At 74.4% G+C, this 56,114-nt stretch carries 56 protein-coding genes and 3 pseudogenes (2 of these 59 running past the window's edge); 48 read left to right on the top strand and 11 right to left on the bottom strand.

The annotated features are described in order from the left end of the window. Together ACQ452_RS19995 and ACQ452_RS19990 are read left to right on the top strand one after the other, a co-directional pair. On the top strand, positions 1–117 hold the 3' end of the coding sequence (locus ACQ452_RS19995; protein ID WP_433386644.1) for a sensor histidine kinase. The gene continues 1,134 nt to the left of window position 1, outside the view; the window shows 117 of its 1,251 coding nt (coding positions 1,135–1,251); the start codon falls outside the window, past its left edge; the stop codon is at positions 115–117. After that, positions 114–770, top strand: a complete 657-nt coding sequence (locus tag ACQ452_RS19990; RefSeq protein ID WP_433386643.1) for a response regulator — start codon at positions 114–116, stop codon at positions 768–770. Before ACQ452_RS19995 ends, ACQ452_RS19990 begins: the two co-directional genes overlap by 4 nt. An 18-nt stretch (positions 771–788) precedes the next feature. Here the strand turns inward: ACQ452_RS19990 and ACQ452_RS19985 are convergent, their stop codons facing one another. Genes ACQ452_RS19985 through ACQ452_RS19975 form a run of 3 tightly spaced genes read right to left on the bottom strand, consistent with a single transcriptional unit; the run spans position 789 to position 3,428 of the window. Continuing rightward, on the bottom strand, positions 789–1,529 hold the full coding sequence (locus tag ACQ452_RS19985; protein ID WP_433394269.1) for a TVP38/TMEM64 family protein: 741 nt from the start codon (positions 1,527–1,529) through the stop codon (positions 789–791). Next, positions 1,469–2,191 carry a type 1 glutamine amidotransferase gene (locus ACQ452_RS19980; RefSeq protein ID WP_433386642.1) on the bottom strand — a complete coding sequence of 241 codons (723 nt, stop codon included), beginning with the start codon at positions 2,189–2,191 and terminating at the stop codon, positions 1,469–1,471. The genes ACQ452_RS19985 and ACQ452_RS19980 overlap by 61 nt, the downstream gene beginning before the upstream one ends. Beyond that, entirely contained in the window at positions 2,181–3,428 is a 1,248-nt protein-coding gene (locus ACQ452_RS19975; RefSeq protein ID WP_433394267.1) for a MurT ligase domain-containing protein, read from the bottom strand. Before ACQ452_RS19975 ends, ACQ452_RS19980 begins: the two co-directional genes overlap by 11 nt. Before the next feature lie 353 nt (positions 3,429–3,781). On the opposite strand from ACQ452_RS19975, the gene mraZ reads away from it, so the two are divergent. The 23 genes and pseudogenes from mraZ to ACQ452_RS19860 all read left to right on the top strand — a co-directional run bounded on the left by mraZ (position 3,782) and on the right by ACQ452_RS19860 (position 28,298). Continuing rightward, positions 3,782–4,213 carry a division/cell wall cluster transcriptional repressor MraZ gene (gene mraZ, locus ACQ452_RS19970; RefSeq protein ID WP_433386641.1) on the top strand — a complete coding sequence of 144 codons (432 nt, stop codon included), beginning with the start codon at positions 3,782–3,784 and terminating at the stop codon, positions 4,211–4,213. 207 nt (positions 4,214–4,420) lie between these two features. After that, a pseudogene (rsmH, locus tag ACQ452_RS19965) lies at positions 4,421–5,534 on the top strand (16S rRNA (cytosine(1402)-N(4))-methyltransferase RsmH). Then, complete coding sequence (locus ACQ452_RS19960) at positions 5,524–6,129, top strand: hypothetical protein (protein ID WP_433386640.1); 606 nt, start codon at positions 5,524–5,526, stop codon at positions 6,127–6,129. Before rsmH ends, ACQ452_RS19960 begins: the two are co-directional and overlap by 11 nt. 5 nt (positions 6,130–6,134) lie before the next feature. Further along, complete coding sequence (locus ACQ452_RS19955) at positions 6,135–8,345, top strand: peptidoglycan D,D-transpeptidase FtsI family protein (protein ID WP_433386639.1); 2,211 nt, start codon at positions 6,135–6,137, stop codon at positions 8,343–8,345. Positions 8,346–8,397: 52 nt separating this feature from the next. Further along, positions 8,398–9,960, top strand: a complete 1,563-nt coding sequence (locus ACQ452_RS19950) for a UDP-N-acetylmuramoyl-L-alanyl-D-glutamate--2,6-diaminopimelate ligase (RefSeq protein ID WP_433386638.1) — start codon at positions 8,398–8,400, stop codon at positions 9,958–9,960. Then, a complete protein-coding gene (locus tag ACQ452_RS19945; RefSeq protein ID WP_433386637.1) occupies positions 9,957–11,375 on the top strand; it encodes a UDP-N-acetylmuramoyl-tripeptide--D-alanyl-D-alanine ligase in 1,419 nt (472 codons plus the stop codon). The genes ACQ452_RS19950 and ACQ452_RS19945 overlap by 4 nt, the downstream gene beginning before the upstream one ends. Then, positions 11,372–12,499 (top strand): phospho-N-acetylmuramoyl-pentapeptide-transferase, encoded by a 1,128-nt coding sequence (gene mraY / locus ACQ452_RS19940; protein WP_433386636.1) that lies wholly within the window; start codon positions 11,372–11,374, stop codon positions 12,497–12,499. The genes ACQ452_RS19945 and mraY overlap by 4 nt, the downstream gene beginning before the upstream one ends. 294 nt (positions 12,500–12,793) lie before the next feature. Then, positions 12,794–14,206, top strand: coding sequence for an FtsW/RodA/SpoVE family cell cycle protein (locus tag ACQ452_RS19935; RefSeq protein WP_433394265.1), 1,413 nt, complete (start codon positions 12,794–12,796; stop codon positions 14,204–14,206). Beyond that, positions 14,206–15,312 (top strand): undecaprenyldiphospho-muramoylpentapeptide beta-N-acetylglucosaminyltransferase, encoded by a 1,107-nt coding sequence (gene murG / locus ACQ452_RS19930; protein ID WP_433386635.1) that lies wholly within the window; start codon positions 14,206–14,208, stop codon positions 15,310–15,312. Before ACQ452_RS19935 ends, murG begins: the two co-directional genes overlap by 1 nt. A gap of 31 nt (positions 15,313–15,343) precedes the next feature. Continuing rightward, complete coding sequence (gene murC, locus ACQ452_RS19925; RefSeq protein WP_433386634.1) at positions 15,344–16,888, top strand: UDP-N-acetylmuramate--L-alanine ligase; 1,545 nt, start codon at positions 15,344–15,346, stop codon at positions 16,886–16,888. Then, a complete protein-coding gene (locus ACQ452_RS19920) occupies positions 16,885–17,700 on the top strand; it encodes a cell division protein FtsQ/DivIB (RefSeq protein WP_433386633.1) in 816 nt (271 codons plus the stop codon). The genes murC and ACQ452_RS19920 overlap by 4 nt, the downstream gene beginning before the upstream one ends. Before the next feature lie 234 nt (positions 17,701–17,934). After that, positions 17,935–19,050 (top strand): cell division protein FtsZ, encoded by a 1,116-nt coding sequence (gene ftsZ, locus ACQ452_RS19915; RefSeq protein WP_433386632.1) that lies wholly within the window; start codon positions 17,935–17,937, stop codon positions 19,048–19,050. A gap of 9 nt (positions 19,051–19,059) precedes the next feature. Next, positions 19,060–19,803, top strand: coding sequence for a YggS family pyridoxal phosphate-dependent enzyme (locus ACQ452_RS19910; RefSeq protein WP_433386631.1), 744 nt, complete (start codon positions 19,060–19,062; stop codon positions 19,801–19,803). A 191-nt stretch (positions 19,804–19,994) separates the two neighbouring features. Further along, positions 19,995–20,687: a cell division protein SepF gene (locus ACQ452_RS19905; protein ID WP_433386630.1), complete on the top strand. Its 693-nt coding sequence runs from the start codon at positions 19,995–19,997 to the stop codon at positions 20,685–20,687. A gap of 30 nt (positions 20,688–20,717) precedes the next feature. Then, positions 20,718–21,023: a YggT family protein gene (locus ACQ452_RS19900; protein WP_433386629.1), complete on the top strand. Its 306-nt coding sequence runs from the start codon at positions 20,718–20,720 to the stop codon at positions 21,021–21,023. A gap of 44 nt (positions 21,024–21,067) precedes the next feature. After that, positions 21,068–21,874 carry a DivIVA domain-containing protein gene (locus ACQ452_RS19895; protein WP_433386628.1) on the top strand — a complete coding sequence of 269 codons (807 nt, stop codon included), beginning with the start codon at positions 21,068–21,070 and terminating at the stop codon, positions 21,872–21,874. Between the two features lie 80 nt (positions 21,875–21,954). Continuing rightward, positions 21,955–22,604 (top strand): annotated as a pseudogene (locus ACQ452_RS19890) (hypothetical protein). After that, positions 22,589–22,888 (top strand): DUF167 domain-containing protein, encoded by a 300-nt coding sequence (locus tag ACQ452_RS19885; RefSeq protein ID WP_433386627.1) that lies wholly within the window; start codon positions 22,589–22,591, stop codon positions 22,886–22,888. The pseudogene ACQ452_RS19890 and the gene ACQ452_RS19885 overlap by 16 nt, the downstream one beginning before the upstream one ends. A gap of 301 nt (positions 22,889–23,189) precedes the next feature. Further along, positions 23,190–23,609 carry a TraR/DksA family transcriptional regulator gene (locus tag ACQ452_RS19880; protein WP_433386626.1) on the top strand — a complete coding sequence of 140 codons (420 nt, stop codon included), beginning with the start codon at positions 23,190–23,192 and terminating at the stop codon, positions 23,607–23,609. A gap of 66 nt (positions 23,610–23,675) precedes the next feature. After that, complete coding sequence (gene lspA, locus ACQ452_RS19875) at positions 23,676–24,326, top strand: signal peptidase II (RefSeq protein WP_433386625.1); 651 nt, start codon at positions 23,676–23,678, stop codon at positions 24,324–24,326. Next, a complete protein-coding gene (locus ACQ452_RS19870; protein WP_433386624.1) occupies positions 24,323–25,267 on the top strand; it encodes an RluA family pseudouridine synthase in 945 nt (314 codons plus the stop codon). Before lspA ends, ACQ452_RS19870 begins: the two co-directional genes overlap by 4 nt. Positions 25,268–25,596: 329 nt before the next feature. Then, complete coding sequence (locus tag ACQ452_RS19865; RefSeq protein WP_433386623.1) at positions 25,597–27,321, top strand: MinD/ParA family ATP-binding protein; 1,725 nt, start codon at positions 25,597–25,599, stop codon at positions 27,319–27,321. Between the two features lie 56 nt (positions 27,322–27,377). Beyond that, positions 27,378–28,298 (top strand): DUF2567 domain-containing protein, encoded by a 921-nt coding sequence (locus tag ACQ452_RS19860; RefSeq protein ID WP_433386622.1) that lies wholly within the window; start codon positions 27,378–27,380, stop codon positions 28,296–28,298. Here ACQ452_RS19860 and ACQ452_RS19855 read toward each other — a convergent pair. Continuing rightward, positions 28,213–28,914, bottom strand: a complete 702-nt coding sequence (locus ACQ452_RS19855) for an LON peptidase substrate-binding domain-containing protein (RefSeq protein WP_433386621.1) — start codon at positions 28,912–28,914, stop codon at positions 28,213–28,215. The two genes, ACQ452_RS19860 and ACQ452_RS19855, sit on opposite strands and share 86 nt — an antisense overlap. Before the next feature lie 106 nt (positions 28,915–29,020). On the opposite strand from ACQ452_RS19855, the gene hisD reads away from it, so the two are divergent. From hisD to hisF, 12 genes are all read left to right on the top strand, one after another. Then, complete coding sequence (hisD, locus tag ACQ452_RS19850; protein ID WP_433386620.1) at positions 29,021–30,343, top strand: histidinol dehydrogenase; 1,323 nt, start codon at positions 29,021–29,023, stop codon at positions 30,341–30,343. After that, entirely contained in the window at positions 30,340–31,425 is a 1,086-nt protein-coding gene (locus ACQ452_RS19845; protein ID WP_433386619.1) for a histidinol-phosphate transaminase, read from the top strand. The genes hisD and ACQ452_RS19845 overlap by 4 nt, the downstream gene beginning before the upstream one ends. A gap of 37 nt (positions 31,426–31,462) precedes the next feature. Continuing rightward, positions 31,463–32,074, top strand: a complete 612-nt coding sequence (gene hisB, locus ACQ452_RS19840) for an imidazoleglycerol-phosphate dehydratase HisB (RefSeq protein WP_433386618.1) — start codon at positions 31,463–31,465, stop codon at positions 32,072–32,074. A 114-nt stretch (positions 32,075–32,188) separates the two neighbouring features. Beyond that, entirely contained in the window at positions 32,189–32,362 is a 174-nt protein-coding gene (locus ACQ452_RS19835) for a hypothetical protein (protein ID WP_433386617.1), read from the top strand. A 49-nt stretch (positions 32,363–32,411) separates the two neighbouring features. Continuing rightward, a complete protein-coding gene (hisH, locus tag ACQ452_RS19830) occupies positions 32,412–33,044 on the top strand; it encodes an imidazole glycerol phosphate synthase subunit HisH (RefSeq protein WP_433386616.1) in 633 nt (210 codons plus the stop codon). Positions 33,045–33,080: 36 nt separating this feature from the next. Then, positions 33,081–33,404: a hypothetical protein gene (locus tag ACQ452_RS19825; RefSeq protein ID WP_433386615.1), complete on the top strand. Its 324-nt coding sequence runs from the start codon at positions 33,081–33,083 to the stop codon at positions 33,402–33,404. 17 nt (positions 33,405–33,421) lie between these two features. Continuing rightward, positions 33,422–34,147 (top strand): bifunctional 1-(5-phosphoribosyl)-5-((5-phosphoribosylamino)methylideneamino)imidazole-4-carboxamide isomerase/phosphoribosylanthranilate isomerase PriA, encoded by a 726-nt coding sequence (priA, locus tag ACQ452_RS19820; protein WP_433386614.1) that lies wholly within the window; start codon positions 33,422–33,424, stop codon positions 34,145–34,147. Beyond that, on the top strand, positions 34,144–34,533 hold the full coding sequence (locus tag ACQ452_RS19815) for a RidA family protein (protein WP_433386613.1): 390 nt from the start codon (positions 34,144–34,146) through the stop codon (positions 34,531–34,533). Before priA ends, ACQ452_RS19815 begins: the two co-directional genes overlap by 4 nt. 79 nt (positions 34,534–34,612) lie before the next feature. After that, complete coding sequence (locus ACQ452_RS19810) at positions 34,613–35,056, top strand: MarR family winged helix-turn-helix transcriptional regulator (RefSeq protein WP_433386612.1); 444 nt, start codon at positions 34,613–34,615, stop codon at positions 35,054–35,056. Between the two features lie 5 nt (positions 35,057–35,061). After that, the gene (locus ACQ452_RS19805; protein ID WP_433394263.1) at positions 35,062–35,487 is read left to right on the top strand and encodes an organic hydroperoxide resistance protein; all 426 of its coding nucleotides are present in this window, start codon (positions 35,062–35,064) and stop codon (positions 35,485–35,487) included. After that, positions 35,484–36,485 carry an NADP-dependent oxidoreductase gene (locus ACQ452_RS19800; protein ID WP_433386611.1) on the top strand — a complete coding sequence of 334 codons (1,002 nt, stop codon included), beginning with the start codon at positions 35,484–35,486 and terminating at the stop codon, positions 36,483–36,485. Before ACQ452_RS19805 ends, ACQ452_RS19800 begins: the two co-directional genes overlap by 4 nt. 104 nt (positions 36,486–36,589) lie before the next feature. Continuing rightward, on the top strand, positions 36,590–37,357 hold the full coding sequence (gene hisF, locus ACQ452_RS19795; protein ID WP_433386610.1) for an imidazole glycerol phosphate synthase subunit HisF: 768 nt from the start codon (positions 36,590–36,592) through the stop codon (positions 37,355–37,357). A 49-nt stretch (positions 37,358–37,406) separates the two neighbouring features. Here the strand turns inward: hisF and ACQ452_RS19790 are convergent, their stop codons facing one another. Together ACQ452_RS19790 and ACQ452_RS19785 are read right to left on the bottom strand one after the other, a co-directional pair. Next, positions 37,407–37,868, bottom strand: coding sequence for a hypothetical protein (locus ACQ452_RS19790; protein ID WP_433386609.1), 462 nt, complete (start codon positions 37,866–37,868; stop codon positions 37,407–37,409). A 161-nt stretch (positions 37,869–38,029) separates the two neighbouring features. Next, positions 38,030–38,683, bottom strand: a complete 654-nt coding sequence (locus ACQ452_RS19785) for a YczE/YyaS/YitT family protein (RefSeq protein ID WP_433386608.1) — start codon at positions 38,681–38,683, stop codon at positions 38,030–38,032. 58 nt (positions 38,684–38,741) lie between these two features. On the opposite strand from ACQ452_RS19785, the gene ACQ452_RS19780 reads away from it, so the two are divergent. Both ACQ452_RS19780 and ACQ452_RS19775 read left to right on the top strand, forming a co-directional pair. Continuing rightward, complete coding sequence (locus tag ACQ452_RS19780) at positions 38,742–40,199, top strand: PLP-dependent aminotransferase family protein (RefSeq protein WP_433386607.1); 1,458 nt, start codon at positions 38,742–38,744, stop codon at positions 40,197–40,199. Between the two features lie 73 nt (positions 40,200–40,272). Then, positions 40,273–41,583 carry a low temperature requirement protein A gene (locus tag ACQ452_RS19775; protein WP_433386606.1) on the top strand — a complete coding sequence of 437 codons (1,311 nt, stop codon included), beginning with the start codon at positions 40,273–40,275 and terminating at the stop codon, positions 41,581–41,583. 130 nt (positions 41,584–41,713) lie between these two features. Here ACQ452_RS19775 and ACQ452_RS19770 read toward each other — a convergent pair whose 3' ends face one another. The 3 genes from ACQ452_RS19770 to ACQ452_RS19760 all read right to left on the bottom strand — a co-directional run bounded on the left by ACQ452_RS19770 (position 41,714) and on the right by ACQ452_RS19760 (position 44,882). After that, complete coding sequence (locus ACQ452_RS19770; RefSeq protein WP_433386605.1) at positions 41,714–43,540, bottom strand: AMP-dependent synthetase/ligase; 1,827 nt, start codon at positions 43,538–43,540, stop codon at positions 41,714–41,716. Between the two features lie 138 nt (positions 43,541–43,678). Further along, on the bottom strand, positions 43,679–43,963 hold the full coding sequence (locus tag ACQ452_RS19765) for a terpene synthase family protein (protein WP_433386604.1): 285 nt from the start codon (positions 43,961–43,963) through the stop codon (positions 43,679–43,681). Positions 43,964–44,252: 289 nt separating this feature from the next. Next, the gene (locus ACQ452_RS19760; protein ID WP_433386603.1) at positions 44,253–44,882 is read right to left on the bottom strand and encodes a TIGR03085 family metal-binding protein; all 630 of its coding nucleotides are present in this window, start codon (positions 44,880–44,882) and stop codon (positions 44,253–44,255) included. A gap of 137 nt (positions 44,883–45,019) precedes the next feature. On the opposite strand from ACQ452_RS19760, the gene ACQ452_RS19755 reads away from it, so the two are divergent. Further along, a complete protein-coding gene (locus ACQ452_RS19755) occupies positions 45,020–46,900 on the top strand; it encodes an ABC transporter ATP-binding protein (protein WP_433386602.1) in 1,881 nt (626 codons plus the stop codon). 204 nt (positions 46,901–47,104) lie between these two features. Next, entirely contained in the window at positions 47,105–48,853 is a 1,749-nt protein-coding gene (locus tag ACQ452_RS19750; protein ID WP_433394261.1) for an ABC transporter ATP-binding protein, read from the top strand. Positions 48,854–48,954: 101 nt separating this feature from the next. Here ACQ452_RS19750 and rpsD read toward each other — a convergent pair whose 3' ends face one another. Beyond that, positions 48,955–49,566 carry a 30S ribosomal protein S4 gene (gene rpsD / locus ACQ452_RS19745; protein ID WP_433386601.1) on the bottom strand — a complete coding sequence of 204 codons (612 nt, stop codon included), beginning with the start codon at positions 49,564–49,566 and terminating at the stop codon, positions 48,955–48,957. A 74-nt stretch (positions 49,567–49,640) separates the two neighbouring features. Here rpsD and ACQ452_RS19740 point away from each other — a divergent pair, with 74 nt between their 5' ends. The 5 genes and pseudogenes from ACQ452_RS19740 to ACQ452_RS19720 all read left to right on the top strand — a co-directional run bounded on the left by ACQ452_RS19740 (position 49,641) and on the right by ACQ452_RS19720 (position 54,049). After that, positions 49,641–50,399 carry a DUF2470 domain-containing protein gene (locus ACQ452_RS19740; protein WP_433386600.1) on the top strand — a complete coding sequence of 253 codons (759 nt, stop codon included), beginning with the start codon at positions 49,641–49,643 and terminating at the stop codon, positions 50,397–50,399. Between the two features lie 238 nt (positions 50,400–50,637). Then, positions 50,638–51,186, top strand: a pseudogene (locus tag ACQ452_RS19735) (phosphoribosyl-AMP cyclohydrolase); the annotation flags it as partial. A 219-nt stretch (positions 51,187–51,405) separates the two neighbouring features. After that, positions 51,406–51,849, top strand: coding sequence for a phosphoribosyl-AMP cyclohydrolase (gene hisI / locus ACQ452_RS19730; protein ID WP_433394259.1), 444 nt, complete (start codon positions 51,406–51,408; stop codon positions 51,847–51,849). After that, the gene (locus ACQ452_RS19725) at positions 51,846–53,435 is read left to right on the top strand and encodes an anthranilate synthase component I (protein WP_433386599.1); all 1,590 of its coding nucleotides are present in this window, start codon (positions 51,846–51,848) and stop codon (positions 53,433–53,435) included. Before hisI ends, ACQ452_RS19725 begins: the two co-directional genes overlap by 4 nt. Beyond that, positions 53,432–54,049, top strand: a complete 618-nt coding sequence (locus ACQ452_RS19720; protein ID WP_433386598.1) for a Trp biosynthesis-associated membrane protein — start codon at positions 53,432–53,434, stop codon at positions 54,047–54,049. Before ACQ452_RS19725 ends, ACQ452_RS19720 begins: the two co-directional genes overlap by 4 nt. Here the strand turns inward: ACQ452_RS19720 and ACQ452_RS19715 are convergent. Then, complete coding sequence (locus tag ACQ452_RS19715; RefSeq protein WP_433386597.1) at positions 54,042–54,299, bottom strand: hypothetical protein; 258 nt, start codon at positions 54,297–54,299, stop codon at positions 54,042–54,044. The two genes, ACQ452_RS19720 and ACQ452_RS19715, sit on opposite strands and share 8 nt — an antisense overlap. A gap of 489 nt (positions 54,300–54,788) precedes the next feature. Between ACQ452_RS19715 and trpC the strand changes: the two genes are divergently transcribed. Both trpC and trpB read left to right on the top strand, forming a co-directional pair. Continuing rightward, positions 54,789–55,592 carry an indole-3-glycerol phosphate synthase TrpC gene (gene trpC, locus ACQ452_RS19710; protein WP_433394258.1) on the top strand — a complete coding sequence of 268 codons (804 nt, stop codon included), beginning with the start codon at positions 54,789–54,791 and terminating at the stop codon, positions 55,590–55,592. A 63-nt stretch (positions 55,593–55,655) separates the two neighbouring features. Further along, positions 55,656–56,114, top strand: partial view of a tryptophan synthase subunit beta gene (trpB, locus tag ACQ452_RS19705; RefSeq protein WP_433386596.1) — the 5' portion only. It continues 771 nt past the right edge of the window; the window shows 459 of its 1,230 coding nt (coding positions 1–459); its start codon is at positions 55,656–55,658; its stop codon lies off the right edge, out of view.

Raw genomic sequence — 56,114 nt, 5'->3', positions numbered from 1 at the left:
GGCTTCCGGGTGGCGGCGTGGCTACCGGCACCAGCGGCGACAGCGACGCCGACCACCGCGACAGCGATGATGGTGACGGAACCGGTCGGATCACGGGCCGGAACGGGGGAGCGGTGAACGTCCGGGTGCTGCTCGTCGACGACCAGCCGCTGGTCCGCGCCGGCCTGCGGGTGCTCATCGCCGATGCCCCCGACATCGACGTGGTCGGCGAGGCGGGCACGGGCAGCGAGGCGGTGCGGCTGGCCCGCGAGGTCGTGCCGGACGTGGTGCTGATGGACCTGCGGATGCCCGGCATGGACGGCATCCAGGCAACCCGCGCGATCACCGCGCACGGCGGGTCCACCCGCGTCCTCGTGCTGACCACCTTCGACGACGACGAGCACGTGCACGCCGCGTTGCGCGCCGGCGCGAGCGGGTTCCTGGTCAAGGACATGGCGCTGGACGACATCCTGGCCGCGATCCGGGTGGTCGCCGCCGGGGACGCGCTGATCGCCCCCGGGGTCACCCGCCGGCTCATCGCCGAGTTCGCCCGCCGGCCCGGCCCCGCCGCCCCGGCCCGATCCCTCGACGGCGTCACCGAGCGGGAACGCCAGGTGCTCATCCTCGTCGGCCGGGGCCTGTCCAACGGCGAGATCGCCGCCGAACTGGTGATCAGCGCGGCCACCGCCAAGGCGCACGTGGCCCGGTTGTTCAGCAAGCTGGGTGCGCGCGACCGGGTCCACCTCGTCATCGCCGCCTACGAGGCGGGGCTGGTTGCCCCGGCGGCCTGAGGCGGGGCTCCGCCGCTCTCAGCTCGGGCCGAGGCGGCGTTGCCGTTCGGCCCGCCACCAGCGGCGGATCAGCACGACGCTGGCGACCAGGCCGAGCGCGGCCGGGGCCGCCCCGAACCAGTTGACGTCGCCGGGGGTGGTGACCGCCGCGCCCACCGCCGCGTAGCCGAACGCGGTGGGTGCGGAGGCGAGCACGCTGCCGGCGAGGAACGGCAGCACCCGGGCGGCGGTGGTGCCGTAGCCGTAGCTGACCAGCCCGAACCCGGCGATCGGCAGCAGCCGTACGGTGATCACGCCCAGGACGCTCTGCCGGGCGAACCAGCCGTCGAGGCGGGCCAGCCGGCCGCGTACCCGGCCGGCGACGAAGTCCCGCCCGAGCAGGCGGCCGAGCGTGAAACCCAGCGCAGCCGCGAGCAGGGCGGCACCCAGCGCGTACGCGGCGCCCTCCAGCGCGCCGAAGACCGCGCCGGAGGCGAGCGTGATGAAGGTCCGGGGCACCAACGCGACCAGCAGCAGCGCGCCGCCGAGAACCGCCACCACGGGGGCGGCGCCGCCCAGCCGCTCGGCCAGCCGGGGCAGTTCCTCCGGCGCGGGCATGGGCACGACGAGCAGCGCCGCCCCGAAGGTGACGAGGAGGAGCAGCAGCAGCGCGAACCGCACGGCCGACGGCTGCCGAAGCAACCGCCGGACGGCCGGGATCATGCCCGGGCGGCGGCCGCCACCGCGGCGCGGCGTTCGGCGCGGAGCCGGTCCGGCCAGGTGTCGTCCAGCGGCGGAAGCTGGTGTGCGCCGGTGGCCCAGCGCAGCAGCAGGTCCGCCAGGGCGGGATTGCGGGCCAGCGCGGGGCCGTGCGAGTACGTGCCGAGCAGCTTGCCCCGCCACGCCCCCTCGGTGGCGCCGTCGTTGCCGACTCCGGCGGTGACCCGGGCCAGCGGGGAGACCCCGGGGCCGAGGTGGGTGCGCCCGCCGTGGTTCTCGAACCCGGTCAGCGCCGGCACGCCCAGGCGCGGGTCGATGTCGCCGGCCAGCTCGCCGACGGCGCGCGTCGGCCCCCGGTCGGAGGAGAAGTCCAGCAGCTCCAGCCCGGGGCAGAGGGCGCCCTTGGCGAAGAAGGAGGTGCCGAGGAGTTGGTAGCCGGCGCAGACACCGAACACGACCGACCCCTGGGCGGCCGCCCGGTGCAGGCCACCGTCGGCGAGCAGCCGCTGCGCGCCGAGCGCCTGCGGGCCGTCCTCGCCGCCCCCGATGAGGTAGATGTCGGCGGTGGAGGGCAGGCGCTGGTCGGAGCGGACCTCCATCACCTCGACCGGGAAGCCGCGCTGACGCGCCCGGCGGGCGAGGATCAGCGCGTTGCCGCGGTCGCCGTAGGTGGAGAGCAGGTCGGGGTAGATCCAGACGATGCGCAGGCTCTCAGTTGACACGGTCCAACTCCGCTCGGATGTCCTGGAACGCGGTGTAGTTCGCGATGACCTCCAGGCGCCCCGGGGGCACCGACCGGACGGCGTCGGCGAACGTCCGCACATGCTGGAAGGGCACGTCATTGACCTCCAGCCGGACCGCGAGGTCGTACGCGCGGTCGCCGGTGATCAGCACCTGCCGGCCCCGCAGCGGGGCGAAGTCGACGTCGAAGAGCCAGGAGGTGTCCATCCCGTCGGGATCCCGGGCGTTGATGGAGAGCAGCGTCGGCGCCAGGTCGGCCATGTCGAACGCCTCCAGCCAACTGGCCGGGTTCTTCGCCAGCAGCAGCCGGATGTTGCGGCCGTCCCGGTCGACCTGGGCGTAGCGGCCGGCCACGGAGGAGACGGTGCCGAGCTGGAGCACCGCGTCCACGGGCCGGACGCCGAACTCGGCGGCGACGGCCAGGGCGGTCGCGGCGTTGCCGACGTTCACCTTGCCGGGCAGTTGGAGCTGCACCTTGTGCCAGGCGCCGGTCGGGTCGACCACGCCGTCGTCCTCCACCGTCCACTGCGGCTGGGGCCGGCGCAGTGGGCAGCCGCTGCACCACCACTGGTCGCCCGAGCGTTGGATGGTGGAGCCGCACTCGGGGCAGACCCAGGAGTCGTCGTGCCAGCGTTGCCCGGCGCTGAACCAGGTGACGTGGGGCGGGGCGATGCGGTGGTCGTGGTTGGGCGGCGGGGTGGCGGCCCACACGACCATCGGGTCGTCGGCGTTGGCGATGATGCGTACGTCGGTGTGCCGGACCAGCGCGGCGCGCCAGAGCTGCGCCATCATGGCGACCTCCTTGGCCCGGTCGAGCTGGTCGCGGGAGAGGTTGAGCAGCGCGACCACGTGCGGCTCGGTGGCGTCCAGCACCTGGGCGAGGTAGTGCTCGTCCACCTCCAGCACCGCGTAGGGGGTGCTGCCGGCCTTGGCGAGCGCCGAGGTGTGGCCCGTGGGCATGTTGGCGCCGAACGAGTTGGTGGCGACGCGCCCGAGCACCCCGACCGCCGCGGCGGTGAGCCGGGTGGTGGTGGTCTTGCCGTTGGTGCCGGAGACCAGGGCGATGGCGCGCCCGCTCGACAGGTGGGCGAGCAGGTCGGGGTCGATCTTCAGGCCGATCCAGCCGCCGATCACCGAACCGTCGCCGCGGCCCGCGGCCCGCGACAGCGCCGCGGCGGTACGCGACACCGAGCTTGCCACCTTTGCCCGCAGGGGCATCTTCGCGTCCGTCACCCGAGCGAGGTTACCGGACCGGCGCGGGCGGTAGATCGGCGCGACGGCGAACCGTTCGGTCGGGGTGGCCCGGCGGGGTGGCCGGATCGCGCCCGGCCGGATGGAGTCGATCTATGTCGGAAAGCGGACGGCCGGCGGGGCCCGCGCCGCCCTCCACTCCGCTCCACCCACGTTGACGTGCTGTTTTGCGCGCCGAAAGGCCGCGCCGCGCGGGCGATTCTGGTTGCGGGTGGAGGGAAGTGGAGTAGAGTGGGGCGCGATGGTGAGGCCGGGAGGCCCACCGGCCCGGGGGGTCAGCGGCGCCGCGAACGCCGCTCGAGGGCGAGGGGGTTGGGCCGATGTTTCTCGGCACCCATACCCCACGCCTGGACGACAAGGGCCGGTTGATCCTCCCGGCGCGGTTCCGGGACGAGTTGGCGGGGGGTGTCGTGATAACCAAAGGACAGGATCGCTGCCTCTACGCCTTCCCGATGCCCGAGTTCCAGCGGATCGCGGAGCAGTTGCGCGCGCAACCCATGACGAACAAGGCGGCCCGGGCCTACAGCCGGGTCTTCTTCGCCAGCGCGCACGACGAGGTCCCCGACAAGCAGGGCCGGGTGACGATCCCGGCCCACCTGCGGGCCTACGCCGCTCTCGACCGGGATCTGGTCGTGATCGGCGCGAGCACCCGGGTGGAGATCTGGGACAGGGTCGCCTGGGAGACCTACCTCGCGGAGAGCGAAGACGACTTCGCCGACATCGAGGAGGGGGTGCTGCCCAGCGGTCTGTAGGGCGGGACGACGCCCGACGTACGGCGAGATCTCCACCCGCTTTCGAGTTCCTGGCATCCCTTCCCCGGTGCCAGGCGCACGATCCGGTCGGAGGGCCCCGGCCCCCGGCGGACGAGAGCGGATGGGGATCTGGCGGTACGACGGCACGGCGTCGCTCCGGCGACGGACGCATGACGGACAGAGGGGTCACAACCAGTGGGGGTCGACATGGGGGAGCTACGCGGCACGCATGTGCCGGTGCTGCTCGAGCGGTGTCTCGAGTTGCTGGCCCCCGCGCTGGGCCGGGGCGGGCGGACGGTCCACGTCGACGCGACGCTGGGCCTGGCCGGGCACGCCGAGGCGGTGCTCGAGGCGCATCCGGAGACGGTGCTGGTCGGGCTGGACCGGGACACCGAGGCGCTCGCCCACGCGCGCGTCCGGCTGGCCCGCTTCGCCGACCGCGTCCACCTGGAGCACGCCGTCTACGACGAGTTGCCGGAGGTGCTCGACCGGCTGGGCTACCCGGCGATCGACGGGATCCTGTTCGACCTGGGTGTCTCGTCCCTGCAACTCGACGCGCCCGACCGGGGGTTCGCCTACGCGCAGGACGCCCCGCTGGACATGCGGATGGACCAGACGCGGGGGGTGACCGCCGAGGAGGTGGTCAACAGCTACGCCCATCCGGACCTGGCCCGGGTGCTGCGGGTCTACGGCGAGGAGAAGTTCGCCGGCCGGATCGCCTCGGCGATCATCCGGGAGCGCGAGCGGGCGCCGATCACCTCGTCGGCGCGACTGGCCGAACTGGTCAGGCAGTCCATTCCGGCACCGGCGCGACGAACCGGGGGACACCCGGCCAAGAGAACGTTTCAGGCTTTACGGATCGAGGTAAACAAGGAGCTGGCGGCGCTGGAGACGGCGCTGCCAGCCGCGCTCGACAAGCTCACCGTGGGCGGCCGCATGGTGGTCCTGTCCTACCACTCGCTGGAGGACCGGCTCACCAAGGCGGCGCTCAGCGACCGGGTCCGCAGCAAGGGCCCGGTCGACCTCCCGGTCGAACTGCCCGGGTCAGGTCCGACGTTCCGGCTGCTCAGCCGGGGCGCCGAACTGCCCGGGGAGGCGGAGGTCGACGCGAACCCGCGCGCCGCCTCGGTGCGGCTGCGGGCCGCGGAGCGACTCGACCCGGACGCGGTGGAGCAGGGGCGTACCGACCGCGAACGGTACCGCCGGCGGGTGAAGGCGATGCACCAACCAGGGGTGGGATCCGGTGGATCCGAGACGGATCCGACGGACCCCGGGGGACGGGACAGGGACGGACGCAGAGGGGGAGGGACATGACGATTGACAAGCGCGACCGCCGGGACGTGACCGGCGGCCGGCAGCGCACACCGCGGTCGGGGGGCCGGACCGCGGCGGAGCGCGCCACGCGCATCGAGACCGGTACGCCGCGCGCGGACCGGGTGAACCGGCAGGGCGACACTCGCGCCCGGGGGGCGCGCGAGTTCCCGACCCAGGGCAGCGCCGCGCTGCGGCCGGTGGAGCGGGCCAACGCCGTCGAGGCGCCCGCGCCCCGACTGCGGGTGGCGCCGCCACCGCCGGTGCGGGTGCCGCGCGCGCCCTTCGCCGCGCTGGTGCTGGTGCTGGTGGTCGGCGGGGTGCTCGGCATCCTGCTGGTCAACACGAAGATCAATGAGAACGCCATCCGGATGGAGAAGCTCCAGGAGCAGCAGGCCAAGCTCGACGTGGAGCAGCAGCAGCTCAACAAGCAGATCGTCGACGCGGAGGCCCCGGGCAACCTGGAGGCCCGGGCCCGCCGGCTGGGTCTGGTGGAGGCCGGTGAGCCGGCGTACATCCGGCTGCCCGACGGCAAGGTGATCGGCGTGCCGCAGCCGGCCGAGGGCCAGCCCTCGATCACCAGCCAGCAGGGCGCGGGAGGCTGACGACAGTGCCGCCGAGATCGGAGGAACCGCGCCGGGACGCCACAGGCTCCCGGCGTGGTTCGTCCCGTGACACCGGCCGTCGGGGCGCCCAGCCGCGGGCCGGTGAGCCGGGCGTCGGCGGCATCTCGGATGCCCGGGCGTACACGCCGCGCGGGCGCACGGTGCGTGAGCAGCGCGCCGGCGGCCGGGCCGCGCCCGACGCCGACGCCGGCCCCGCCGAGCAGCGCCGTACCCCGCGCAGCACCCGATCCGGCGACCCGTTCCGCCCCGCCCTGCAGGTGCTCGACGGCGGGCGCGCGGGCGCCGGTCGGGCCGGCCGGCGGGAGGCGGCCGGGCGCCCCGGCGTCGTGCGTACCGTCACGCCGCGCGCCCCCGGTCACGACGACCCGCCGCCGCGCCGGCGCGCCGCCGCGCCGCGCCCGGCGCGCCGCCCGGACCGCCCGGCCGCCCGGCGCCCGTCACGCAAGCGACCCAAGCCGCCCCGGCTCGCCGATCCCCGGCTGAGGCTGCGGCTGGGCACCGTGCTCACCCTCGTGCTGTTCGCCGTCATCGGCATCCGGCTGGTCGTCCTGCAGGCCGTGGAGACCCCGGCGTACGCGGGCGGCGGCCTCGTCGACCGGCTGCGCACCGTCACGCTGCCGGCGGCGCGTGGCGGCATCTACGACCGCTCCGGCGCCCCCCTGGCACACAGTGTCGAGGCCCGCTACGTCTACGCCGACCCCACCCAGATCGAGGACCTGCCGGCGACCGCCCGGGCGCTCTCACCCCTGCTCGGCATCCCCGCGTCCGAGCTGGCCGAGAAGATGAAGCCGCGCAAGCGGGACAGCGGCGAGGACTCGCGGTTCGAATACCTCGCCCGTGGGGTGGACATCGGCCAGGCCCGGCGGATCACCGGGCTGGAACTGGCCGGCATCTACACCCAACGCGACGAGCGGCGCGAGGTGCCCGGCGGCGACCTCGCGGCCAACCTGCTCGGTTTCACCAGTCAGGACATGGTCGGGCTGGAAGGGCTGGAGGCCCGCTACGACGACCTGCTGCGCGGCAAGGACGGCAAGCGGGTCTACGAGGTCGGCCTCGGTGACCTCGCCGCCCCGATCCCCGGCGGCTACAGCGAGACGACCGAGGCCAAGCCGGGCAGCTCCCTGCAGCTCACCATCGAACGCGACCTGCAGTTCATGACGCAGCGGATGCTCAGCCGGCACATGACGCGCAGCAAGGGCAGCACCGGCGCGGCGGTGGTGATCGAGATTCCCTCCGGCGAGGTGCTGGCCCAGGCCAGCCACCCCACCTACAACGCGGCGAAACCCGTGCCGAGCGACCCGACCGACCGGGAGGACGCGGCCACCAGTTTCGTCGTGGACCCCGGCTCGGTGCACAAGGCGATCACCTTCGGCGCGGCGCTGCAGGAACGCGTGATCACGCCCGACACCACGCTGCCGATCGCCAACAGCATCCAGAAGGGTGACACCCCGTTCGCCGATACGCACCCGGCCAACGGGCGGCGGATGAGCCTGCCCGGCATGATGGCGTACTCGTCGAACGTCGGCACCATCCAGATCGCCGACAAGCTCGGCCCGGAACGCCTCATCGACTACCAGAAACGCTTCGGCCTCGGTGAGCCGACGCGGGTCGGCATGCCCGGCGAGGCCAGCGGGCGGCTGCTGCCGGTCGAGGAGTGGAGCGGCTCGTCGGCCGGGTCGGTGCCGATCGGGCACAGCGTGGACGCCACGCCGCTGCAGATGGCCGCCGCGTACGCGACGATCGCCAACAACGGCACCTACGTGCAGCCGCGCCTGGTCAAGGAGGTGATCGGGCCGGACGGCAAGCGGACGCCGACCGAACCCCCGGTCACCCGGTCGGTGCTCAGCCCGGAGAACGCCGCCGCGCTGCGGCACATCCTGGAGGCGGTCACCACGGTCGAGGACGCCACCGGCCGGGCCGCGGCGATCCCGGAGTGGCGGGTCGCCGGAAAGACCGGCACCGGCTGGCGGCTGGTGGACGGGCGCAGGCAGTCCGGCGAGGTGGCCTCGTTCATCGGGATGGCGCCGGCCGAGAATCCGCGCTACGTGATCGCGGTCTTCGCGCACACGCCGTCGGGCGGGGGCGGGGACATCGCGGCCCCGGCGTTCCGGGAGATGATGCAGTACACGCTGCGTCACAACGGCGTGCCGCCGAGTGGGCAGAAGGCCCCGAAGTTCACGGTCTATCCGCGCTGAGCGGCCACGTCGCGACATCATCGGTGAGTGCGGACGAACCACCGGGGCGGCAGTGCGGTCGGAACCGGACGACCGGGTAGGGTCTGACGCCGTGCCCGGCAATCCTCGTCCACACAATGTGCCCGGTCTCCGGCTCGGCGAACTCGCCGTCCGGCTCGCCGTGGAGCCCCCGCCGGAGGCCGCCGCGCTGGTGGTGACCGGGGTGACCCACGCCAGCCAGGAGGTCCGCCCCGGCGACCTGTACGCCGCCCTGCCCGGTGCCCGCCGCCACGGGGCGGAGTTCGCCGCCGCCGCCGCCGCGGCCGGTGCGGTGGCCGCGTTGACCGATCCGGCGGGCGCCCCGGCGGTGGTCGAGGCGGGCCTGCCGGCGCTGGTGGTGTCCGACCCGCGCGCGGTGCTGGGCACCCTCGCGGGGGCCGTCTACGGCGATCCGACCGAGGCACTGACGGTGATCGGGGTGACCGGCACGGCCGGCAAGACCTCGACGGCCTACCTGGTCGAGTCGGGCCTGCGCGCCGCCGGCCACACCACCGGCCTGATCGGCACCGTCGAGACCCGCCTCGGCGACCTGGTGATCGACAGCGTGCGCACCACGCCCGAGGCCACCGACCTGCACGCCATGCTGGCCGCCGCCCGCGAGCGCGGCGTCACCGCCGTGGTCATGGAGGTCTCCAGCCACGCCCTGGCGATGGGCCGGGTCGGCGGCGTCCGGTTCACCGTCGGCGGCTACACCAACTTCGGCTCCGACCACCTCGACTTCCACGCCGACTCGGCGGACTACTTCGCCGCGAAGGCGCTGCTGTTCGACGGGCGCTGCGCGGTGGAGGTGCTCAACCACGACGACCCGGCGCTGAAGCCGCTGTACGGCCCGGCGACGGTCACCTACTCGGCGGCCGGCGACCCGGGCGCCACCTGGTGGGCCGACGAGGTCAGCGGCGAGGGGTACGCGCAGCGGTTCACCGCGCACGGCCCGGGCGGGCTGGTCCTGCCGACCGGCGTGGCGCTGCCGGGCCGGCACAACGTGGCCAACGCCCTGCTGGCCCTCGCCCTGCTGGTCGCCGCCGGGGTGGATCCGCGGGCCGCCGCCGCCGGCGTGGCCGCCTGCGGCGGGGTCCCCGGTCGGCTGGAGCTGGTGGACGCGCCCGGCCCGGTGCGGGGCGTGGTCGACTACGCGCACAAGGCGGACGCGATCGTCGCCGCGCTGGCGGCCCTGCGGGAGTTCGGCGCCGGCCGGTTGATCTGTGTGATCGGTGCCGGCGGGGACCGGGACCGGGGTAAACGGCCGGTGATGGGCGCCGCCGCGGCGGAGGGAGCCGATGTGGTGCTGGTGACCGACGACAACCCGCGCACCGAGGACCCGGCGGCGATCCGGGCCGAGGTGCTCGCCGGCGCGCGCCGGGCCGGCACGACGGCCCGGGTCGAGGAGGTGCCCGACCGCCGCAGTGCCATCGAGGCGGCGGTCCGGCTGGCCGGGCCGGGTGACGTGGTCGCGGTGCTCGGCAAGGGCCACGAGCGCGGGCAGGAGATCGGCGGCGAGGTGCTCGCGTTCGACGACCGCACCGAGCTGACCGACGCGCTGCGTGCCCGCTTCGCGGACCCGGCGGGTCAACGGTGATCGCGCTGAGCCTGGCCGAGGTCGCCTCGGCGGTCGACGGGCGGCTGGCCGGCGCCGACGGGCAGGCCCGGGTCACCGGTCCGGTCGAGTTCGACTCACGCAAGGTGTGCCCCGGCGCGCTCTTCGTCGCCTTCGCGGGCGAGAAGGTGGACGGGCACGACTACGCGGCCGGCGCGGTGGCGGCCGGCGCGGTGGCAGTGCTCGGCACCCGGGAGGTGCCGGGCGTGCCGATGGTGCTGGTCGACGACGCGTTGGCCGCGCTCGGCCGGCTGGCCCGCGCGGTGGTCGACCGGCTGCCCGGGCTCACCGTCATCGGGTTGACCGGCTCGTCGGGCAAGACCACCACCAAGGACCTGATCGCCCAGCTCGCCGCACGGCTCGGCCCGACCGTCGCACCGCCCGGTTCGTTCAACAACGAGCTGGGGCACCCGTACACGGCGTTGCAGGCCGGCTCGCAGACCCGCTACCTGGTGATGGAGAAGGGCGCCCGCGGGGTGGGGCACGTGCGCTACCTGTGCGACGTGGTGCCGCCGCGGATCGCGGTGGTGCTCAACGTCGGGGTGGCGCACATCGGCGAGTTCGGTTCGGTGGAGACGATCGCGCTGGCCAAGGGCGAGCTGGTCGAGGCGCTGCCCGCCGACGGGCTGGCCGTGCTGAACGCCGACGACCCGCTGGTCGACGCGATGGCCGCGCGTACGGTCGCCCGGGTGGTCCGCTACGGCGAGGCGGCGCACGCCGACGTGCGGGCCGAGGACGTGACGCTGGACGACCGGGCGCGGCCCGCGTACACCCTCGTCACGCCGGAGGGGCGCGCGCCGGTGCGGCTCGGGCTGACCGGCCGGCACCAGGTGTCCAACTCGCTGGCGGCCGCCGCGGTGGCCCGCGAACTGGGCATGCCGCTGGCCGAGACGGCGACCGCGCTGGGTGCCCTGGGGCTGGTCTCCACCCGTCGGATGGACGTCTTCGAACGCGTCGACGGGGTGACCGTCATCGACGACTCGTACAACGCCAATCCCGCCTCGATGGCGGTCGCGCTGCGCGCGCTGGCCGGCATCGGGCGGGATCGGCGCACCATCGCGGTGCTCGGCTACCTGGCCGAGCTGGGCCCGTTCGAACGTGACGGGCACGTCGAGGTCGGCCGGCTCGCGGCCGAACTGGGCGTCGACCGGCTGCTCGTGGTGGGTGAGCCGGCCGCGCCGATCCATGAGGGCGCGACATCGGTAGGTAACTGGGGAGGAGAGTCGGTGCTGCTCACCGATCAGGCGGCGGCCGTCGAGGTGCTGCGGAGCGAGTTACGGCCGGGCGACGTCGTCCTGGTGAAGGGCTCCCGGTACCGCACCTGGGAGGTGGCCGACGCGTTGCGCGCCGACGCCGCCGGCACCGGGGCCGATCCGACGGAGGGTGACGCCGCATGAGGGCGGTCATCGTCGCCATCGGGGTGGCCTTCCTGGTCTCGCTGTTCTGCACCCCGATCGCGATCAAGGTGTTCGCCCGGCTGAAGGCCGGCCAGCCGATCCGATCAAACCTCGGACTCGCCAGCAACGAGGGCAAGAAGGGCACGCCGACGATGGGCGGCGTGGTGTTCATCCTCGCCACGGTCATCGCGTACGTGGCGGGCCACCTGGCCCTGACCACCCTGCCGGACGCGCAGATCGCCCAGGTCGAGCCGACGATCACCGCGCTGGTGCTGCTGGGGCTGATGGTCTTCTCCGGCGCCGTCGGTTTCATCGACGACTTCCTCAAGGTGCGCAAGCGGCACAGCGGCGGGCTCAACAAGCGCGGCAAGCTGCTCGGCCAGATCCTGGTCGGTGCGGTCTTCGGCGTGGTGGCGCTCTACTTCCCGAGCACCATGACCGACGCCGCGGGGGCCGAGACCAACACGGAGACCGTGGGCAGCACGACGCTCAGCTTCATCCGGGACATCCCGGCGCTGGACGTCACCAAGATCGGCGCGGTGGTCATCTTCATCTTCGTGGTGATGGCGGCGACCAACGGAGTCAACCTCACCGACGGCCTCGACGGCCTGGCCACCGGCGCCTCGGTGATGGTCCTCGCGGCGTACGCGCTGATCGCCTTCTGGCAGTACCGGCACTGGTGCGCCGACCCGAACTACACCCAGGACTACTGCTACGCGGTCCGGGATCCGTTGGAGATCGCGCTGATCGCCGGCGCGGCGGCGGGTGCCTGCGTCGGCTTCCTGTGGTGGAACACCTCGCCGGCGCGGATCTTCATGGGCGACACCGGCGCGCTGGGCCTCGGCGGGCTCATCGCCGGCATGGCGATGTCCACCCGGACGATCCTGCTGCTGCCGATCATCGGTGGCCTCTTCGTGATCATCACGATGTCCGTGGTGATCCAGATCATCTCGTTCCGTACCACCGGCAAGCGGGTGTTCCGGATGTCGCCGTTGCAGCACCACTTCGAGCTCGCCGGGTGGAGCGAGGTCAACATCGTGGTGCGGTTCTGGATCATCGCCGGCATCGGTGTCGCCATCGCGCTGGGCCTGTTCTACAGCGAGTTCCTCGCCAACATGGCCTGAGCCGGTCGGCACGCCCCGTCGCGGGGCCCGGGCGCGCGTCGCCCGGGCCCCGCGACGCGTCCGCCCGGACGCCGCCGGACGGCCCGACACGCCGACCGGCCGGTTGCGCAGGTGGCGGCCCGGCGAAACCGCCATGATGTTCCCGTGGGGGAGGGACGAGGCATCGAGGTCACGACAGAGTCAACGCCCGGGCGGTCACCGGGGGGCAGGCGGTCGCGGGCCGCGCCCGCCGCGACGCGTGCAGCGGAGGGCCCGGGTCCTCAGGCGTCGCGCGGCCTGGACGCCGCGGGTGGGCTGGCCGCGTTGCGCGGGCTGCTGGAGCGGCCGATGGCCTCCTACTACCTGCTGCTGTCCAGCGCCGGCCTGCTGCTGCTGATCGGCCTCACCATGGTCTTCTCGGCCACCAGCGTGCGGGACTACGCGACGAACGGCAACGCCTCGACGTCCCTGGTCAAGCAGGCGATCTTCGCGGTGATCGGCATCGTCGCGTTCTGGGCCTGCCAGCGGCTGCCGGCGACCACCTACCGGGCGCTGGGCCGGCCGCTGCTGTTCACCGCCGTCGGCCTGCTGCTGGTGCTCAACCTGCTGCTCGTGTACGCCCGGCTGACCAAGCAGGAGTCGGCCCAGTTCGGCCCGATCGAGGCCCGGCTGCTCTGGCTCTTCATCGGCGGCATCCAGGTGCAGCCCTCCGAGCTGGCGAAGTTCGCGCTGGTCCTCTGGGGGGCCCACGTGATCGCCCGCAAGGGCGCCGCGCTGGGCTGGTGGCGCGAGCTGGCCACGCCGCTCTTCCCCGTGGTCGGCCTGCTCTTCGTCCTCGTCGGCTACAACGACCTGGGCACCATGCTCTGCCTGCTCTCGCTTGTGGTGGGGCTGCTCTGGGCGGCCGGGGTGCGCAAGCGGGTCTTCGCCGCGCTCTCGGCGGTCGGCCTGCTCGGCATCGGCCTGCTGGTCGCGGTGGCCTCGCTCGGCGCCGGTTCGGGCGAGAAGGGCGCGAAGAACTACCGGCTGGCCCGGCTGACCGCGTTCATCAACCCGCCGCCGCCGGACCAGTGCAAGCTGGAGGATTGCTACCAGATCGCCCAGGCCCGGTACGCGATCGAGAACGGCGGGTGGTTCGGCGTCGGCCTCGGCAAGAGCATCGCCAAGTGGGAGTGGCTGCCGGCGGCGGAGAACGACTTCATCTTCGCGGTGGTCGCCGAGGAGCTGGGCGTGGTGGGCTGCGTCGTGGTGGTGGCGCTCTTCGCCGTGCTGGCGTACACGGGGTTGCGGATCGCCCGTCGGGTCGAGGACCCGTTCCGCCGGCTCGCCGCCGCGGCGGCGACCACCTGGCTGGTCGGCCAGGCGGTGATCAACATCGGTGGGGTGGTCGGCCTGCTGCCGCTGACCGGCGTGCCGCTGCCGTTCATCTCCGACGGCGGCAGCGCCCTGGTGGTCACCCTCGCCGCGATCGGCATGCTCGCCTCCTTCGCCCGCGCGGAACCCGACGCGGCCAGAGCACTGCATGCCCGTCCGCCGGCCCGATGGGTCCGACTACTCTGGGCCCCGTTGCCGCCGCTTCCCGGTCGGCGCCGCCGTCCGGCGGCGCCCCCGGCTGCCCGAGGGTCCGTACCCCGGGCGCGGGAGCGGCGGCCGGACGATGTGGCCGCACCACGCGGCGTCCGGCTGGCCCGGACCCGCGGCGGGTCGGCGGACGAGAGGAGACGTTGATGGGTCCGCTGCGTTCGGTGGTGCTCGCGGGAGGTGGCACCGGGGGGCACATCTACCCGCTGCTCGCCTTCGCCGACTGCCTTCGCCGACACGACCCCGGCGTCCGGATCACCTGCCTGGGCACCCCGAAGGGCCTGGAGAACGAGCTGATCCCGCCGCAGGGCTACGACCTGCGCCAGATCCCGGCCTACCAGCTGCCCCGGTCGGTCAACCTGAACCTGGTCAAGACCCCGGGTCGGATGTGGACCGCGGCCCGCGCCGCCGGCAAGGTCATCGACGAGGTGCGCGCGGAGGTGGTCGTGGGCTTCGGCGGGTACGTCTCCGTGCCGGCCTACCTCGCCGCCTGGCGGCGCGAGCTGCCGATGGTGATCCACGAGGTGAACGTGCCGCCGGGGGTCGCCAACCGGCTCGGCATGAGGTTCACGAAGCATGTGGCGGCCGGCTTCCCGCACCAGCCGGCCCAGTCCGAGGCCCTGCGCGACGCCCGGGTGGTGGGTGTGCCGCTGCGCCGGGGCATCGCCGGGCTGGACCGGGCCGCCATGCGCGACCGGGCCAGGGCCCACTTCGGGCTGCGCCCCGACCTGCCGGTGCTCTTCGTCGCCGGCGGCTCGCAGGGCGCCCGCTCGATCAACCTCGCCGTCGCGGGGGCCGCCAAGGAACTGGCCCGCAACGGGGTGCAGGTGCTGCACGTGATCGGCGCCCGCAACGAGCCGGTCCCGGTCCCCACCGACCTGCCGGTGCCGTACGTGACGCTGCCGTACCTGTCCGAGATGGAGGCCGGCTACGCCGCGGCCGACCTGATGCTCGGCCGGGGCGGGGCGATGACGTGCGCGGAGGTGGCCGCGATCGGGCTGCCCACCATCTACGTGCCGTACCCGCACAGCAACCAGGAGCAGAAGCGCAACGCGTTGCCCGTGGTGGAGGCCGGCGGCGGGCTGCTCGTGGACGACGCCGAGCTGACCCCGGACTGGGTCGAGCGGACCGTTATCCCGCTGATCCGCGACCGGCACCGGTTGCACGCGATGGGCGTCGCCGCGTCCGCGTACGGGCGTCGTGACGGCGACGAGGCACTGCTCAACTTCGTCTACGAGGCGGTGGCCCGATGACCGAGGGCACCGCGACGGGAAGGTACCCGGCATGAACACCGCACAGTTCACCCCGGCCGGCACGCTCACGGCGGAGGACCTGGGCACGATCCATCTGATCGGCGTCGGTGGGGTCGGCATGAGCGGCCTGGCCCGGCTCTTCCTCACCCGGGGCCTGCGGGTCTCCGGCAGCGAGCTGCGGGAGTGGCCCTCCCTGGCTGGCATGCGCGCGCTCGGCGGCACCGTGCACATGAGCCACGAGGTGAGCAACCTCGACGGCGTCGACACGGTCGTCTACTCCTCGGCGATCCCGCAGGACCACCTGGAGATGGTGGAGGCGCGCCGGCGCGGCCTGCGCGTGCTGCACCGCTCCGAGGCGCTGGCCGCCGCGATGACGGGCCGCCGGACGGTGGCGGTCGCGGGCACCCACGGCAAGACGACCACGACGTCGATGGTCACGATGGTGTTCCAGCAGGCCGGGCAGGATCCGTCCTTCGTGATCGGTGGGGAGATCTCCGAGGTCGGCTCGGGCGCCCACCACGGCTCGGGCGAGTACTTCGTGGTCGAGGCGGACGAGAGCGACCGCTCCTTCCTGATCTACCGCCCGTACGTGTCGATCATCACGAACGTCGAGGCCGACCACCTGAACACGTACGGCGACCTCGCCACGCTGGAGGGGGCCTTCGCCGAGTTCGCCCGGCTCACCGACCCGGAGGGCTTCATCATCACCTGCGCCGACGACCCGGGCGGGCGGCGGCTGGCCGAGACGCTGCGCGCCGAGGGCCGTCGGGTGCACACCTACGGCGAGGCGGCCGACGCCGACCTGCGGCTGACCGACGTGGCGTCGTCGGCGCGCGGGGTGCGATACCTGGCGAGCATCGACGGGCGGTCCCTCGGCGAGTTCCGGCTGCCGGTGCCCGGGCGGCACATGGGGCTCAACAGCGCCTCGGCCGTGCTGGCCGCGTACCTGCTGGGGTTGCCGCTGGAGGCGGCGGAGGGCGCGCTCGCGGCGTTCCCCGGCGTGCGGCGGCGCTTCGAGCGCAAGGGCGTCGCGGACGACGTGCTGGTCTACGACGAGTACGCCTACCACCCGACCTCGATGACGCTCGCGTTGCAGACGCTGCGCGAGGTGGCCGGGCGCGGCCGGGTCATCGTGGTCTTCCAGCCCTACCGGGTCTACCGCACCCGGGAGTTGCAGGCGGAGATCGGCGCGTCGCTCGCCATCGCCGACGAGGTGGTGCTGCTGGAGGTCTTCGGCCCGGGCGAGTTGCGCGAGCCGGGTGAGGGGTCGGCGGCGCTGATCGAGGCGGTGCCGTTGCCGGCGGAGCGGAAGGTCTTCGTGGACTCCTGGGACGCCGCGCCGGTGGAGGCGGCCCGCCGGGCCCGCCCGGGCGACGTCGTGGTGACCATGGGCGCCCCGCCGATCTCCCTGATGGGGGACCTGCTGCTGGACGCGTTGTCGGCGCGTACCGCCGGTGCGGCGACGCCGACGGGCACGACGCCCGGCGGGGACGCCGGCGGGGCGACGAGCATCGGTGGCACCGTCCCCGGCGTCGGCGGTGCGGTCGCGGACGGCGCGACGCCCGCGGCCGGATGAGTCCCGGCCCGGCGCGGGGGCGCACCACCGGCGCGGACGGCGGCGGCCGGCGCGGGCCGGAGCGCCGGTGGCGGCTGGTCCGGGCGGGCAGCGACGCGGTCCCCGCCTCCACCCGCCGGTTCATGGCCCGGGCCCGGCAGCGCCGGATGCGCGCGGCGCTGCCGTGGGCGGTCGCCGCGGGCGTGGTCGTGGCGGCCGGGATGCTGGCCTGGGCGCTGCTCGGCACCGGCCTGCTGGGGGTGCGCGAGGTGCGCGTGGAGGGCGCCGAGCTGGTCACCGCCGTGCAGGTCCGCGACGCGGCGGCGGTGCGTGACGGCGCTCCGCTGGCCCGGGTGGACCTGGCGGCCACCGGGCGCCGCGTCGGCGCGCTGCCGGCGGTCCAGCGGGCCGTGGTGACCCGGGACTGGCCGGACACGCTCGTGGTGCGGGTGACCGAGCGCACGGGCGTGGCGGCGGTGCCGCGCGGGGAGCAGTTCGCGGTGATCGACCGCGAGGGGGTGGTCTTCCGAAGCGTGCCGCGGCTCCCGGACGGGCTGCCGGTGGTGCGGCTCGCCGAGCCGGGACCGGGCGACGGGCCGACCCGGGCGGCGCTGGAGGTGCTCGGCGTGCTCACCCCGCAGCTGCGGGCCGAGCTGGTGGACGTGACCGTCGAGGGGCTGGCCCGGATCACGCTGCGCCTGCGCGGGGACCGGGTGGTGGTCTGGGGGGACGCGACCCGGGGCGCGGACAAGGCCCGGGTGGCCAGCGCACTGCTCGACCGGAAGGCCGAGACCATCGACGTCAGCGCGCCGGACGTGGTGACCCTGCGGTGACCGGTGGACGTGAGCCGTCCCGCTCCGGCTGCGACACGCCGAGCGGGTCCTTGGCTCATCGCGTGAGGGCGCTTACGTTGCCCCGAAGGGGATCAGTGGTTGACATAACAGTAAGCCTCTAGTAGAGGGTGAGGGTTTACCCCTGATTCTCGCTGGTGCAGCTGTCGTCGGCCGCTGGTCTGGCCAAGCCGTAAATCGGTCGGCCCATGCCAATCTCGAAGGAAAGGACCGGAGATGACACCTCCGCACAACTACCTGGCGGTCATCAAGGTCGTCGGCATCGGTGGCGGCGGCGTCAACGCCGTCAACCGGATGATCGAGGTTGGGCTCAAGGGCGTCGAGTTCATCGCGATCAACACCGACGCGCAGGCGCTGCTCATGAGCGACGCCGACGTGAAGCTCGACGTCGGCCGCGAGCTGACCCGCGGGCTCGGCGCGGGCGCCAACCCCGACGTCGGCAAGAACGCCGCCGAGGACCACCGCGACGAGATCGAGGAGGTGCTCAAGGGCGCCGACATGGTCTTCGTCACCTGCGGTGAGGGTGGCGGCACGGGCACCGGCGGTGCGCCCGTGGTGGCGAACATCGCCCGCAAGCTCGGGGCGCTCACCATCGGCGTGGTGACCCGCCCGTTCTCGTTCGAGGGCAAGCGCCGTCAGGTGCAGGCGGAGTCCGGAATAGACGAACTCCGCAACCAGTGCGACACGCTGATCGTCATCCCCAACGACCGGCTGCTGGCGCTCGGCGACCGCAACATCAGCATGATGGACGCGTTCCGCACCGCCGACCAGGTGCTGCTCTCCGGTGTCCAGGGCATCACCGACCTGATCACCACCCCGGGTCTGATCAATCTGGACTTCGCCGACGTCAAGAGCGTGATGAGCGGGGCGGGCAGCGCGCTCATGGGCATCGGCAGCGCACGCGGCGAGAACCGCGCCGTCGAGGCGGCCGAGGCGGCCATCTCCAGCCCGCTGCTCGAGCAGAGCATGGACGGCGCGCGCGGCGTGCTGCTCTCCATCGCCGGCGGGTCCGACCTGGGCCTGTTCGAGATCAACGACGCGGCCCAGCTCGTCACCGACGCGGCCCACCCGGACGCCAACATCATCTTCGGGGCCGTCATCGACGACGCCCTCGGCGACGAGGTGCGGGTCACCGTCATCGCGGCGGGCTTCGACGGGGGGACCCCGGCGTACAAGGCGGTCGAGTCGCCCCGCAAGAGCAACCAGAACCAGCCGGCGCAGCCGGGCACCCCGGTCGCGCCGCCGGCTACCATGCCGGCCCCGCAGCAGTCGCCCCGCCGGGTGCTCTTCGACGACGTCGACGTGCCCGACTTCCTCAAGAACGGTTCCTGAACCGCGCCGATGGACAGTCCAGTCACGGTGGACCCGGGCCGCAGCGCGGAGATCGCGGCCGGCCTGGCCCACGTACGGTCCCGGATCTCGGCCGCCTGCGCCGCCGCGGGGCGCACCGACTCCGAGGTCACCATGATCGCGGTGACCAAGACCTACCCGGCCGGGGACGTGCTGGCCCTGGCCGGGCTCGGCGTCCTCGACGTGGGGGAGAACCGCGACCAGGAGGCGTCCGCCAAGGCGGCCGAGGTGGCCGAGGCCGGGCTGACCCCCCGGTGGCACTTCATCGGGCAGCTACAGCGCAACAAGGCCCGCTCGGTGGTCCGCTACGCCGACGCCGTGCACTCGGTCGACAGCGTCCGGCTGGCCCGGGCGCTGGACGCGGCGTCGGCGGCCCACCGGGACCGGCCGCTGGAGGTGCTGCTCCAGGTGAGCCTCGACTCCGACGCCGCCCGGGGCGGGGCGCTGCCGGACTCGCCCGATCCGGGCGTCGGGCTCGGCGCGGTGGCCGAGACGGTCGCCGGCGCGCAGGCCCTGCGGCTGGCCGGCCTGATGGCGGTGGCGCCGCTGGGCTGGGAGCCGGAGCGGGCGTTCGCCCGGCTGGCGGAGGTGGCCGCCGGGTTCCGGACGGTCCATCCGGGAGCCGTCGCGCTCTCCGCCGGGATGAGCGGCGACCTGGAAATCGCGATCCGGTACGGCGCGACACATGTCCGCGTCGGCAGCGCGTTGCTCGGAATGCGTCCCACGCTGCGGTAGCCTGACCCGCGAGAAGCAAATTACATCTGTGTTGTTTGAAGGAACGGCGTCCCGTTGTCCGGGGCGTGGCGTGCGACGCGAATCGCGTGCCAGGGGATTGCCGGTCCGCTCCGGTGGGCAGAAGTGGTCCACTCGCGACAAGCGACACGGCACGGGGGCGCATGCCGCACGGCGGACGGGAAGGGCGCGGGATGGGTGCACTGCGCAAGGCGGGGGTCTGGCTCGGTCTGGTCGAAGAGGACGACGAGCGGGCCTACGACGACGGTGGTTACGACAAGGGCGGCTACCGCGATTCGCGTTACCGGCAGAGCCGGTACTCGGAGGAGTTCGCCGACGAGGACGAGGACGACTCCGACGAGCCGCCGGCGCCCCGGTCCCGGCTCGGTGACCGTGGTCGGCTCTCCGAGCGCGCCAGCCGGGCGGCGGAGGCCGAGCGGGGCGACACCGACCGGCCGGAGCGGAGCGAGCGGTCCAGTGTCCGCTCCATCACCCGGCCGTCGACCGCCGACACCTCGGGCGCGCTGACCTACCACACCCGCGACAACCTGGCCCTGGCGCCGCAGTCGCAGCCCCGGGAGCGGGCGATGATCGCCGAGGAGGAGCAGCGCTACCAGATCACCACGCTGCACCCCACCACGTACCGGGAGGCGCGCACCATCGGTGAGCACTTCCGCGACGGCGTCCCGGTGATCATCAATCTGACCGAGATGGACGAGGCGGACGCGCGCCGACTCGTCGACTTCGCCGCCGGTCTGGCGTTCGGGCTGCGGGGTACGATCGAGCGCGTGACCAATCGGGTGTTCCTGCTCTCACCGGCCAATGTCCAGGTCACCGCTGAGGACAAGGCCAAGATCGCCGAGGGTGGCTTCTTCAGTCTGAGCTAGCCCCGCCCGACCCGAGGGACGTCGCCTGCCGTGTTGTCGATCGTGCTGCAAGTGCTGTATCTGGTGCTCTATTTCTTCCTGCTCACCCTGCTCGCCCGATTCGTCCTGAGCGCCGTCCTGCAGTACGGCCGGCGCTGGCAGCCGGGGCGCGGGGCATCGGCGGGGTTGGAAATCGTGTGGAGCGTCACTGATCCCCCCCTCAAGGCGTTGAGGCGTGTGATCCCTCCGTTGCGAATTGGTACCGTGAGCATCGACCTGGCCTCACTTGTGCTCCTGGTTATCCTGTTCGTGCTGATGGAGTTCGTGTTGAGGCGGTCGATCATCGGCACCGTCTGATGACCGACGCGCTTTCGCGGCCGCAACTGACCCGAGGAGTTTCGATGCCGCTGACCCCGGCCGACGTCCACAACGTCGCCTTCAAAAAGCCGCCGATCGGCAAGCGGGGCTACGACGAGGAGGAGGTCGATGCTTTCCTGGACGAGGTCGAGCGTGAGCTGGCCCGTCTGATCGAGGAGAACAACGAGCTGCGCGCCCAGGTGGAGCGCGGCGGCCGTGGTGGCGCTCCCGCCGGACCTGTCGGCGACCCGCGTCTCGCGGCGGAGCTCAACGACGTCAAGGCCCAGCTCGACCGGGTGCAGCGCGACAAGGCGGCGGCCGAGCAGGCCGCCCGCGCGATGCAGGCCGAGCTGGAGCAGGTCCGGTCCGCCGGTGGCCCGGCGGTCGGCGGCGCGGACGGTGAGCAGCAGGCGCTGCGGGTGCTGATGATGGCCCAGCGGACGGCCGACGACCACGTCTCGGACGCCCGCCGTGAGGCCGACCAGTTGCTCTCCGAGGCCCGCTCCAAGGCCGAGGACGTCACCCGCGAGGCCCGCTCCAAGGCTGACGCCCTGGAGCGCGACGCCCGCCAGCGGCACCAGGAGGCCATGGGCGGCCTGGACGCCAAGCGCACCGCGCTGCAGAAGCACATCGAGGAACTCAAGCAGTTCGAGCGCGAGTACCGCACCCGGCTCAAGGCATACCTGGAGAGCCAGCTGCGCGACCTCGACGGCCGGGGTCAGGGCCTGGAGGCCGAGATGACCCGCGGTGGCGAGGGTGCTCGCGCCGTCGGCGGCAACGGGCTGGCCGCGGCCGGTCTCGCCGGTTCCTACGGCGGCGGTCGCTCCGGCGCCCTCGAATCCGGCCGCTGAAGCACCGGTCGGCGACCGTCGTTCCCATGACGGTCGCCGACCTCGGCCTCATCAGCACGACGCGGCGGGGGTGAGCCGTCATGGTCGCCAGTCTTCTGCTCATCCTCGTCGCGGTGGTGCTGTTGGTGCTCGGCCTGGCCAGTGGTTCCAGCGTTTTCCTGACGATCTCCATCGCGGCCAGTCTGCTGGCCGCCGTCGCGCTGGTCGCGGGCGCCCGCCAGGCGGTCGCGGCCCGGTCGGCGGCGGTGGATCCGGGTCGGCCGCGATGGCGGCCCGGCCGGCCGGCCCGTCCGGGGGGTCCGGTCCCGGCGGCTGCGCCGCCGGCCGAGCCGGAGATTCCCGTCCAGCACGTTCGCTCCACGATCGACCCCGACGGCACCGGGCGGCGGCAACCGCCCGAGCCGTCGGTGATCGACGGCGAGGTCCCGCTCACCGCGTACGGTGCCGGCGCGGCCGCGCTGTACGACGAGCCGCCCGCGCAGGAGGTCACGCCGATCGAGGCCGCCCGGGTGGCCCGCCTCGGCGCCCAGGTGTGGGTGATCGACGGGCGGCCCCGCTATCACCTGTCGGACTGCGCACACCTCACCGGGCGCGAATACGAGCCGGTGCCGGTCGCCGAGGCAGTCGATCTCGGCTTCACCCCGTGCGCCCGCTGCGCGCCCGACACGGCCCTGCTCGCCGACGCCGGCCGGGCATGAGCGGCGGGACAGGCCCGTGGACGACCCCCTGACCGTCGCGGTCCGGGTGAAGCCCGGCACCGCCCGGGCCCGCGTCGGCGGTCGTTTCGACGGGCCGTACGGGCCCGCCCTCGTGATCGCGGTGCACGCGCCGGCCGTGGACGGTCGGGCCACCGAGGCGGCCCGACGGGCGTTGGCCGGCGCGCTGGGCGTACGGCCGGCGGTGGTGTCGCTGCGGGCCGGCGCGGCCAGCCGCGACAAGCTCTTCCTCGTCGAGCGCCCGGCACCGGGGTCGGCCGGGGCGTTGCGCCGGCTGCGCGACGGGGCCGCCGCGTGAACGACGCGGGTCGCCCGCTGGACGTGGCCGCCCCGGGCCGACCCGCCGGTTGCCGAGTACGGCCGGGGCCCCGCCGGAAGGTCTGCTAGCGTTCCTTTTGCCCGGTTAGGCATAATCAGGGCCCGAATGCCGGTGCGGCGGTGCGGCACGTTGTCGTGCGCCTGTACGTTCCGTATTCTTGCGAATCTCCGGAGTGCGCGGCCCGTGGCCGCGCGCCCCTTTTGTTACCTGGGTGCGCCGATGTCGGCGGCCCTGTCCAGGTGCCGCGGACCGCCGCGGCTCCGCGGCCGAGGGAGCGACTATGGCCAAGCCAGCCGACACCAGGACCGCCGGCCGCAAGTCGGCGCCGAAGGCCACCCGCAGCGCGGCGGAGACCGAGAAGATCCGGGCTGCCCTGGCGGCGCGGCGTGACGAGTTGCGCGCCGAGTACGATCGGACCCTGAGCGAGATCACCGAGCTGCAGCGCGACCGGCTGACCGACTCGGCCGGGGACGACCAGGCCGACACCGGGACCAAGACGTTCGAGCGTGAGCAGGAGATCTCACTCGCCAACAGCATCCTGGAACGGATCACGCAGGTCGAGCGGGCGCTGGAGCGGCTCGACGAGGGCGGCTACGGCTGGTGCGAGCGGTGCGGCAACCCCATCCCGGTGGAGCGGCTCGCCGCCTTCCCGTCGGCCACCCTCTGCGTGACGTGCAAGCAGCTGGCGGAGCGGCGCTGAGGCCCGTTCCCCGGCGGCCATGAGAGGCGGCGCCTGAGCGCCGCCGCGAGCGTCGATGGGGAGCAGATGTCCGAAGCACCACCCCCCGGCCCCGGCAGCGCCGAGCCGGGTCCTGGCAGCGAGCCGGGTCCTGGCAGCGCCGAGCCGGGTCCCGGCACACCCCACCGCCGGGCCGTCGCGATCCTGTTCGGTGTCGCGGTGACCGCGTTCGCGGCGGACCTGGTCACCAAGCACCTCGCCCTCGGCGCACTGGAGGACCGGGAGCCGGTCCGGCTGCTCGGCGGCGCGGTCTACTTCAGCCTGGTGCGCAACAGCGGTGCGGCGTGGGGCATCGGCGCCGACCACACCTGGGTCTTCTCGCCGATCATCCTCGGGGTGGTCGGCTGGATCCTCTGGATGGCGCTGCGCCTGCGCTCGCTGCCCTGGGCGATCTCGCTGGGCCTGGTGCTGGGCGGGGCGCTGGGCAACTTCGCCGACCGGGTGTTCCGGGCTCCGGGCTGGTTCGTCGGGCACGTGGTGGACATGATCAGCGTCTTCGCCCCGTACGGGCGGGTGTTTCCGGTGTTCAACCTGGCAGACAGCGCCCTGGTCTGCGGCGTGCTGCTCGCCCTCCTGCTGGAACTGACCGGCCGGCAGCGCGACGGCAGTCGTATCGGCAAGGACGAGCCCACCCACGAGGCGACGCAGGTCGGCGCCGGGCAGGGGGAGCGGGCATGACCGCCGCATACGCCGCCCCGGGCGACCACCGTTCCCTGCCCGTGCCGGACGGCCTCGACGGCACGCGGCTCGACCAGGCCGTGTCGCGGCTGTTCGGGCTGTCCCGCACCGCCGCCGCCACCCTGGTCGACGCCGGCGACGCGCTGGTCGACGGGATCGTGCGGGCCAACTCCTACCGGGTGAAGGCCGGCTCCTGGCTGGAGGTGACCCTGCCCGCGCCGGTCGCGGCGCCCACCGTGGTGCCGCAGGCGGTGCCCGGGCTGCTGGTGGTCTACGCCGACGACGACATCGTGGTGGTGGACAAGCCCGTCGGCGTCGCCGCCCACCCGAGCCCCGGCTGGACCGGACCGACGGTGATCGGCGCGCTGGCCGCCGTCGGGCACCGCATCTCGACCAGCGGCGCGGCCGAGCGGCAGGGCGTGGTGCACCGGCTCGACGTGGGCACCACGGGCATCATGGTGGTGGCCAAGAGCGAGCAGGCGTACACCGCGCTGAAGCGCGCGTTCAAGTACCGCGAGGTGGAGAAGCGCTACCACGCGATCGTGCAGGGCCACCTCGACCCGCTGCGCGGCACCGTCGACGCCCCGATCGACAGGCACCCCACCCACGACTACCGCTGGGCGGTGGTCTCCGGTGGCAAGCCGAGCATCACCCACTACGACACGATGGAGGCGTTCCCGGCGGCGAGCCTGGTCGACGTCCGCCTCGAGACCGGGCGTACCCACCAGATCCGGGTGCACTTCTCCACGCTGCGCCACCCGTGTGTGGGCGACCTCACGTACGGCGCGGACCCCACCCTCTCCGCCCGGCTCGGCCTGACCAGACAGTGGCTGCACGCCCGGTCGTTGAGTTTCCTGCACCCCCGCTCGGGGGATGAGGTGCGCTTCGTCAGCGACTACCCTGACGACCTGGACCGAGCGCTCGAGATCCTGCGCGACTGAGCGACGTCCCGCCCGAGAAGATCCGACGAGGGGATCCCGCCCGTGCGCCCCGGCGACCCGCCGTGCCAGCCGACCCAGCGAACGCTGGCCCGGCGGGGCGCCCGGCGCGTCGACGCCGGCAGCGGCGGTGGGCGAAACGTCGGAAGCCGCACCGGAGGTGACAGAGCCGTCACCGGCGGCGGCGGGTCGGCGGACGGCGGGAGGCCGCCGCTGGCCTCGGTGGACGGTGGCGTGACTGAGCCGGTGCCGTGACGGGAAAGGGAACCGGAGGTGCGCGCACGGGTGTGGTCCGAATAGGGTTTCGTTCGTAGCCTGTCAGACGGGTATCGATGTGCTGGGAGGGGCGAGCCGTGGAGGGCAGCGAGACCGGCTGGGGGCGGCCGGCCGAACCAGCACCGCGGTGGCGGGCGCTGCTCGACCGGGCCCGGCACGGCGGCCGTAACGCTGAGCAGGCCGAGGCCGACCGGCACACCGAGCCGCCGCCGCTGCCGCCGGAGCCGCTGCCGCGCCGCGCATCGGGAAACGGCTACGCCGCGCGGGTGCCCGCCGTCGGGCGGGCCACCGAACCGCCGTACGCACCGGAGCCCGGCCCGCCGTCCTACGGCCAGGAGTTCGGCCACCCGGTCGACGCCGGCTACCGCGCCGAGGCCAGCTACCGGGTCGAGCCGGCCTACCGGGTGGACCCGATAGAGCCCGACTACCGGGGTGAGCCGGGCTACCGCGCCGGTCCGATCGAGCCCGACTACCGGGGTGAGCCGGCCTACCGTGCCGCTCCGATCGAGCCCGACTACCGGGTGGACCGGGGCGAGCCGGCCTACCGCGCCGATCCGATCGAGCCCGACTACCGGGGTGAGCCGGCCTACCGGAGCGAGGCGGAATATCCGGCCGAGGCCGCCTACCGGGCGCCGGTCCCGCCGCCGCGCACCGAGCCCGAGCCGCGCCGTGGCGCGGGGCCGGTCGAGTCCCGCTACGCGGTGCTGGACAACGGCTACCGGGCCGGGTCGGCGCCGGTCGAGTCCCGCTACGCCGTGCTGGACAACGGCTACCGCCCGCCGCCGGCCCACCAGGCGCCACCCCCACCGCCGGCCCACCAACCGCCACCGCCGGCCCACCAACCGCCACCGCCGGCCCACCAACTGCCACCGCCATCGCCGCCGCCACCGTCCCCGCCGCCGTCCGCCGCGTCGGCGGTCGCCCAACGCGGCTACCCGGCCCAGGTCGAGTGGCGCCCGCGCGCCACGGAGATCGAGCTGGAACGGGCCGTCGGGGCGCTCCGCCGGGACCTGGGCACCCCCCGGGTGCTCGCCTTCGCCAACCCGAAGGGCGGGGTGCACAAGACCACCGCCACCGTGCTTGCCGCGGCGACGATCGGCAGCGTACGCGGGCGTGGCGTCCTGGCCTGGGACGACAACGAGCTACGCGGCACGCTCGGGCTGCGCGCCGGCAGCGCCCGGCACGCCCGGACCATCCGGCACCTGGTGGCCGACCTCGCGCACGTCGAGATCAAGGAGGGCCCCGAGCTGCTGGAACGCCTGGACGACTACCTGCGGCACGCCTCCGACGGCTCGTACGACGTGCTGGCCGGCGAGGAGAGCCCCCGGTTCGCCCAGCGCCTCGACCAGTTCACCGTCCGGCGGGTGCTGGAGCTGCTGCGTCGCACCCACGACGTGGTCTGCGTGGACACCGGCAACAACGTGGAGAGCGCCAACTGGCGCACGGTCATGCAGGCGGCGGACCAGCTCGTGGTGACCACCGTGCCGCGCGAGGACGCCGCGTTCAGCGCCGACTGGATGCTGGACCTGCTGCACGAGGTGGGGATGGGGGAGCTGGCCGACAACGCGGTCACCCTGATCTCCTGCCCCACCCCGGGCCGCTCGCCGCTGCAGGACGACCTGGAGCGGCACTTCGCGACCCGTACCCGGGCCGTCGCCGTGGTGCCGTACGACCCGGCGCTGGAGACCGGCTCCTCGATCGAGTACCACCAGCTCCAGCAGGAGACGCGGCAGGCGTGGTTGAAGGCTGCGGCGACGATGGTGGAGCCCTTCGCCCGGTGAGCGGGTGTGCCGCCACCGGACACCCGCCACACCCGCGGGCCTGAGAGGATCACCGGGTGAGCGCGGACAGCCCCGAGACCGACCGGCCCGACGAGTCGGTGACGCCCGCCGCCCGGGCGGAACCTGACGCGCCGCCCCGGGACGCCCCCGCCGGCCCGTACGCCGGCGCCCCCGACCCGCCCGCCCCCGCCGGCCCGTACGCCGGCACCCCCGACCCGCACGCCCCCGCCGGCCCGTACGCCGGCACCCCCGACCCGCACGCCTACGCCCCCGGCGGGGCCGGCCTGGCATACAGCGCCGGTTACCCGAGCGGGCTGCCGGTCGAACCGGACCTGCCGCGCGGGCGGGCGGCGCGGCTCGCGGCGCTGGCGGTGCTCGCGTCGAGCGTGCTCGGGGCACCGCTCGGGCTGCTCTGGGCGGCGCTCGCGCCGGACACACCGGTGATCAAGGTCGAGGGCGGGGCGATCTACGCGCAGCCGCAGCCGGAGCAGCCGATCGCCGCCGACGGCTGGTTCAGCCTGCTCGGGCTGGGCTTCGGGGTGCTCGTCGCCCTCGCGCTGTGGTTCCTGCTGCGCCGGGTGCGCGGGCCGCTGGGCCTCTTCGCCGCCGTGCTCGGCACGTTCGGTGCGGCGCTGGTCGCCTGGCAGGTCGGCCGGCGGACGGGGCTGGCCGGCTACGAGCGGCTGATGGGGAGCGCCCCGGTCGGTCGGGCCTTCGACAAACCGGCCGACCTGCGGGCCGGCGGGATCGAGTGGGTGCTCGGCGTGCTGCCGGTGCCGTTCGGCAGCCTGCTGCTGCCCGCGTTCGGCGCCGCCGTGGCGTACACCCTGCTGGCCGGTTGGTCGCGCTGGCCGTCGCTGCGTCGGGAGCGCGAACCCGGCGAACCGGAGCTCAGTTGGGCGTCGGCGGCGACGCCAGCTCCCCCAGCGGCACCGGAACCGCCCGCACCTGGCGCAGCAGTGCCGCCTCCCGGTTGAGCAGGCGCAGCTCGGCGCGGAGCCGGGCGGCGGTGTCGTCGATGGCCAGCAGCCGTTGCCGGTCGTCCACGGTCAGCACGGCCGTCGCGGCCACCAGGTGCGACAGCACCGTCGGGTCCTCCGGTAGCTGCTCGGAGAGTTCCTCGGTCTCGGCGCGGATCAGGCCCAGGTACTGCCGGAAGACCGAGATCACCCGGGTGGCCAGCAGGTCGGCGGCCTCGTCGGGCCCGCCCGGCTCGGGCAGCCACTCCACGTCGGCGGTGAGGTAGGGCTCGGTGTCGCGGTCGACGTCGGCGACGCGGAACCTGCGCCTGCCCACCGTGACGATGTCGTAGCCGCCGTCGGGGCGCTCGGTGACCTGCCGCAGCTCGGCGGTGCAGCCCACCTCGTGCAGGGTGACGTCGCCGCCGGGCAGCGGCCGGCCGTCCGGCCCCGTCGGGGCGACCTCCCAGCCGGCCCGGATGGCGACCACGCCGAACTCGCGCGGGGCGCCCTCGGGCAGCGCCACCAGGTGCCGGACCAGGGCGCGGTAGCGCTCCTCGAAGATGTTCAGCGGCAGCACGAGGCCGGGGAAGAGGACCATTCCGAGCGGAAACACCGGCAGCCGCGCAGTCACGCGTCGAGCGTAGCCCGATCCCGGCGCGGGGGCGTGTCCCGGCTCACGGTCCCGGCCCCCGGGCGGCGCCGGTCGCCGTCCGGACGGGCCGCCTAGACTCGCAGGAGTGTTGAACCGGATCGACCTGCGCGGCGGCGTCCGTGACCCCCGCCGCCTGCTGCCCCGTGCCCAGCTCGACGTGTCCGTGGCCGTCGAGCGGATCCGCCCGCTCGTGGAGGCGGTCCGGGAGCATGGCTACCCGGCCATCCGGGAGGCCAGCGAGCGCTTCGACGGCGTGTCGCCCGAGGTGCTGCGGGTGCCCGCCGAGACGGTCGCCGAGGCGGAGGACGCCCTCGACCCCGAGGTGCGCGCCGCGCTGCTGGAGTCGATCGCCCGGGCCCGCAAGGTGCACGCCGAGCAGCGCCGCACCGACCACACCACGCAGGTGGTGCCGGGCGGCACGGTGACCGAGCGCTGGGTGCCGGTCGACCGGGTCGGCCTCTACGTCCCCGGTGGCCTGGCGATGTACCCGTCGACAGTGGTGATGAACGTGGTGCCGGCCCAGGCGGCCGGGGTGCGCTCGCTGGTCGTGGCGAGCCCGCCGCAGAAGGACAACGGCGGCCTGCCCGATCCGCGGGTGCTCGCCGCCTGCGCCCTGCTCGGCGTCGACGAGGTCTACGCCGTCGGCGGCGCCCAGGCCGTGGCGATGCTGGCGTACGGCGCCTCGGTCGACGCCACCGGCGACGCCCGCTGCGAACCGGTCGACATGATCACCGGCCCGGGCAACATCTGGGTCACCGCCGCCAAGCGACTGCTGCGCGGCGTCGTCGGCATCGACGCCGAGGCCGGCCCGACCGAGATCGCCATCCTGGCCGACGACACCGCCGATCCGGCGCACGTCGCGGCCGACCTGATCAGCCAGGCCGAGCACGACCCCCTCGCGGCCAGCGTGCTGGTCACCCCGTCGGTCGGGCTCGTCGAGGCCGTCGAGCGGGAACTGGCCCGGCAGGTGCCGGCCACCAGGCACACCGAGCGGGTCACCACCGCGCTCACCGGGCAGCAGAGCGGCGTCGTCCTGGTCGACGACCTCGACGCCGGGCTGCGGGTGGTCGACGCGTACGCGGCCGAGCACCTGGAGATCCAGACCCGCGACGCCCGCGAGTGGGCGCTGCGGGTGCGCAACGCCGGTGCGATCTTCGTCGGCGCCTGGTCGCCGGTGTCCCTCGGCGACTACTGCGCCGGCTCCAACCACGTGCTGCCCACCGGTGGCTGCGCCCGGCACTCGTCCGGGCTGTCGGTGCAGTCCTTCCTGCGCGGCATCCACCTGATCGACTACTCCGAGCAGGCGCTGCGTGAGGTGGCCCCGCACGTGGTCACCCTGGCGAGGGTCGAGGACCTGCCGGCGCACGGCCGGGCGGTCCAGGTGCGCTTCCCGGGGGAGCTGGGATGACCACCCTCGACGACCTGCCGATCCGCGACGACCTGCGCGGGCTGTCGCCGTACGGGGCACCGCAGCTCGACGTGCCCGTGCGGCTGAACACCAACGAGAACTCCCACCCGGTGCCCGAGCCGGTGGTGGACGCGATCGGCAAGGCCCTCGCGGCCGAGCTGCGCGACCTCAACCGCTACCCGGACCGCGACGCCGCGGCGCTGCGCGCCGACCTGGCCGGCTACCTCGGCCACGGGCTCACCGTCGACGGGGTGTGGGCGGCCAACGGCTCCAACGAGATCCAGCAGCAGCTGCTCCAGGCGTTCGCCGGGCCGGGGCGCAGCGCGCTCGGCTTCGTCCCCGCGTACTCGATGCACCCCCTGCTGGCGCTGGGCACCGGGACCCGGTGGGTGCCGGCGCGGCGCGGCGTCGATTTCGGGCTGACCGCCGACGAGGCGGTCGCCCAGGTCCGCGAGCACGCCCCGGACGTGGTCTTCCTCTGCTCGCCGAACAACCCGACCGGCACGGCCCTCGACCCGGCGGTGGTCGCCGCGGTGCTGGCGGTCGCGCCCGGCATGGTGGTGGTCGACGAGGCGTACGCCGAGTTCGCCCGCCCCGGCACGGTCAGCGCCCTGGCGGTGCTGCCCGGACACCCGCGGCTGGTGGTGACCCGGACGATGAGCAAGGCCTTCGGGTTCGCCGGCGGTCGGCTGGGCTACCTGGCGGCCGACCCGGCGGTGGTGGCGGCGGTGCAGCTCGTCCGGCTGCCGTACCACCTCTCCGCGCTCACGCAGGCCGCGGCCCGGGCGGCGCTGGCGCACCGCGACGCGCTGCTCGCCACGGTGGCCGCGATCGTGCGGCAGCGCGACCGGATCGTGGCGCGGCTGCGCGAGGTCGGGTTCCGGGTGGCGGACAGCGACGCCAACTTCGTGCTGTTCGAGGTCGGGGGCGACCAGGCCGCCGCCTGGCGGGTCCTGCTCGACGCCGGCGTGCTGGTGCGCGACGTGGGCCTGCCGGGCTGGCTGCGCGTCACCGCCGGCACCCCCGCCGAGACCGACGCCTTCCTGACCGCCATGGAGAAGCTCCGCCGGGAGCACGGGTGAGCCCGCGAGCCCCGCAGTCGCGATCGAAAGGTGAGCAATGAGCCGGACCGCCCGCGTGGAGCGGATCACCAAGGAGACGCAGGTCCTCGTCGAGGTCGATCTCGACGGCACCGGCCGGGCCGAGATCGGCACCGGCGTCGGCTTCTACGACCACATGCTGCACCAGATCGCCCGGCACGGCGGCTTCGACCTGACCGTGCGCACCGTGGGCGACCTGGAGATCGACGCCCACCACACGATGGAGGACACCGCGCTCGCCCTGGGCGCCGCGTTCGACCAGGCGCTGGGGGACAAGGCCGGCATCCGGCGGTACGGCTCGGCCACCGTCCCGATGGACGAGGTCCTCGTCCGGGCCGCCGTCGACCTCTCCGGCCGCCCGTACGTGGTGCACGACGAGCCGGTGCTGGCGCCGTACATCGGGCCGGTCTATCCGACCAGCATGACCCGGCACATCTGGGAGTCCTTCGGTCAGGCGGCCCGGATCACCCTGCACGTGGACGTGCTGCGGGCGGCCCGCCCCGGCGGCCACCCGGACGCCCACCACGTGGTGGAGGCGCAGTTCAAGGCGGTCTCCCGCGCCCTGCGCGAGGCCACCGCGATCGATCCGCGCGCGGCGGGCGCGATCCCCAGCACGAAGGGGGCCCTGTGAGCGCGAGGAACGCAGCGCAGCGGAGTCCCGCAGTCGCGAGCGGAAGGTTGGCCCGGTGAGCGCGAGGAACGCGGCGCGGCGGAGTCCCGCGGTCGCGAACGGAAGGCGGAGCTGATGGGCGGGGTGTTGCCGTCGTTGCTGCTGATCCTGGCGGGTGTGCTGGTCGGTGGGGCGTGGTCGCTGCACCGGCAGGGCGCCCCGCGCGGCGCGGTGGTCATCACCGCGCTGCTCGCCGTCCTGGCCACGGTCGGTGGCGTGCTGTGGCTGCTGCCGGGGGAGGGCGCGTGAGCGGCCGGGCGACGCGGCGGCGCGGCGCCGACCGGGGCGTGGTGCCGGTATGAGCCGCGTGGTGGTGCTCGACCACGGGTCGGGCAACCTGCGCTCGGCGGAGCGGGCGCTGGCCCGCGCCGGCGCGGACGTGACGGTGACCGGCGAGCTGACCGCGGCCGCCGAGGCGGACGGGCTGGTGGTGCCGGGCGTGGGCGCGTTCGCCGCCTGCATGGCCGGGATCGAGGCCCTCGGCGCCGGCCCGGTGATCGCCGAGCGGGTCGCCGCCGGCCGCCCGGTGCTGGGCATCTGCGTGGGTATGCAGGTGCTCTTCGAGCACGGCGACGAGCACGGGGTGGTGACCAAGGGTCTCGGGCTGCTGCCCGGCGGGGTGCGCCGGCTGGCCGCCGCCCGGCTGCCGCACATGGGCTGGAACACGGTCGCGGCCCCGGCGGGATCGATGCTCTTCGCCGGCCTGCCCGCCGACAGCCGCTTCTACTTCGTGCACTCGTACGCGGTGGGGGAGCCGGGCACGCTGGCGGAGGCCGGCGCCACGGTCACCACCGCCCACCACGGCACCGACTTCGTGGCGGCCGTGGAGCGGGGCCCGCTCAGCGCCGCGCAGTTCCACCCGGAGAAGTCCGCCGACACCGGTGCCGCGCTGCTGCGCAACTGGCTGGCCACGCTGCCCACCGGTGACTGAGCGCCGGCCCGCCCCCGCGTGCCGGCGGGGCGCGCGGTGAGCAAGGAACGGGCCCGACGCCGGGCGGCGCGGGAGGCCGAGGCCGCCCGGGAACGGGCCGCCCGCGAGCGGACGGTGGCCCGCCGGGCGCGGCGGCGGGCGCTGGTCCGCCGGTTGACGCCGTCGCTGCGCCGGCGGCGGACGGGCCGGCTGCCCCGGCACAGCCGCGGCGAGCGCACCGCCATCGTCATGCTGACCCTGTTGGCGCTGGTCCTGATCTGGTCGCTCGTCGACGACGTGGCGCTGCGGATCGCGCTGGTCGTGCTGTTGCTGCTCGTACTGCCGGCGATCGTCGTGATCGCCCTGGACCGTCGTACCTGAATTCGAGGAGAACAACCGTGAGCCTCACCCTGTTGCCTGCCGTGGACGTCGCCGACGGCCAGGCCGTCCGACTTGTCCAGGGCGCCGCCGGCAGCGAGACGACGTACGGCGACCCGTTGGAGGCCGCGCTGGCCTGGCAGCGGGACGGCGCCGAGTGGATCCACCTGGTCGACCTGGACGCCGCGTTCGGCCGGGGCTCCAACGCGCACCTGCTGGCCGAGGTGGTGCGGCAGCTCGACGTGAAGGTGGAGCTGTCCGGTGGCATCCGCGACGACGAGTCGCTGCACGCCGCGCTGGGCACCGGGGCGGCCCGGGTGAACATCGGCACCGCCGCCCTGGAGGACCCCGCCTGGTGCGACCGGGTGTGCGGTGAGTACGGCGACCGGGTGGCGATCGGGCTGGACGTGCGCGGTCGTACCCTCTCCGCCCGGGGCTGGACGCGTGACGGCGGCGACCTCTTCGAGGTGCTCGAGCGGCTGGACTCCGCCGGCGCCCGGCGTTACGTGGTCACCGACATCACCAAGGACGGCACGATGCGCGGGCCGAACCTGGACCTGCTGCGCGAGGTCTGTGCCCGTACCGACGCGCCGGTGATCGCCTCCGGGGGCGTCTCCACGCTGGACGACCTGCGGGCGCTGGCCGCGCTGGAGCCGCTCGGGGTGGAGGGCGTCATCGCCGGCAAGGCGCTGTACGCGGGTGCCTTCACGGTGGCGCAGGCGTTGGAAACCCTGGCGCCGGCGTGACCGTCACGCGGCTCGGCTCGGGTGGCCCGTGGGAGTCGGTGTACGGCTACTGCCGGGTCGTGCGGGCCGGGGACCTGGTCTGGACGGCCGGCTGCACCTCCACTGTCGACGGGGTGGTCACCCACGTCGGGGACGCGGCGGCGCAGACCGCCCAGGCGCTGCGGATCGGCTTGGACGCGCTCGCCGAGGTGGGCGCGGAGCCGGGGGACGTGGTGCGGACCCGGATGTACGTGACGGACCGGGTGTACGCCGACGAGGTGGGCCGGGCGCACAACGCGGTCTTCGGTGCGGTCCGCCCGGCGGCCACGATGGTGGTGGTGGCCGGCCTGCTCGACCCGGAGCACCTGGTCGAGGTGGAGTTGGAGGCGTACGTCGGCGACCGCTGAGCGCGGGACGGCGGCGGCGACGCCGTCTCCCACGGCCAGATCGGTTGTGCGCAATTTAATTGTGAGCTACGGTTCCGTCGTGACCGATCATCTGGTGCTGCGTCGGCAGGTGTGCTTCGCGCTCTACTCCGCGTCGCGCGCCCTCACCGACGTCTACCGGCCCGTCCTCGACGAGTTCGGCCTGACCTACCCGCAGTACCTGGTGCTGCTGGTGCTCTGGGAGCGCGACGACGCACCCACGGTCTCCGAGCTCGGCACCGCCCTGCGGCTGGACTCCGGCACGCTCTCCCCGCTGCTCAAGCGGCTGGAGGGGGCGGGGCTGGTCGTCCGGACCCGCTCGGCGCGCGACGAGCGGCGGGTGGAGGTGGGGCTGACCGGCGACGGGCGGGCCCTGCGGCACCGGATGGGCGGGGTGCCGGAGCGGGTCGCCCGCGCCACGGGCCTCACCGAGGCGGAACTGGTCGCCCTGCGCGACACCCTCACCCGGGTCACCGAGACGATCCACCGACAGAAGGAGCAGTGACGATCATGCAGGTGCTCTACACCGCGTCCGCCCGGGCCACCGGCGACGGTCGGGACGGCAACGTCCGCACCTCCGACGGCACCGTCGACCTGGCGCTGGCCGTACCGAAGGAGATGGGTGGCGCCGGCGGCGCCGCCAATCCCGAACAGCTCTTCGCGGCCGGCTACGCCGCCTGCTTCCACTCCGCGCTGCGCATGGTCGCCCGCAAGGCCCGCGCCGACGTCGCCGGCTCGGTCGTCGAGGCCGAGGTGGGCATCGGCGCCAACGGCAGCGGCGGCTTCGGCCTGACCGTCACCCTCGTGGTCGACCTGCCGGCCGTGCAGCGCGCCGCCGCCGAGCAGCTCGTCGCGCAGGCCCACCAGGTCTGCCCCTACTCCATCGCCACCCGCGGCAACATCGAGGTCGCCCTCACCGTTCGCGAGGCGCTGTGAGCAGCGGCAACCGCGAGTTCCACCTCGCCTCCCGCCCCGAGGGCTGGCCCACCGCCGACAACTTCCGGCTGGTGCAGACCGAGGTGCCCACCCCGGGCCCGGGCCAGATCGTCGTCCGCAACCAGTACATGTCGGTCGACCCGTACATGCGAGGGCGGATGAACGACGTCAAGTCGTACGTGCCCCCGTTCGCGGTCGACGCGCCGCTCGACGGCGGGGCGGTCGGCGAGGTCGTGGCCGGCGAGGCCGGGGGCCTCCGGCCCGGCGACACCGTCGTGCACGGCCTCGGTTGGCGCGAGTACGCGCTGCTCGACGCGAAGTCCGCCCGCAAGGTCGACCCCGACCTCGCGCCGGTCACCGCCTATCTCAGCGTGCTCGGCATGACCGGCCAGACCGCGTACGCGGGGCTGCTGGAGGTCGCGGCGATGAAGCCGGGGGAGAGCGTCTTCGTCTCCGCCGCCGCGGGCGCGGTGGGCAGCCTGGTCGGCCAGATCGCCAAGCTCAAGGGCGCGGGGCGCGTCATCGGCAGCGCCGGCTCGGCGGCGAAGGTCGAGCGGCTGCGGGCGCTCGGCTTCGACGCCGCGTTCGACTACCACGACGGCCCCGTGCGCGAATCGCTGCGGGCCGCCGCCCCCGGCGGCGTCGACGTCTACTTCGACAACGTCGGCGGCGACCACCTGGAGGCGGCGATCTCCGCGATGAACCTGCACGGCCGGGCCGCGATCTGCGGCATGATCGCGCAGTACAACGACACCGAGCCCCCGGCCGCGCCGCGCAACCTGGCGCTGGTCATCGGCAAGCGGCTCACCCTGCGCGGGTTCCTGGTCGGCGACCACGGCCACCTGCGTGCCGAGTTCGTGCGCGAGATGTCCGGCTGGCTGCGGGACGGCAAGCTCTCGTACGACGAGACGATCGTCGACGGCTTCGAGAACGCCCCGGCGGCGTTCCTCGGCCTGCTGCGCGGCGAGAACCTGGGCAAGATGCTCGTCCGGGTGTGAGGCACGCCTCCCCGCCGCCCGGGTGGCGGCGGGGTCCTCGCCGGCGACGGTGGCCGGCCTCACCGGCCGGTCACCGTCGCCCACGGAAAAGATAGGCTCGCGGCATGACGGTGGCGGTACGGGTCATCCCGTGTCTTGACGTGGACGCCGGTCGGGTGGTCAAGGGGGTCAACTTCCTCGACCTGCGCGACGCCGGCGACCCGGTGGAGTTGGCGGCGGCGTACGACCGGGCCGGCGCGGACGAGCTGACCTTCCTCGACGTCACCGCCTCCTCGAGCGACCGGGGCACCATGCTCGACGTGGTCCGCCGGACGGCCGAGTCGGTCTTCATCCCGCTGACCGTCGGCGGTGGGGTCCGGCAGGTGGCCGATGTCGACACGTTGCTGCGCGCCGGCGCCGACAAGGTCGGGGTGAACACCGCCGCGATCGCCCGCCCCGAGCTGATCGCCGAGATCGCCGACCGGTTCGGTCGGCAGGTGCTGGTGCTCTCGCTCGACGTGCGACGCGCACCCGGTGGCGGCACACCCAGCGGTTTCGAGGTGACCACCCACGGCGGCCGGCGCGGCACCGGCCTGGACGCGGTCGAGTGGGCGCGGCGCGGCGCGGAGCTGGGCGCGGGGGAGATCCTGCTCAACTCGATGGACGCCGACGGCACCAAGGCCGGCTTCGACCTCGAACTCATCGGCGCGGTGCGTCGGGTGGTCGACGTGCCGGTGGTGGCCAGCGGCGGCGCGGGGCAGGTGGCGCACTTCGCGCCGGCGATCGGTGCCGGCGCGGACGCGGTGCTCGCCGCCAGCGTCTTCCACTTCGGCGAGCTGACCGTCGCCGAGGTCAAGGACGCGCTGCGCGGGGCGGGCCACGCCGTACGCTGAGCAACCCCCGCGACCGGTTGGCGGATCCCGCCCGGCGCGCGGGCGGTGGTCAGTCCGGGCGGGGCCGGTTCTCAGGGGAGCGCCGGGGCGCCGGGATCGACCCCACCACATACTCCTGGACGGCGGCGGCGTGGTCGTCCTCCGCGAGGTGCCAGTCCGCGTTGACCGGCGTGTGCCGGCGGGTCAGCACGCCCTGCACCGTGTCCACCGTGGTGGCCAGCCCGGCGCTCGGCCGGGTGCGCCAGAGGCGCTCACCGTCGGCGGTGACCCGGAACCAGCCGTCGGTGACGCTGACCAGGCCGGCCCCGACGAGTCGACGGACCGCCACCTCCACCTCGTGCCGTTCGGGGATCGTCTGGTTGAGGTGGTCGGCGGTGGAGAGCACGTCGGCGAGGCGCACCCCCTCGGGGCGGCGGCTGGCCGCCGCGCGGCGGTGCCGCCCCGCGCCGCTGGCGATCACCACCGAAACGAAGATCCAGGCATCGGTCCGGCGCCACCCGTTCTCCCCCATGCGAGGATTCTGCCGGGCGTGGCGTCCGAAGGGAACACCGGTACCCGGCCCGTGTCCCCCGAACAGGGGTCACGGCGCGGGCGCCGGGTAGGGGTCGCCGCGACGGGCGGGCCGGAGCCGTCGCCGACGGGGCTCCGGGTGCCGCGGTCGACCGGTCGAGGTCAGGTCGCGGGAAGCGGCGCGGCCGGGTCCGGGGCGGGTCGCCGCGGCCCGGGGACGGTGAACAGCGGCAGGAAGAACTGGGTCAGCGGGCCGATGGCGAGCGCGTAGGCGACGGTGCCGACGCCCACCGTCCCGCCGAGCAGCCAGCCCAGCGCCAGCACGACGACCTCGATGACGGTGCGGACGAGCCGCACCGAGCGGCCGGGCCGGCGGGCGACGTAGCCGGTCATCAGGCCGTCGCGGGGTCCGGGCCCGAGGCGGGCGCCGAGGTAGAGGCCGGTCGCGGCCCCGTTGGCCACGATGCCGGCGGCCAGCATCCCGACGCGTACGGCCAGCGGCCCGCCCGCCGGCAGCAGCGCGAGCGTCGCGTCCACCACCAGCCCGATCACCAGGACGTTGCTGACCGTGCCGAGTCCGGGGCGCTGGCGCAGGGGTATCCAGAGCAGCAGCACCAGCGCGCCCACCGCGATGGTGACGGTGCCGAAGGAGAGACCGGTCAGCTCGGACAGGCCCTGGTGGAACACGTCCCAGGGGTCGAGGCCCAGCCCGGAGTGGATCATGAGGGCCATGCTCAGGCCGTAGAGGACGAGGCCCGCGTAGAGCTGGGTGAGCCGCCGCGCGGGGCGATGCCGGAGATTGCGAATCGGTGCCACCCATGCCACGCTAAAGGCCAATTGGCTCAGCGTAAGAGCCAATCCCGGGGGAGTGGCCATGACGAGTCAGGTGCGGGGGGCCCAATTGGCCCGGCTCCTCGGTCAGTGGCATGCCCTTCCCGGTCGCCGCCGCAGCCCCGACTATGCCGCGCTCGCGGGCGCCGTGCGGGGCCTGCTCGCCGACGGCCGGCTCCCGCTGGGCGTGCGGCTGCCCGCCGAGCGGGAGCTGGCCGAGGCCCTGAAGATCAGCCGGACGACGGTCACGGCCGCCTACCGCGAGCTGCGCGAGAGCGGGCACCTGGCCAGCCGGCGGGGCGCCGGTAGCTGGACGATGCTCCCGGGCACCCACCGGGTGGCGAGCACCGGCCTGTGGACCCCGCTCGACGACCGGGACATGATCGACCTCGGGGTGGCCGCGCTCGCCGCGCCCCCCGAACTGCTGCCGGCGGCCCGCGCCGCGGCCGAGGACCTGCCCCGCTACCTGGGCGGCGCCGGCTACCACCCGACCGGGATCATCGAGCTGCGCGAGGCGGTGGCCCGCGGCTACACCGCTCGGGGCCTGCCCACCTCGCCCGACCAGATCATGGTCACCAACGGGACCCAGCACGCCCTCGACCTGGTGCTGCGCCTGGCCCTCGCCCCCGGCGGCAACGTGCTCGTCGAGGCGCCCAGCTACCCGAACGCGCTGGCCGCGCTGGCCGCCCGCCGGGCCCGGATCACCACCCACGGTCTGGCCGCCGAGGAACCCGGCTGGGACGCCGACCTGCTGCTCGGCGCCCTGCGGCAGTCGCGGCCCAAGCTGGCGTACCTGATCCCGGACTTCCAGAACCCGACCGGGCACCTGATGCCGGCGCCGCTGCGGGAACAGGTGGTGGCCACCGCCCACGCCGTCGGCACCGACCTGGTCGTCGACGAGTCGTTCGTGGACCTGCCGCTGGACGGCACGGTGCTGCCCCCGCCGACGGCCAGCTTCGACCGGCACTCGCGGGTGGTCACCATCGGGGGGGTTAGCAAGCCGTTCTGGGGCGGCCTGCGCATCGGCTGGGTCCGCGCCTCCGCCCCGCAGGTGCAGCGGCTGGCCGCCGCCCGGGTCGGTGTCGACATGGCCAGCCCGGTCCTGGACCAACTGGTCGCCGTCCACCTGCTCGCCGACGCCCCGACCATCGTCGCCGCGCGCCGGATCCAGCTCACCGCCCAGCGCGACGCGCTGCTGGCGGCGCTCGCGCGGCGCCTGCCCGAGTGGCGGGTCACGGTCCCGCACGGCGGGGTGACCCTCTGGGCCGAGCTCGACGGGCCGATCTCCAGCGCGCTGGCCCGGGCCGCCGAGGAGGTCGGCGTACGCCTGGCGCCCGGTCCCCGCTTCGGCCTGGACGGCACCCTGGAGCGCTTCCTGCGGCTGCCGTTCACCCTGCCGGCCGCCGACCTGGTCGAGGCGGTCGGCCGCATCGCCGCCGTCCGCTACGACCTGGACCGGGGCGGCCGGTCGCAGTGGCGGGAACCGGCGGTCATCGCCTGAGTGCCGGGCCGGAACTCGCGGCCCCGTCGGTCAATCGCGCCTGCGCGCACCCCAGGGCTGGGAGACTGCGCAGGTGGGGGACGCGCGGGGGATACGGTGGCCGCGCGGGATCCTGCCGAGCGCCCCGGGCTCCCGCACCACCCGGCTCGAACTCTTCTACGACCTCGTCTTCGTCTTCGCCTTCCTCAACGTCACCACGGTGACGGCCGGCAACCCGACCCCCCGCGGACTGGTCCAGCTCCTGGTGGTGCTCGCCCTGCTCTGGTGGTGCTGGAGCGGCTTCGCCGCGCTGGGCAACGTGGTCCGCACCGACCAGGGGCTCGCGCCGCTGGTCGGCTTCGCCGTCTCCGCCGCCGTCTTCGTGCTCGCGCTGAGCCTGCCGAAGGCGTTCGCCGACCGGCCCGGCGGGCTGCCCGGCCCGGTGGTCTTCGCCGTCTGCTATTTCCTGGTCCGCGCGACCCAGGTGACGGTCTTCCTCTGGGCCGTACGCTCCGACCGGGAGGTGCGCCGGCGGATGCCCGTGCTGGCCCTGCCGTTCCTGCTGGCGACGGGCTTCATCCTGACCGCCGCGCTGGTGCCGCAGCGCCTCCTCGACGGCCGCGCCGAGATGCTGCGGCTGGTGTTGTGGCTCGCCGCGCTCGGCGTCGAGTACGGTTCCGGCCTGGCCCAGCACCGCGCGGGCTGGACGGTGCTCTCGGCGGGGCACTGGGCGGAACGGCACGCGCTGATCATCATGGTGGCGCTCGGTGAGTCGATCATCGCGTTGGGGATCGGGCCCGGCACCACCGCCGCCCTGCCGCTGACCTGGCCCGTGATCGTCGCGGCGTTCCAGGGCATCGCGGTGGTCGCGGCGCTGTGGTGGGCGTACTTCGACACCCTCGCCCTGGCCATGGAGCAGGTGCTGCACCGCACGCGGGAGCGGCGTACCCGCGCCGGGCTGGCCCGGGACGTGTACACCTACCTGCACCTGCCGCTGATCACGGGCGTGATCCTGTTCGCCCTGGGCCTCAAGGGGCTGATCCACGAGGGCGCCGACCCGGCGACCCCGCAGTGGGGGGTGCCGCTGCCCGGCTTCGACATGCTGGCCCTCTTCGGCGGGGTCGCGCTCTACCTGCTCACGCTGGTCCTGCTCGGCAGCCGGATGCTGGGTGCGGCGCGCTGGCCGTCGATCGCCGGGGTGGTGCTGATCGTCGCGCTGACCCCGGTGGCCGGGCGGCTGCCGGAGCTGGTCGCCCTGGCCACGCTGGCGGTGGCCGCCACGCTGACGGTCGCGGCGCAGACGGTCGTCGACGCGCCACGGCGGCAGCGCGTGCGGCAGGTGGCGCTGGAGGAGCAGCTCGCCTCCGAGGCCGAGCAGACCCGGTGGCGGGGCGACCACCTCTGACTCCGACCCCGCTGCGGGGGACGGGCCCGACTGCGGAGCCGGCCCCCGGCCCCCGGCCCGAGGCGGAGCATGGGGCGCAGGCCGACGTCGGCGGTCCCGCACCGCAGCGCGGGCCGCCGACGTCGCGTGCTCAGAGCTCGGCCAGCGTGCCCGCGTACATCTTCTCGATCTCGCCGGCGAAGTTGCTCTCCACCCCGCGGCGCTTGATCTTGAGCGACGGGGTGATCTCGCCGTCCTCGATGGTCAGGTCCCGGGGCAGGATGGCGACCTTCTTGATCGTCTCCCAGCGGTTGAGTTTGGCGTTCAGCTCGGCCACGTACCCCTCGACCATGGCCTTCGCCTCCGGCGAGGTGACGATCTCGGCGTAGTCGCGGCCCTCCAGCGGGGTGCCGGCCGCCCAGCCCTTGATCGCGTCCGGGTCGAGCGTGACCAGCATGGTGCAGTAGTTGCGGGCCTGGCCGACCACCACCGCCTGCGAGGTGTACGGGCAGGTGGCCTTGAACATCCCCTCGATGTGCGACGGGGCGACGTACTTGCCGCCCGAGGTCTTGACCAGGTCCTTCTTCCGGTCGGTGATCTTCAGGTAGCCGTCGGCGTCCAGCGTGCCGATGTCGCCGGTGCGGAAGTAGCCGTCCTCGGTGAACGCGGCGGCGGTCTCCTCGGGCAGGTTGTGGTAGCCGCGCATCACCGGCCGGCCGCGCACCAGGATCTCGCCGTCGGTGTCGATGCGGCACTCCAGGTCGCCCATCGCCCTGCCCACCGTGCCGATGCGCAGGCCCTCCGGCGGGTTGACGAAGTTGCCGGCGCTGGTCTCGGTGAGACCGTAGCCCTCGGAGATCGGCAGGTTCGCCGCGGCGAAGAAGGTGGCGATCTCCGGGCTGAGCGGGGCGGCGCCGGAGACGAGCACCCGGATCCGGCCGCCGAGGCGCGCCTGGAGCTTGCTGAACACCAGCTTCTCGGCCACCGAGTACTTCAGCTTCAGCCCTCCGGGGACCGGCCTGCCGGCCTGCTCCAGGGCGACCTTCTCCTTGCCGACCCGGACACCCCAGGCGAAGATCTTCGCCTTCGCGCCGCCGCCACCCTGCGCGGTGGTGACCGTCTTGTTGTAGACCTTCTCGAACACCCGGGGCGCCCCGCACATCAGCGTCGGGCGGATCACCGAGAGCAGCTCGACCAGTTTGTCGACCCGGCCGTCGACGTACGTAGGCAGGCCCACGTGGATCGCCCCGCAGAGCAGGGTCTTGCCGAACGAGTGGGACAGCGGAAGCCACAGGTATTGCAGGTCGTTCTCGTGCAGCAGCCCCACGTCGGCCTGCGCCACGCCCTCCCAGCACCAGCCGCCGTGCAGCAGCTCGACGCCCTTGGGGCGCCCGGTGGTGCCGGAGGTGTAGATCAGCGTGGCCAGGTGGTCGGGGCCGATCCCGGCCACCAGCATGTCGATCAGATCCGGCTCGGCGGCCAGCGCACGGGTGCCCCGCTCCTCCAGTTCGGCGAGGGTGAGCTGGGGGAACGCGGCGGACGGGTCGGCGGCGCCGTCGAAGAGCACGACGTGGGTCAGCGCCGGCAGGTCCGCCCCGGCGATCTTCGCGGCCTGGGCCGGGTTCTCCGCGAACAGCACCCGGGAGCCCGAGTCGGCGATGATGTAGGTCGCGTCCTCGGGCTCCGTGGTGGGGTAGACGGTGGTGGTCGCGCCGCCGGCGCACATGATGCCGAGGTCGGCGAGCACCCAGTCGAGCCGGGTGTTCGCCAGGATCGCGACCGGATCCTCCAGGCCGACACCGAGCCCGTGTAGCCCGGCGGCGATCGCCTTGGCGCGGTGGGCCACCTGTTCCCAGCTCAGCCAGACCGGACCCGAGTCGTCGGGGGCCGGGTGGGCGAAGGCGTCGCGGTCGGGGGACGCCGCCACACGCTTGAGGAACATGTCGGGGATGGAGCGGTACGGTACATCGAGAGCCATCGCTGTAGCCGCCTTCGGGGGTGGATACGTGAGCATCGTCACGTCGTGTTCGTTACCGAAGGGTATTGCCTGCGCCCGGGCATCGGCTAGCCCCGTCGATCACGGCTGGGCCACTTATCGGCCGCCGCCATGCCCGAGTCAGGCGTACCGGGCGGCCCCGACCGACCAGTCGTAGGTGGCCCGGATCCAGTTGCGTCGCGCCGTGAGGGCCGGGCGCAGGCCGCCGTCCCCGGTGGCGAGCAGCCCCGCCTCCACCGCCAGGTACGCCGCCATGGCCTCGTTGAACCGGCCGACGGCGGCCCGCAGGGCCGACCATTCGTCACCGTCGGTCCGCCCGGCGGCGATCACCACGATCAGGTTGTGCCCGTCCGTGTGGGTGCGGGTCTCCTTGCCGTACGAGAAGACGTCGTTGCACCAGCACACCAGGTCGGCGGCGAGCAGGTCGAGCGGTGCAGCCGGTGCCCGCTACTGATCAGTCCGTGCCCGAGCGCCCACTCGGTGCTCTCCCGCGCCATCCGTGCGGTGGCGTCGTGCTGGCACGCGGGGAAGGGGGGTTCCCGTAGCGCCGACAGCGCAAAGGTCCGCATGACGCCCCCTGTCGCGCCGCCCCGTGACGGGACGGTGCGGGACAGCGTACGGGAGGAGGGAATCGGCCGCGATCGTTGGGAGGACCCCTCCCGTGGCTGTCTGGGTGACCGCTTCCGTGCAGGCGTCACATGCCCAGGTGGGCGCTGCGGAGTCTGTCGGCCAGCGCCGCCGGCCCGTCGATCTGCACCCGGGAGACCCGCTGCCGACCGCTGAGGAACAGGATCAGCTCGCCGGGCGCCCCCACGACCCGCACGGGGTCGCCGCCCCGGCCGGCCGAGACCTCCCCGTGGCCGGGCGCCTGGATGAGGACGGCGGCCGGGAACCGGCGGAGCGCCAGCCGGGCCATCCCGCTGGCCCGCTTCCACAGCGCCGCGCTCAGCCCCGCCGGCAGGTCCCGCGGCAGCCAGTCGGGGCTGGCCCGGCGTACGTCCTCGTGGTGGATGAAGAACTCCATGGTGTTGGCCAGTTCGTCGGTGACCGGGTTGCTGACCGGGCTCCACACCGGCGGCCGACGCACCTCGTTGAGCAGGCGTGACCAGGGGCGCGCCGCGATGCGTAGGCGCACCCGCTCGGCGTAGCCGCGCAGCGGCGGGAGCATGATGCCCCCGGCGGCGTCGGGTCGGCGCTCCCGCAGCACCAGGTGGGCGGCGAGGTCACGGGTGGTCCACCCCTCGTTGACCGTCGGGGCGTCCGGTCCCAGTGTCTGCATCAGGTCGGTGAGCGCCTCGCGCTCCGATCGGGCGTTGCGCGGCATGGCACCGATCGTAGGCGCGCTCGGTCGGCTCGGCGCGCTGAGTGGACGTGGCGGCGGACATAGCGAGCCGGGTCGGCGGGGGTGGCCCCGACCGGTAAGGATGAGGAAGATAATTGCGGCTTACGGCGGGGGAGAGCGTGGCGAGCAGGACAAGTCGGGACGTGCTGGTCCGGGGGCTGGCAGTCCTCGGGCGGGCCATTCGGGAGGAGCCGCGCATCTTCGCGGTCGCCGTCAGCGGCAGCGTGCTCTTCGGCGCCATGACGGTGGCCAGCGCCTACGTGGTGGGCGCCGTCGTCGGCGACGTGGTGGTGCCGGCGATCGAGCGCGGCGCGGTCGAGGTCGGGGCGCTCGCGCTGGCGGCCGTGGCGGTGTTCGGCATCAGCGTGCTGCGGGTGGCCGGCATCTACGGCCGCCGGCTCGGCGCGGGCTACATGCAGTACCGCCTCCAGGCCGCCTACCGGCGCCGGGTCACCCGCCGCTACCTGGAGCTGCCACTGTCCTGGCACCACCGCAACGCGACGGGCACGCTGCTGTCCAACGCCAACTCCGACGTCGAGGCCGCCTGGCATCCGATCGCCCCGCTGCCGTTCGCGGTCGGCACCGTGGTGATGCTGGTCGGCGCGGTGGGCCTGCTCTTCGCCACGGACTGGGCGCTGGCCCTGGTCGGTCTCGCGGTCTTTCCGGCGCTCTTCGCGCTCAACGTCGCCTACTCGCGTCGGATGGCCCCCCGTCAGGCCCGGGCCCAGCGCCTGCGCGCCGAGGTCAGCGGCATCGCCCACGAGAGCTTCGACGGTGCCCTGGTGGTCAAGACGATGGGCCGGGAGGCGCAGGAGACCGACCGGTTCGCCTCCCGCGCCGGCGAGCTGCGCGACTCGCTGGTGGCGGTCGGGCGGCTGCGTGGCGTCTTCGACCCGTTGCTGGAGACCCTGCCGAGCCTCGGCACGCTCGCCGTGCTGGTGGTCGGCGCGATCCGGTTGCGCCAGGGCGCGATCAGCGTGGCCGAGCTGATCAGCGTCGCCTTCCTCTTCACGGTGCTGGCGTTTCCCGTGCGGGCCATCGGCTGGGTGCTGGCGGAGCTGCCGCGCAGCGTCGCCGGCTGGGACCGGGTCCGCCGGGTGCTCGACGCCACCGGCGAGATGTCGTACGGCGACACGACGCTCGACGTGGCGCCGCCGCGCCCGGCCAGCCTCACGTTCGCCGGCGTCCGCTTCGGCTACGAGCCGGCCGAGGCGCACCTGCCCGGCACCGAGGTGCTCGGCGAGGTCTCCTTCACCGTGCCGGCGGGGAAGATCGTCGCCCTGGTCGGGCCGACCGGCTCCGGCAAGTCGACGATCGCCGGGCTGGCCGTGCGGCTGGTCGATCCCCGGGTCGGCGCGGTGTGCCTGGACGGGGTCGACCTCCGCCGGCTCACCGCCGCCTCGCTGGCGGGCACCGCCGCGCTGGTCGCGCAGGTGCCGTTCGTCTTCGACGACACGGTGCGCGCCAACGTGACGCTGGACCGGCCGGGCATCGGCGACGACGACGTCTGGGCGGCGCTGCGGCTGGCCGAGGCGGACGGTTTCGTCGCCGCGCTGCCCGACGGCCTCGACACCATGGTCGGCGAGCGGGGCACCTCGCTCTCCGGCGGCCAGCGGCAGCGGCTCACCCTGGCCCGCGCGCTCGCCGGCCGCCCGCGCCTGCTGGTGCTCGACGACGCGACCAGCGCCGTCGACCCTCGGGTGGAGGCGGCCATCCTGGCCGGGTTGCGCTCCTCGGGGGCCGACGCCGGGGTGCCGGCCGCGTCCATCCTGGTGGTCGCCTACCGGCGGGCCACGATCGCGCTTGCCGACGAGGTGGTCTACCTCGAGCAGGGGCGGGTGCTCGCCCGCGGCCCGCACGCCGAGCTGCTTGCCACGGTGCCGGGCTACGCCGACCTGGTGACCGCCTACGAGCAGGCCGAGGTCGATCACGCAAAGACCGAGACGTACGAGGAGACGGCCCCGCTTCCCTCGGGCCTGGAAATCGAGGTGGACCGGTGAGTGCGAGGAGTGCGGCGCAGCGGAGCCCCGCAGTCGCGAACGAAGGGCCGCAACGGTGAGTGCGAGGAGTGCAGCGCAGCGGAGCCCCGCAGTCGCGAACGAAGGGCCGCAACGGTGAGTGCGAGGAGTGCGGCGCGGCGGAGCCCCGCAGTCGCGAACGGGGCCGGGCCGACCGAGGTCGCCGGGTCGCAGCCGGCCGAGCGGGTGGAGACGACCTGGCAGACCCTGCGCCGGGGGCTGGCGCTCTCCCCGGAGCTGCGGGTCGGCCTCGCCGGCACGCTCGGCCTGGCCCTGGTCTACATGGTGGGCCGGGTGGCGGTGCCGGTGGCGGTGCAGCGGGGCATCGACAACGGCATCGTCGGCGGGCTGGACCTGAGCGTGGTCTGGACGGTGGTCGCCGCGACCGGCGCGGTGCTGGTGGTCACCACGCTCTGCGGATACCTGATGATGCGTCGGCTCTTCACGGTCAGCGAGACGGCGCTGGCCAATGTGCGGATCCGGGCGTTCCGGCACGTGCACGACCTGTCGATGCTGCACCAGCAGTCGGAGCGGCGCGGTTCGCTGGTGTCTCGGGTGACCAGCGACGTCGACCAGATCACCCAGTTCCTGCAGTGGGGCGGCGTGATCCTGCTGGTCAACCTGGGCCAGTTGGCGGTGACCACGCTTGTCATGTTCGCGTACTCCTGGCAGTTGGCCCTGGTGGTCTTCGCCGCCTTCCTGCCTGCCGTGTTCGTGATCCGACAGCTCCAGCGCCGCCTCGCCGGGGCGTACGGGGTGGTGCGGCAGCGCACCGGGACGCTGCTCGGCGCGATCGGGGAGAGCGTGGTGGGCGCCCCGGTGATCCGGGCCTACGGGATCGCCGGTCGCACCGCCCGGCGGCTGGACGAGGCGATCGACGGTCAGCGCCGCGCCCAGCAGCGGGCGATCCGGATCAGCATCCTGGGCAGTTCGACCGGGGAGCTGGCGGCGGGGCTGGCGCTGGCCGGGGTGGTGGTGCTGGGGGTGTCCCTCGGCGCCGACCGCACCCTGAGCGTCGGCGAGGTGACCGCCTTCCTCTTCCTGGTCACGCTCTTCATCCAGCCGGTGCAGATCGCCACGGAGGTGCTCAACGAGGCGCAGAACGCCATCGCGGGCTGGCGGCGGGTGCTGGACGTGCTGGACGTCGAGCCCGATGTCGCCGACCCGGGCGAGCAGGGACGCGACCTGCCGTCCGGCCCGTTGGACATCCGCTTCGCAGGGGTGCGGTTCGCGTATCCGGGCGGGCCGCCCGTGCTGCACGACGTCAGCCTGGAGATCCCGGCGAAGAGCCGGGTGGCGGTGGTCGGGGAGACCGGCAGCGGCAAGACCACCTTCGCCAAGCTGCTCACCCGCCTGATGGATCCGGCGGCCGGCGAGGTGCTGCTCTCGGGCGTGCCGCTGGACCGGGTCCGGTTCGCCTCGCTGCGGTCGCGGGTGGTGATGGTGCCGCAGGACGGCTTCCTCTTCGACGCCACGGTGGCGGAGAACGTCCGCTTCGCCCGCCCGGAGTTGACCGACGAGCAGCTCACGGCGGCCTTCACCGAGCTTGGGTTGATCGACTGGTTGGACGGGCTTCCGTCGGGGCTGCACACCCCGGTGGGGGAGCGGGGCGAGGCGTTGAGCGTGGGCGAGCGGCAGTTGGTGGCGTTGGCCCGCGCGTACGTGGCCGATCCGGACCTGCTGGTGTTGGACGAGGCGACCAGCGCGGTGGATCCCGCCACGGAGGTGCGGCTGCAACGCGCCCTGGACGCGGTCACCCGGGGGCGCACCACCCTCGCGATCGCGCATCGGCTCTCCACGGCACAGGCGGCCGACGAGGTGATCGTGGTGGATCGGGGCCGGGTCGTGCAGCGCGGTCCGCACGACGAACTGGTCCGTGACCCGGATTCGGTGTACGGGCTGCTCTACGCCTCCTGGCTGGAGCAGACGCGCTGAGCCGGGGCGTCATCCGGGTGGGCGGGGTCGCCGCGTCGACCGGGCCGGGCCGCACCCCGCCGGAGCGATCCGGTGGGTACGGCCCGGCCCGTCTGCGGCGGTCAGCGGGAGTAGTACTCCACCACGAGCTGCTCGTCGCAGATCACGGGCACCTCGTGCCGGGCGGGCTCGCGCAGCAGCGTGGTCCGTAGGTCGGGCAGCGCCACCGACAGGTACGGCGTCGCGGGTCCCTCGGTGGCGTTGGCGCCGGCGGCGGCGAGTTGGAACGGCGCGGCCGTGCGGCTGCGTTCGCGTACGGCCACCACCTGCCCGGGGCGCAGCCGGTACGAGGGCCGGTCGACCTTGCGCCCGTCGACGGTGAAGTGGCCGTGCGCGACCAGTTGCCGGGCCTGGTAGATGCTGCGGGTCAGGCCGGCGCGGTGGACCACCGCGTCGAGCCGGCGTTCCAGGAGTGCGACGAGGCTCTCGCCGGTCTTGCCGGCGCCCCGGGCGGCCTCGTCGAAGGCGCGCCGTAGCTGGGTCTCGCTGACGTTGTACTGGTGCCGCAGCCGCTGCTTCTCCAGCAGCCGCACCTGGTAGTCCGAGGTCTTGCGGCGCTGCCGGCCGTGTACGCCGGGCGGGAAGGGGCGCCGCTCGAGGTACCGCGCGCACTTGCGGGTCAGCGGGATGCCGAGGGCGCGGGAGAGGCGGGCCTTGGGCCTGGGTTGGTTCACGCTGGACGTCTCCGATCCGGTGCTCTAGTCTCCGAGTTAGTTAGGTAAGGCTAACCTATGTGAAGGAGTTGGTCATGCGGCCCAGCCCGGCGGAGATCGTCCGCACCCTCGTCGCGGGCCGGCTGCCCGGCATCGCCCACGTCGCGCACCGCCCCGGCCCGCACCAGGTGCGGCACGTGACCGACCCGGACGGCCGGGTGCTGCTGCTGGTGCCGGTGGTCAGCGATCTCGCCGCCGCGCTGCGCCCCGCCGACGGCGACTGCGAGGTCGCGCTGGTGCTCGACGTGCTCGACCTGCCCCCCGCCGCCGGCGCGCCGAGCCTCGGCCGGGCCTGGGTCTCCGGCTGGGCGGCCCGACTCGACGGGGACGAGGAGCGGGCCGCCGCGCTGGACTTCGCGGCCATGGAACCGACCGGTGACCTGCTCGACGTCGGCACCCGGTTCCGGCTGCACCGCTTCGAGGTGGTCGAGGCCCGCTGGGAGCGCGGCGACGACGTGCGCAGGATCGACCCCGAGGCGTACGCCGAGGCGGAGCCCGACCCGCTGCACCCCGTCGAGGCCGCGCTCCTGACCGACCTCGCCGAGCACCACGCGGCCGAGGTGGCCGGCTACCTGCGCCGCCAGCTCGGCCTCGCCGACGGCGCCCGCGACACCGCGCCCCGGGTGGTCCGGATCGACCGGTACGGCCTGCTGGTCGCCCACGGCCGCCCCGGCGCCCGCCGGCGCGTGCGCCTGGCGTTCCCGCGCCCGCTGGACTGCCAGGAGGAGCTGACCCGGCTGCTGCACCCGTTGGTCTGCCGGCACGCCTCGCCGGACCGCGCGGACCACGCCTGACGGGGCCGGACGCCGGCGGTCGCCGGACCCGGGACGCCGGTGCGGCTGATCGGGCATTAGGCTTCCGACCGGACACCGGGTCCGTCACCGGTCATCCGGCGCGGCATCGGGCATTGCGCCCTGATCGGGCGTGCGGCACGATAGCGCCGTGGGTCACGCTGTGTCACCGGACGAGGGGTTCCTCGGGGAGTGGGCCGCCCGGCTGCGGGCCGGTGCCGAGCAACCCGTGGTCGGCATCATGCTGCGCGGCAGCCACGCCCGACGGGCCGCCACCGCACACAGCGACGTGGACGTGGACGTGCTGCTCGGCGGCGCCCCGTACGCCGCCCGCCGGGCGTACCTGACCGAGCACGCGGGCCGGCTGACCCACGTCTCGGTGGCCGCCCGCGACGTCCGCTCCTGGCTGACCCGCCTCGGCGAGCCCGCCGACTGGGCGTTCGGGCTGCCGGTGACGGCGCCGGCCCGGCTGCTGTGGGCCGACCCGCACTGGCGGCCCAGGATCGACCTGCCGGTGCTCTGCCAGCCCGCCGGCGCGCCGCAACTGGAGGAACTGGTCGCGACGCTCGGTAAGGTGGCCGGCGCGCGCGACGCCGAGGACCACTTCGGTGTCCGGCTGGCCGCCGCCGACCTGGCCCGGCTCTGCCCGTCCGTGCTGCGGCTGGCCAACCCCTCGGTGCGGGTGGCGTCGCGGCGGGTGGCCCTCGCCGCCGCCCTCGACCTGCCGGTGGCGCCCCCCACCTACCGGGAGGACCTGCTGCTCTGCCTCGGGCTGCGGCCCGGCTCCGTCGGCCAGCTCTGCGCCGCCGCGGCCCGACTGGTCGCCGGCGTCCTGCCGCTGATCCGCCCGTACGCCGCCGAGGTCGCGGCCGCCGCCGGCGCGGACCTGGCCGCCGCCCTGGCCGACGGGCGGCTGGAGCGCTACGTCGAGCAGCTGGCCCGGCCCGCCCACCTGCCCGGACGGGAGCCGTCGCCCGTGCCCGCCCCGCGTGCGGGACAATGGGTCACTGTGCCCGTACCTGACGCGCCCGTGACCGGCGCCCACCCCAGCTCGCAGGAGCCCGCCGCCGCCGACCGCGCGGTCGTCCGCGCGTCCCGGCTCGACCCGGCCATCGCCGCCCGGCTGCGCCGCACCCCCGACGGCCTGGTGGCCGCCGTGGTCCGCCAGCACGACTCCGGCGAGGTGCTGATGGTCGCCTGGATGGACGACGAGGCGCTGCACCGCACCCTGACCACCGGCCGGGCCACCTACTGGTCGCGCAGCCGCCGGGAATACTGGGTCAAGGGCGCGACCTCGGGAAACCACCAGTACGTCCGGGCGGTCGCGCTGGACTGCGACGGCGACGCGCTGCTGGTCGACGTCGACCAGGTCGGCGCGGCCTGCCACACGGGCCAGCGCACCTGCTTCTTCACGGAGCTGCCGGTCGGCGGCGACGCGGCGGGCTCCCGGTGAGCGCCCCGTCGCCCGCCCCCGCCGGGCGGTCGCGCACCGACGGCGCGGTCAGCCCCGACCCGGCCGCCTTCGCCGAGCTGGCCGCCCGGTGGCGGGTCGTCCCGGTCACCCGGCGGCTGCTCGCCGACGCGGAGACCCCCGTCGGCGTCTACCGCAAGCTCGCCGGCGGCCCGGGGACGTTCCTGCTGGAGTCCGCCGAACAGGGCGTCGGCTCGGCCGGCCTGGCCTGGTCGCGGTACTCGTTCATCGGGGTGCGCAGCAGCGCCACGCTGACCGAGCGTGACGGCGTCGCGGTGTGGACGGGCAACCCCCCGGCCGGCCTGCCCGCCTCCGGTGACCCGGTCCGGGTGCTGCGCGGGACCGTCGAGGCGCTCGCCGGCCCGGCCTCGGACGCGGCCGGCGGGATGCCGCCGCTGACCGGGGGCATGGTCGGCTACCTGGGCTACGAGCTGATCCGGCGCTTCGAGCGGCTGCCGGAGCTGACCGAGGACGACCTGGGCGTGCCCGAGCTGGGCATGATGCTCGCCGTCGACCTGGTGGTGCTGGACCACTACGACGGCTCCGCGATCCTCGTCGCCAACGCGATCCTGCCACCGCTGACCGAGCCGGACCGGGAGTCCCTGGTCGCGGCCGCGTACCACCAGGCGGTCGGCCGGCTCGACGCGATGACGACCGCGCTGTCCCGGCCGATCCCGCCGATGGTCTCGACCGTCGGGCGTCCGCCGGCGGGCGAGGTGCGCAGCCGTACGCCCGAGGGGGGTTACCCGAAGGCCGTCGAGGCGGCCAAGGAGGCGATCCGGGCCGGCGAGTGCTTCCAGATCGTGCTGTCGCAGCGCTTCGAGCGGGAGACGCACGCCGACCCGCTGGACGTCTACCGGGTGCTGCGCACCACGAACCCCAGCCCCTACATGTACCTGCTGCGCTTCGACGGTTTCGACATCGTCGGGTCCTCGCCCGAGGCGCACCTGAAGGTGAGCGCCGACGCCGACTCGGGGCGGCGCGCGCTGCTGCACCCGATCGCCGGCACCCGCCCGCGCGGCGGCACCCCCGAGGCCGACGCCCGGCTCGCCGCGGAGCTGCTCGCCGACCCGAAGGAGCGGGCCGAGCACGTGATGCTGGTCGACCTGGGCCGCAACGACCTGGGCCGGGTCTGCCGCCCGGGCACCGTGCAGGTGCCCGAGTTTGCCACGATCGAGCGCTACAGCCACGTCATGCACATCGTCTCCACCGTCGTCGGCACGCTGCGCGAGGACCGTACGGCCTTCGACGCGCTGGCCGCGACCTTCCCGGCCGGCACCCTCTCCGGTGCGCCGAAGGTGCGGGCCATGGAGATCATCGAGGAGCTGGAACCCGTCCGGCGGGGCCTCTACGGCGGCACCGTCGGCTACTTCGGCTTCGGTGGCGACCTGGACATGGCCATCGCCATCCGCACCGCGCTGCTACGTGACGGCAGGGCCTACGTGCAGGCGGGGGCGGGCGTGGTGGCCGACTCGGATCCGGCGGCCGAGGACGAGGAGACCCGCAACAAGGCCGCCGCCGTGCTCGCCGCCATCGCCGCCGCCGAGACCCTGCGGCCCGCCCGGTGACGGCCGGCGAGCCGCGCGCCGCGCGAGCGGGAACGGTCGCGGCGACCGATGCAGGACGCCGCGCCGCGCGGCGCGAGCTGACGTACGCGGTGCTGCTCTGCGTGGCCGGCGCGGGCCTGGCACTGTGGGCGTCGACGCGTGTCTGGGCGGTCGAGCTGACCGCCCGGCCCACCCCCCTGCCGCCGCTGCGCGACGCCCGCACGGGTGGCGTCCTGCTGCCCTGGCTGCCGGCGCTGGCGCTGGTCGGCCTGGCCGGGGGCGGCGTCGTGCTCGCCACCCGCGGTCGGTCCCGGCGGTTGCTGGGCGGGTTGCTCTGCGTGCTCGGCACGGCGGTGGCCGCCGGTGGCGGCTACGGCCTGCTCGCGGCCCTCGACGGCGAGCCGAGCCGGCAGTGGCCGGCGCTGTGCCTGCTCGGCGGGGCGCTCGCGGCGGCGGGCGGCCTGCTGACGGTGCTGCGGGGCGGCCGGTGGCCGGCGATGGGCGCCCGCTACGAGCGCCGGGCCGGTGGCGACGCCGCGCCGGTCGCCCGGGGCGGGGACGACCGGGTGACCGGCCGGCACACCACCGAGGCGTGGGACGCCTTGGACCGGGGCGAGGATCCGACGGTCAGCTGACCGGCTGGCGTTCGCGGGCGGCGGCGCGGGCCGCGGCCAGCTCCGCCACCAGGCGGTCGAGTTCGGCCCGCTGCTCGGCCCGTGCCCGGTCGGCGCAGACCGCCGCCCAGGCGTTGCCCTGCGCGGTGCGCATCCGTGCCTCGCCCACCACGGCGCGTTCCAGGGTGTGCACCACGCCGACGGCGAGCGACGCGACGGTACGCGAGATGGTCGTCAGCCCGAGGCTCTCGTGTGGTTCGGCAGTGCTCATGGGATCACCCCGCGGAGGATCGTCGGTGCCGGTGGGCAGGCGCGTCATCGAGTCTGCCCGAGGACCAGGCTCGCCGGTCCACGTTTCGCCGTGGTGACCGACACGTCAACTCTGTGCGCGGGGGCCCCACCAGGCAAAGGGCCGTTCGGCCTTGAGGTAGGTCACAGGGCGCGGGGGGCGGCGGGCCGCCGGGCCCGGCGGCCCGGCGCGTTGCGGGATAGGATCATGTCGATGCGCGGGCGGGCGGAGGTGGGGGTGGTCGGGTGCGACGGTCGTCGGTGGGCGTGGTCGCCCAGCGTGACATCCCGTTCACGGAGGTCGGCCATTATGCCCCAGCCCATCTCGTGAGGCACGCCATACCCCCGGCACCTGTCGCCAGGTGGCGCCCCCTAGCATCGGCCCATGACACCCGGAGAGGGGAGTCCGTTGGTGACTGCTGAGCATGCGCACGCGGAGGGGGACGAGGCCGGTCCGGCGGCGTCCGTAGGCGTGCTCGACGAGATCCTGGCCGGCGTACGTGAGGACGTCGCCCGGCGACAGGAGCAGGTTCCGCTGGAGCGGATCCGTGAACTGGCTGCCGCCGCGCCGCCGCCGCTGGACGCGTACGCGGCCCTGCGCAGGCCGGGCGTGGCGGTGATCGCCGAGGTGAAGCGCTCGTCGCCGTCGAAGGGGCGGCTGGCCGAGATCGCCGACCCGGCGGACCTGGCCGGCGACTACGCGGCCGGCGGCGCGCGGGCGATCAGCGTGCTCACCGAGGGGCGCTGGTTCGGCGGTTCGCTCGACGACCTGGCCGCCGTCCGGGCCGCCGTCAGCATCCCGGTGCTGCGCAAGGACTTCGTGGTCTCCAGCTACCAGGTGCACGAGGCCCGTGCGCACGGCGCCGACCTGGTCCTGCTGATCGTCGCCGCCCTGGAGCAGAACGTCCTCGTGGGCCTGCTGGAGCGCATCGAGTCGCTGGGCATGACCGCGCTGGTCGAGGTCCACGACGAGGAGGAGGCCGACCGCGCCCTGGAGGCAGGTGCCCAGGTGATCGGGGTCAACGCCCGCAACCTGCGTACCCTTGAGGTCGACCGCTCGGTGTTCGAGCGGATCGCGCCCGGCCTGCCCAGCAGCGTCGTCAAGATCGCCGAGTCGGGGGTGCGCGGTCCGCACGACCTCATCCGGTACGCCTCGGCGGGCGCCGACGCGGTCCTGGTGGGCGAGGGCCTGGTCACCCAGAAGAGCCCCCGCGAGGCGGTGGCCGAGTTGGTCAACGCCGGCAACCACCCGGCCACGCCCCGCCCGGTGCGCTGAACCCGCGCCGGCTCGTCAGCACCGAGAGGACGATCCCATGAGCGAGCGCAGCGGGGTGCGGGCATGAGCGCCGACGCCCCGGCCGGTCCGCTGCCCGACACCGCCGGTCATTTCGGCCGCTACGGCGGCCGGTTCGTGCCGGAGGCGCTGGTCGCGGCGCTCGACGAGCTGGACGCCGCGCACCGCACGGCGATGGCCGACGAGTCGTTCCGGGCCGAGTTCGCCGCCCTGCTGCGTGACTACGCCGGCACCCCGTCGCTGCTGTACGCGGCCGAGCGGTTCTCCGCCAAGGTGGGCGCGCGGGTGCTGCTCAAGCGGGAGGACCTCAACCACACCGGGGCGCACAAGGTGCGCAACGTGCTCGGCCAGGCCCTGCTGACCCGGCGGATGGGCAAGCGCCGGGTGATCGCGGAGACCGGCGCCGGTCAGCACGGCGTCGCCACCGCCACCGCCGCCGCCCTGTTCGACCTCGACTGCGTGGTCTACATGGGCGAGGTCGACACCGAGCGGCAGGCGCTCAAC

It is taken from the genome of Micromonospora sp. KLBMP9576, from assembly GCF_050941805.1.
In the GTDB taxonomy this organism is placed as follows: domain Bacteria; phylum Actinomycetota; class Actinomycetes; order Mycobacteriales; family Micromonosporaceae; genus Micromonospora.
Note: the sequence above shows the minus strand (reverse complement) of the source record. Positions and strands in the feature narration are given on the sequence as shown.

Coding starts and splice junctions, on each gene's coding strand:
- ACQ452_RS19975 (WP_433394267.1), bottom strand. CDS start 3,428: ATGCCCCTGCGGGCAAAGGTGGCAAGCTCGGTGTCGCGTACCGCCGCG.
- mraZ (WP_433386641.1), top strand. CDS start 3,782: ATGTTTCTCGGCACCCATACCCCACGCCTGGACGACAAGGGCCGGTTG.
- ACQ452_RS19960 (WP_433386640.1), top strand. CDS start 5,524: ATGACGATTGACAAGCGCGACCGCCGGGACGTGACCGGCGGCCGGCAG.
- mraY (WP_433386636.1), top strand. CDS start 11,372: ATGAGGGCGGTCATCGTCGCCATCGGGGTGGCCTTCCTGGTCTCGCTG.
- murG (WP_433386635.1), top strand. CDS start 14,206: ATGGGTCCGCTGCGTTCGGTGGTGCTCGCGGGAGGTGGCACCGGGGGG.
- murC (WP_433386634.1), top strand. CDS start 15,344: ATGAACACCGCACAGTTCACCCCGGCCGGCACGCTCACGGCGGAGGAC.
- ACQ452_RS19920 (WP_433386633.1), top strand. CDS start 16,885: ATGAGTCCCGGCCCGGCGCGGGGGCGCACCACCGGCGCGGACGGCGGC.
- ftsZ (WP_433386632.1), top strand. CDS start 17,935: ATGACACCTCCGCACAACTACCTGGCGGTCATCAAGGTCGTCGGCATC.
- ACQ452_RS19910 (WP_433386631.1), top strand. CDS start 19,060: ATGGACAGTCCAGTCACGGTGGACCCGGGCCGCAGCGCGGAGATCGCG.
- ACQ452_RS19905 (WP_433386630.1), top strand. CDS start 19,995: ATGGGTGCACTGCGCAAGGCGGGGGTCTGGCTCGGTCTGGTCGAAGAG.
- ACQ452_RS19895 (WP_433386628.1), top strand. CDS start 21,068: ATGCCGCTGACCCCGGCCGACGTCCACAACGTCGCCTTCAAAAAGCCG.
- ACQ452_RS19880 (WP_433386626.1), top strand. CDS start 23,190: ATGGCCAAGCCAGCCGACACCAGGACCGCCGGCCGCAAGTCGGCGCCG.
- lspA (WP_433386625.1), top strand. CDS start 23,676: ATGTCCGAAGCACCACCCCCCGGCCCCGGCAGCGCCGAGCCGGGTCCT.
- ACQ452_RS19870 (WP_433386624.1), top strand. CDS start 24,323: ATGACCGCCGCATACGCCGCCCCGGGCGACCACCGTTCCCTGCCCGTG.
- ACQ452_RS19865 (WP_433386623.1), top strand. CDS start 25,597: ATGTGCTGGGAGGGGCGAGCCGTGGAGGGCAGCGAGACCGGCTGGGGG.
- ACQ452_RS19845 (WP_433386619.1), top strand. CDS start 30,340: ATGACCACCCTCGACGACCTGCCGATCCGCGACGACCTGCGCGGGCTG.
- hisB (WP_433386618.1), top strand. CDS start 31,463: ATGAGCCGGACCGCCCGCGTGGAGCGGATCACCAAGGAGACGCAGGTC.
- ACQ452_RS19835 (WP_433386617.1), top strand. CDS start 32,189: ATGGGCGGGGTGTTGCCGTCGTTGCTGCTGATCCTGGCGGGTGTGCTG.
- hisH (WP_433386616.1), top strand. CDS start 32,412: ATGAGCCGCGTGGTGGTGCTCGACCACGGGTCGGGCAACCTGCGCTCG.
- ACQ452_RS19805 (WP_433394263.1), top strand. CDS start 35,062: ATGCAGGTGCTCTACACCGCGTCCGCCCGGGCCACCGGCGACGGTCGG.
- hisF (WP_433386610.1), top strand. CDS start 36,590: ATGACGGTGGCGGTACGGGTCATCCCGTGTCTTGACGTGGACGCCGGT.
- ACQ452_RS19790 (WP_433386609.1), bottom strand. CDS start 37,868: ATGGGGGAGAACGGGTGGCGCCGGACCGATGCCTGGATCTTCGTTTCG.
- ACQ452_RS19780 (WP_433386607.1), top strand. CDS start 38,742: ATGACGAGTCAGGTGCGGGGGGCCCAATTGGCCCGGCTCCTCGGTCAG.
- ACQ452_RS19770 (WP_433386605.1), bottom strand. CDS start 43,540: ATGGCTCTCGATGTACCGTACCGCTCCATCCCCGACATGTTCCTCAAG.
- ACQ452_RS19760 (WP_433386603.1), bottom strand. CDS start 44,882: ATGCCGCGCAACGCCCGATCGGAGCGCGAGGCGCTCACCGACCTGATG.
- ACQ452_RS19740 (WP_433386600.1), top strand. CDS start 49,641: ATGCGGCCCAGCCCGGCGGAGATCGTCCGCACCCTCGTCGCGGGCCGG.
- ACQ452_RS19715 (WP_433386597.1), bottom strand. CDS start 54,299: ATGAGCACTGCCGAACCACACGAGAGCCTCGGGCTGACGACCATCTCG.